Raw genomic sequence first — 57671 nt, 5'->3', positions numbered from 1 at the left:
TATGGTGAAAAGAAATCCTTCGTTCTCATTCATTATGAAAATGGTCAGTTATGGATCAAGAATAAAGGCGAAACGATACCAGAAAGTGAAATTAACCGTGTATTTGAATTGTTTTACACTGGAACAAAGGGACGCATTCAAGGTGAAGCAACTGGTATCGGACTATATTTAGTCAAGAAAATACTCTCTACACTGCATCATCCATATAAGTTATCCTCTGCTCATAATGAAACAATCTTTATGATTGATTTTACCGGAAGGTTGACGGCTGCCAAATAAGGCAGCCGTTTTTGAATATGACAATTCTGTCATATTGCTGTCATGTTGAAAGATTTTATGGGGAGAACGGTTTGTTTATACTAAACGTATCAAAGAGCACCAAGGAGTGAAACCGTAATGACAAATACCATTTTAAATGTAAAGCAACTGCAAAAAGAATATACGGGTGAAATCACATATAAAGCTTTAAAAGGCATCGATTTTCATTTAGGGGAGAAAGAATTTGTTGCGGTGATGGGCCCATCTGGCAGTGGAAAAACGACCTTCCTTAATTGCATTTCCACCATCGATCGCCCTTCTAATGGTTCAATCATAATCAATTCAAAAGATCCCTATAAATTAAATGATGATGAACTAGCAAGGTTTCGACGTACAGAATTAGGCTTTGTCTTTCAGGATTTTAATCTTGTCCACACATTAACAGTCGAGGAGAATATATTGCTTCCTTTAACACTTGATTCTGTAACAGAGAAAGATATGAAACAGAGTTTAGCGAAAGTCGTTGCCTTTTTAGGGATTGAGGAAATATTAAAAAAGCGAACGTTTGAAATTTCTGGTGGACAGAAGCAGCGTGTGGCGATTGCAAGAGCAGTTATTCATAATCCAAAATTATTATTAGCAGATGAACCGACTGGAAACTTGGATTCTAAATCTGTGAATAGTGTGATGACGTTATTTGAATCGATAAATAAAACCTTTAATACAGCCATTTTAATGGTGACACATGATGCCTACGTTGCTAGTTTTGCTGAGCGTGTCATTTTTATACAAGACGGTATTCTCTATAATGAGATCCATCGCGGCAAAAACAAACAGCAATTTTACCAAGAAATTATGGACACACTCACATTTTTAGGTGGTGGCCAGCATGAATTTTAACCATATTGTTGTTCAAAATATTCTACGCGATAAGTCGACATACATTTCTTACTTTATAAGCAGTGTATTTTCTATATTAGTTTTTTTCCTGTTCGCAACTACAGCTTTTCATCCAATGTTGGTGAAATTGGATACGACTAGTACATTAGGAATAACAATGCTGTTAGCCAGCTTCTTTATTTATGTTTTTTCTATTGTCTTTATTATCTATTCGTTGTTCGCTTTTTTGAAAAAGAAAACGAAAACGCTAGGTACCTTTATGATGATGGGTGCTTCCATGAGGCAAATCCGCAAAATGGTTTTTAGAGAAAATATGATCATTGCTGGTGCAGCCATTATTACAGCTATTGTGTCCGGGCTTGTTATTGCACCGTTATTTTTAATGGTTGCCAAAAAGATATTACGAGCGGAAACCTTTGGCATGTATGTCCCAATTAAAGCTATCCTATTAACGGTTGTTTTATTTTCTCTTCTTTTCTTAGTTGTTACCAAATTTATGACACGTATGATTAAAAAGGAAGAAATTGTTCAACTTTTAAAAGCAGATATTACACAGGAAAAGCTGATTAAACCTGCACCATTTAAACTAATAGGATCCATCATCGTGAGTGTGTTTATGCTCTTTTCTATGATAAAGGAAATGAATTGGGTGGCATCCTTTGGAATGATCTCTTACATTGTGTTGTTTATTAGTCTATTATTAGCTATCTACTTTACAATCACACAAGGAATGTTAGCAGCCATTCGTGTATGGCAAAAGCATCCGTCATATTTTAGAAAAACCAATATGCTATTTGTTTCAAACTTAAAGGCGAAAGGACGTTCACATGCCCATATCATCTATTTATTAACAATCTTACTATTGGGTGCCTTTGTTTGTACAAGCGTACTATATAGCTCTTACTACAATGTAAAGGAAAAAACAGAAATATTATATCCTTATAGCTTCCAATATACGTCACTCCCTGGTAACGAATTAGAAGCTAAGAAAGATAGCACATTTATTGAAGCGACCTTAGATGAAGCAGGTAATTATGAAGCATACTACTCTTCCTTTAAAACCGATGAAAAGCGCAGGATTGCTTTTATGTCTGTTACGAATTTCAATCAGCTTGGCCAGCATAAGCCTCTAACGTTAGACGACAAGGAGTATTTTGTTGCAGCTGGTCATGAAGGTGTTCATCCTAACAAAGACTCCATTCAGGATTACCCATTTGGAAACCTTGAATTTACGGGGTTAGAAAACAATAATATTTTATCAACCGGATTACAAAATGTATACTATATCGTTCCTGATAAAGTATATGAAACAATTAAGTATCCAGAGTATAAAATATTTGCTTATGAATTGGATGATTGGACAAACAAGGTCCATACAGCTAAAACGATTTTATCAAAAATTAATACAGAACCTGATGTACGCTTAATGGCTTCTAAAATTGAATTATATGATGTGGAAAAGTTTGTAAAAAGCATAATGTTCTTCATTGGTTTTATGCTAAGTCTGATTTTTATGAGCGCAGCAATGAGTATTCTTTATTTTTACCTCCAAACATCACTTGAACGAGAAAGAGAAAAATTTTCAGGCATTAGAAAAATTGGTTTCTCCATTAAAGAATTAGCATCTGTTGTGACAAAAGAGCTGGCAGCCTTAATTTTTATCCCTTTTACATTTGCGGCCTTTATTTTATTTGCAACTCTGTTCGGTATGCATAACCATATCTCACTGGCATTTTATCAACTAACAGCCATTGGCTTAGGTATATTTTTATTGCTGTTTATAATTAGCTTTTTCTTTATTCGGAAGGGTTATTTAAATAAACTTGTGAATTAACGATGTCTGAATTTAACCAGCAAGTAAGTATAAAACAGGTGTGGTTGATTGTCTGACAGGATTTATTTTAAATAGAATGATATTGTGTTAACCGTAAATTGTTCATCCCTAATTAAATTTAATACAGTAATTTAAGAGTGCGAAATTTTTAATCATCGCACTCTGTTTTTTCTACGTTATTAAACAGAAATAGGGATGCAACTCTTATCATTTCCTACACTAGAAATGCCCTATAATCTTCATACCGAAAAGGTTGGAATTATTTCCCGCACTTACGACACCTGTTACTTAAAAATAGGCATAGATCTGTAATTACCCTTACATTAAACGAACAAGTGCTGGTATTTCCAGCAGCAGAGTACGAATCCTGTTTAACTGCCTGTGACTTCATGTACAGATTCTCCCCAACTGAACGGAACTTTAGAACAAGAAAAAAGCGATTATCATAATTGAAATATTGCACCCATTTATACATAAAGAATGAGCGCTATGATTACTACTGAAAAGTGCACGATTGTTAAATAACATGAAAGTGTTATTTCGACAATCATTATAAAAATAATTAAAGCACGGAAAGTTTTTCCGTGCTTTCTCAAACATATATTTTAATTTGGAAGATTTAGTTGTCACGAAACACCGAACTGATGATGTACTTAACCTAATTGGCGTTTAAATACTTTACTGGCAAGGAAATAAGCAATGACCATGATGCCGACGCACCAGGCAAGCGCGATCCAGATATCGTTGCCAACAGCCCCATCATACAAGAGGGCACGAATCGAATTAACAATTGAAGTCACAGGCTGGTTCTCAGCGAACGCACGGACAACTTTAGGCATCGTTTCAGTAGGAACAAAAGCTGAACTGATAAACGGCAGGAAAATCAATGGGTACGAGTAGGCATACGACCCTTCCATAGACTTCGCTGTTAATCCAGGAATGATCGCCAGCCAGGTCAGCGCAAGCGTAAACAAACCGATTATTCCAGCTACAGCAAGCCACTCTAGGATATTAGCGCTAGAACGGAAGCCCATTAATAGCGCGACAAGGAAAACCACCACGACAGTTAGCGAATTGGAAACAAGGGAGGTCAACACGTGAGCCCACATGACCGACGAGCGCTTGATGGGCATGGTAATGAAACGGGCCATCAGCCCACTCTTTATATCCGTAAACAGCCGCAAAGAGGTGTAGGCAACGCCAGATGCGATGGCCATCAGCAATATTCCCGGCAATAAATAATTGACGTAGTTATCAGTGCCGGTCTCAATGGCACCGCCAAATACGTAGACAAACAGCAGCATCATCATAATCGGCGTAATCGCAACTGTGATAATCGTGTCTGGGCTGCGCATGATATTACGCATTAAACGCCCTAATAATACACCAGTTTTGCTTTTCATTTACATTACCTCCTTTTTGCCGATAATCGCGAGGAAAATTTCCTCCAATGTCGGCTGCTTCTCGATGTACTCTACTTTTGCTGGCGGGAACATCTCTTTAAGTTCAGTAAGGGTACCGGTCGTGATGATTTCTCCTCCATGCAGGATAGCAATACGGTCCGCCAGTTGTTCTGCTTCCTCCAGGTACTGCGTGGTCAGCAATATAGTCGTACCGGCTCCGGCGAGCTGCTTAACGGTATCCCAGACTTCAATCCGCGCTTCGGGATCAAGCCCTGTCGTCGGTTCGTCGAGAAAAATGACTGAAGGCTTCCCGATCAGGCTCATGGCTATGTCAAGCCGGCGTTTCATCCCGCCGGAATACTGGTCCGCCCGGCGGTTTGCTGCGTCATGCAGGCTGAATCTTGCAAGCAAATCATCAGCGACCCCGGCGGGATTGGATACGCCTCTCAACTTGGCGATCATTATCAGGTTTTCTCGCCCAGTGAGCATGCCGTCTAAAGCTGCGAACTGCCCTGTTAGGCTGATACACTGGCGAACATGATCCGGTTGACGCTGAACGTCAAATCCGCAAATATCTGCTTTGCCGTCATCAGGTTTCATCAGCGTCGAGAGAATGTTAACCGTCGTCGTCTTCCCCGCTCCATTTGAGCCCAGCAAGGCGAAAATTTCACCACGCCGTACCTCTAAATTCACTCCCTTTAAGACGTCCTTGTCTTTAAAGGATTTTTTTAGCCCTTTTACAGAAATCGCTATAGTCATACTTTTTTCCTCCTTATAAGATGCTCCTTGCAGAGTTAGTTTGTTATACCCCTCTATTTAGTCTCACTGATATTCTGTATTACTTACTACTTATCAAAAATATAACTGAATAGCGAAGGGAGCAATTCACATTTGTAACCATCTATTCAGTCGGCATAATCTATTGAATTTACTTTTTTCCTAATTGCTTCATAATACTTTGATTCAAGTCTTCACGATACTTGGCGACATAGGTTTTAGCATTTGCTACTAATTCGTCAGCAAAGGACGCCACATCATCCCCAGTGATATCCAGTACCTGTCTGCCATCCGCCGCACCGGCTTCGAACAACTCGATTAATTCATACTGGATGTGCAGCATATCCATCCCGTTGCCTGATGCGAAATTCCACATATAGTTTTGAATTTTCTTAAATACAAACTGGTAATCCTTTGGCAGGGCTTCAACCCGAGCCATCATCATTTTATACTCTTTTTTATCACCAATCATTTTTTTGAACATTTCCATCATGTTATTTTTCCTCCTTTTTTTTATAAAGCTGAACTAGATACTCTCAAACTATCGGATGGAGTATCTTATGCAGCTAGACAGACTTCAGAACGTTTATTTTTGATGATACATAATCCCATTTTTTCCAAAACAATTCAAGTTCTTTACGGCCTTCCTGATTAAGTGAGTAAAACTTGCGGGGCGGCCCCATATCTGAAGGTTTCTTTTCTACGTTCACCAGTTTTTTCCTCTCTAATCGCACGAGGATAGTATAGACCGTCCCTTCCACGACTTCGGTAAACCCAAGCTGGTTCAGGCGGCGGGTTATCTCGTAGCCATAGGTTTCATGGCGGCTGATGATTTCCAGTACACAGCCTTCAAGCGAACCCTTAAGCATTTCAGTTAAATTTTCCATGTTCAGAGCCTCCTCTATTCCGTCTGACTTATATTCAGTATTACTTATTACTAAGGAAAATTTTCACTTAATAGCTTTTAGAAAAACATGCTATTAAGTAATACTTATCTCATGTACATTGTCATACAGTTTAGTATAGCCCCAATTATTTTTCTTAGAGATTTTTCCACCTCACTATTAAGTGTCATTGGTATCCAGTATCACTGACTACAGGTATATCGTATCACGCAGTAGATTGACTGTCAACTGGATTTTCTAAATATTTTTTAAAACCTGCTATCCCTATTGGATACAAATTGCTACTTAATGGCACCCTATTATTAAATAAGAAAAATCCTGCATAAAACAGGATTTTCTTTCAAACTTTTTCAATTATCAATCTTTATTTTATATAATCGAGCTTTGTTTTTTAATGCAAACACATTCATCTGAGCCGGAAATTGACATCTATATTTTCCAGCTAGTTTAAAGGGTCACTTAGAACGCTTTTCGCTGGTAAATGACCGTGGTTACTCCCCAAGAGGCTGCATAAAGGATCACGATAATAACTGCCGCTCCCGTATATAAAGCTGGAATGGATAATCTAGCAATAAAGTCAGTAATTGTTGTCAAATGTTTCGCTAAAAATGACACAATATGCGGTCCTACAGCTGCTAAAATGAGAAAGCTAATCATAACAACCGATGAAATATGGCGTGATTTAAAGATATAAAATAATGGGAAGGTTACAGCAGCAAATAATAGGAATAAGCCACTGCCAATGGCAAGGTCAGTAACCGTAAAAGGTTTATTGAAAACAAATAAAGCGATGCTTGTTATCACAACGGATAATCCCATGTAAATAATAGCACCAAGATAGCGTGATGCAATAATTTCCTTACGTGTATAAGGTAAAGAATTTAACAAAATATTTGTCTCTGCTTTTTCATCGTAAAAATATGTGTTAAAAGGGATAAAAATACTGACAACCAGAAAAATTAAAGCTGGATGTTTATCCATGAAAATAAAGAATAGGATAAAAGGAATATAGGTTAATAGCATCCTTTTCTGGAGTATGACATCACGTCTGATTAAATTAAACATAGCTTTTTCTTCCTTTCATATAAAACATGATTTCTTCCAAAGATGCTCTTTCAATGACAACCGCATCCCCGAAGATATTTTTCACAGCTTTAATATTTTCCGTTAATGCCACAAAACCAGTTGGCGCAGGATGAATATGGATAAAAGCCTTTTCCGTGTCTCTATCCAGCAGTTCCATTCCTCCTTTCACGAGCGCATAATTTTCAGCTATATCATGAATGGACTGATTAAACACTAATTGTCCATTCTGTATAAAAGCAATATAATCGGCGATACGATCTAAATCTGTTGTAATATGCGTTGAGAAGAAAATGGTACGACTCCCATCAATCATTAATTCTTGTAAAAGATCCAGCAGCTCCCGTTTAAAAATAGGGTCTAAGCCTGCTGTTGGTTCGTCCATTATGATTAGCTCTGCATGATGGGACAGGGCGATCGCCAATGATGCCTTCATTTGCATCCCCTTTGAGAACGTTTTTATCGCTTTATTAAGGGGCAATTCGAATTTTTCCACATATTGATAAAACAAGGTATCATCCCATTGTTTGTAAGCTGGTCCAACGATGCGCTTTATATCTTTTAAGTTCAATCCTTCAAAAAACACATTGTCATCGTATACAAACCCAATGCGCTCCTTGATCTCTTTCTCATGTGTCGTGTAGTCCAACCCAAAAAGCTTAACCTCTCCAGCATCAGGTTTTAATAAATTCATGATCATTTTTATCGTTGTCGATTTACCAGCACCATTTTCTCCAATGAAGCCCGTAATAAAGCCTTGTTTCACTTGTAAATTCATATTATTAACAGAGAAACCTTTGAGGTTTTTCGTTACATCTTTTAAATCAACTACATTTTCCATTCATTTCACTCCTCAGATAAAATCTTCAATAATTGCTGCAGTTCGTCAATGGATAGACCAATTTCTCTGCTATTGATTATGACCGCACTCAACTGCTCCTCAATAGCCTTCAACTTCCTTTCTCTCATGACTTCTACATTCTGTTCTGCGACAAAAGAACCTTTTCCGACAATGGAATAAATAAGGCCTGCCTTTTCTAATTCCTCATATGCACGTTTCGTCGTTATCACACTAATCTGTAAATCCTTTGCGAGTTGACGCATGGAAGGCAGCGCTGCCCCATCTTGTAGATCACCTGATAAAATAGATGATTTAATTTGATTCGTAATTTGTTCATAAATCGGCTCCTTAGAACTATTAGAAAGAATTATTTGCATGTGAATCCCTCTTCTTTGCTTTTTCTCATCTTTTTTTACTAATTTTAGATAATCCAAATATAATGATAAAAATTATAAATACTACAAAAACTAGTATATTTGTTATTGGCTCGCTAATTCTTGGTATTGAGTCCTGATAAACCTTTAAAAGAACAAATATTACTACAATAAAAATAACTCCGATGATCGATACTTGTTTCATTATTTCTTTCTTCCCCCAATAAAGTTAAGTTTTACGACTATCCTAAAAATCACCCTCATATTTCACCAATTATGTGCACTGTACATGAAACCCTCACAAATCTCCATATTGTATATATACTATATTCACATTATATGCACTTATAAAACTTCATGCAACCCTTTTTATTCCAAACGAATGAATTTTACATATAGGATCCCTAAATAATTGGACAAAAAGTTGTCCCCTGAAAATTAGGAATAAGGGTTGATGAAAAGGAGTATGCTGCATTTATTCACCCTTGTCTCCTCTCTTTTCATCCTGAAACACTCATTTACCAGGCTATTTTATGTTTTTACTTTTACTATCTTATCCTCCGCTTTCGAAAACAAAAAAACGAGGAAAACTGGAGGAAGTGCTCCAATTTTCACTCGCTTCAAGTGACAATATATTTTCACCTACAGTACGGAGTGTTTTGCTTAAGAATGCAATTTTCTCCGTTAGTTTTTAATAAAAGCATCCTCCTAATTTAGGAACTAATTCTTTATATTTAATATAGAAATCTTTTGTAGGAAGAACAGCAAAATAAGATGAAACGTCAGGATTTACCAATAAACATTCATCGTAAATTAAACTAATTTTCAATGGCTTTTTAGGTTCTACTCCGCTTTCCTTTAGGAAATTAGCCAAATCTAAATATAAATTTTGTGTAGTTTCATCAATACTTCTTCCCACTGTAAATCGCCCTGCAAAGCTGTCCCACCACACTTGAAAGCTTTTATAGACCTCATTAAATTTAGTTTGGCTATCTCTATTATCCTCAAACAAATGTTGGTAAAACAACTCTTTTTCTTTATAAAATATTCTTAAATCCCTGCTGCCATTATCACCAGATATTTTTTGTGAAACGTCGTTCCAAAGTTCTATATACCTTAATTCAAAGTCTTCCTTAAACGGCATTCTTGTTGATAAATAAGGAAACTTTAAATCCTCTTCATCTCGATTTTGATTGAGGTAAATATTTTGTATGAAAATCAAAAAGTTCAAAGAAAATGATGCATCTATCGTCATTAATAATGTATTTTCCAAACTTTACACTCCCCTCGGTTAATGTCATTCCTCAAATCTTTCTTCTACTCTTTTGCACAAATCCCCTACTATCAATACCTTAAGGATTCCATTTATTATTGTATTATTCCTCCATAAAATAGCCCTAAAATGAAATAAGCGCTAATCCTTATTACAGGAAAGCGCACGATTGCTGTTAAAAATTCATTTAACATATTTTTAAAGACTTTACTCAGGTGTAGAAAACATTGGAGCGTAATCAACATTTTTAAGCCATACATGTTCTTGACCATTTAAAGCATTCTTTACCCACACGTCCCCTTTATTGTGCTCTGCCTTTCTTCGAAACCAAGTAAGGTAAGAATCGACAACTTGTGGATTCTCATCCAGTTCATTCTCCCTTGGAAACGAGATTTGTTTTTGCTCTCCTGTTTTTAAATTTATCGCGTAAAGTGATGTGAACATAGTTGGTACGGGTCCTTCTTTCCACTCCTTGTTCTCTTTCGCTCGAGCCACAATTACCAAATCTTTTGCGAGCCATTCCAGATTAAGGTCTACATAACCTTTAGGTGTATATTCCTTCTGCTGTTTAGATGTTGGCATTTCAGCAATCGTCATATTCTTATTTTCAACAAAGAATCTCCCTTCTCCTGAAATATAGGCCAATTGATTAGCTGAAGGTGCCCACTTAAACCAGTCATTAAAACCTAACATTTTTCCCACAGCTTGAAAGTGTTTCCCTTGTGATGAAAGAATACATAACGTATTGCTGTCCATGGACCAAGAAGCGGTAGGAACAACTAAAAAGCTAACCCACTTCCCATCAGAACTCCATTTAAAATAATTGGCATCAATCCCAAATAAATCAGGTTCTTTGGTCTGAATAGTAAAAAAATGCTTCATTTTATCTTTGGCGAGATTTGCATCAATAGGAATTTTGTAGAGTGGAATTGGACCCCACCCTGTAGGAAGTAAGTTGGATTGTGAGGAAACAATAAATTCTTTACCGTTTGGAAACCATTCAAAACCACTAACTCCTAATGAGACATTTTCAAATCCTTGTGGCCTGCCATTCTTTATTTTTGTCACATTTAATAATCCATGATCATTGTAAGCCAACTGATTTTTGTTCGGAGACCATTTAAAATCAGAAGTTTCGACCCTCACATAAGGCTGGTAGCTCTCTTTTTCCCTTGTATCATAAATGAATAGATCAGATTTCCCCCCCTTTTCATCCCCATCAATATATCCAATAAAACGACCGTCAAATGACCATTTCGGAGTATACACATATCTATCCTTTGTGAGTTGTATTTCTTGACCACCCTTTTTTATCCACAGCTGGTTATCACGGATAAATGCAGCTGTTAATAGGGCTTCTGCACTTGTACTCACAGAAAAGTGAAAACAGATGAGAGTTAGCAGTAATAAAATTCGAGTTCCCACATTCAATCCCTCCTATTAATAGATTTACCAAATCAGTAGGAGGAATTCATATGGATAGTAGGAAAGTTATATGGAGTATTTGATTTTTCAAGGGAATTTCTCAAAGAGGAAGATGAAAATGATCCTCTATTTTAGGGGATTATTTAAAAAAAAGGATTATAAAGGGTGTATCAAGAAGTATTCTTTAGCTATATTGCAGGGGGGAATTGATATTTGTTTATCACCAAAAATAATGGTTTTGAATTTCTTGATTTTATTAGCACAAAAGAAGAGGATATAGATAATTTCCAACCAGCAGCGGGTTCATTTGCGGTACTCAAATGTGAAGGTAAATACCTAATTTGTTATAACAGTCGGCGTAAACAATGGGAATTACCTGCTGGAAGTAAAGAGGGAAATGAAACTCCAAAGGAATGTGCAATAAGAGAACTTTATGAAGAAACTGGACAAATTGTAACAGATTTAGAATTCAAGGGTTTATTAAAGGTGAAAAATATAGTAAATGGAGCTGTTAAATTTAATCCAGTATACTTTACTACAACTGAAAAACTACAACCATTTAAAGAAAATGAGGAGACATTAAGTATAAAACTTTGGGATTTAATTGAAGATATAGGCTATTTTGATGCGGTAGATATTAAGATATTGGAATTTGTCTGAAAATGAAATCGACAAAAGTTTTCAAATGATTACCAGAGAGGTTTAAAAGGTGATTAGGAATGTACGGATGAATATCTAGTTTTACTTATAATTCTTATTTCAAAATTTGTCCCTAAACATAAAGAAAAAGCGTAATTCTTACTGCAGAATTACACCCGAGTGTATAGGATTAATCCTCCTTGAAACTGATTCGAACTTATTAATATTGCACCTATTAGTGAAACACAATGGCTGATATGTCGTAATAAATTTAAGTAAATGTAACAAAATCTGGATTTAATGCAACAAAATGTGGCATCCAGCAATCCGAATTTTCGGCGCCAATTTCATGATTATTTAAGCAAACGCGATTCATACCATCTAAACCATCATAACCACAACATCCATTTAATCTGCTTTCATTTGGATGTAAGTTTGAATTAATTAAATCCTTGATATTTATAATGATAGACCCTTTCAGTTCTATGCCTGCTTTTCCATCATTAACTATATAAAAACCTTGAGGAATATAATCTTGACCTTCATTTTCATTTAGAAAGATTAAATTTTCCAGTTTAGTTACTTCCTTAGAAATCTCTATTTTACAAATTTCGCAAATCAACTTCAAACTAATGTTCACTCCTTTAAACCAAGATCTATACCAACTATACTATAGATTCTATATTTCTTTCTTCAACCAAATCTTCCCTTAAATAAACAAGACTCATTACTTATTAAATGAGTCCGATCGCGAAAAATTCTTAGGCATCCATTAAAACCACCCTTAACATATAGAAAGAGCGTAATTAAATTACCTAGCCTTGACCTCATTCATCCTGACTTGGATAAACATCATTACAATAATCAAGTATGTATTTCATACATTGTAAAGTATCATTAATCCGTTGTTTCTTAGAATCCAAGTAACGAACATTTAAACCTTCTCGTATACTTATCGCTTCTTGAATGATACTATGCCATCTTTTTGGCATATAACTGATTGCAAATTTTCCCGCATCTACTTTTGAAATGACATCATGTTCTTTAAGTGTATAGAATTGACGCAGCATCCCAGTAATAGACCACTGTATTTCCCCATCCACAATTTTATTTGGCAATAGAAGTGCTATTCCTTTATATCTTTCAATTCTTTTTATTCGATTGGACCAATAGGTGTTCATATTGTTTATCACATAGCTTGCCAGATCACTTTCATCCACTTCAAAATGAAATGAAGTTATTTTTGGTCCAAGAATGTTGATTCCTTTGTCTTTCAAAATCCACCAAGTAACCGGATTTATAGCATGATTATCCCAACCAACCTTGCCTTCATTTACGTATAGACGTTTTTTTCTTTCCGCTTCCTTCTTGCCCATCTCTTCCCAAAGAAGATAGCATCCGTCCATTCCTGTCTGTTTATATTTATCTGCTAATTCTCTATGGGTATCAACTAATATTTTTAACTCTGCTTCAGTTAGGTGGCGCTTTATAATTCCAACAAAATCAATATCACTAGAGCCATCGATATAAGCGTTAAGGGCAATTGAACCATGTAAATATAATCCTTCAAGTGTATTAGGAATTCGCTCATGATATAAGGACAAATATTCACTCAGAATTTTTTGGACGGATAAAGGAACTCTTGAATCCATATTATTTCTCCTTTTTATATAGTTAGATAACCTTCCTTAATAGACAAATAAAAACCCTTTTCTTTTATTCAACAATCTAGCCTTTTACTTAAAGAAAGAGCACCATTCTTACTGCAGAATTGCACCCTTTTTCGAAAAATCGTTATTAGAAATTCAAAGGAAGACCTCGAACAGGATTTTTTAGTAGGGAGACTTTACTTACCACATCATCTCATTATAGAGATAAACACTATATAATGCCGGTAACACCAAACCAAGAGCAAGCCAAAAAACATCTGCTAATTTAGACTCTTTTAATACTCTTCCCCGATTTTAAGTTTTGGAAGAAAGTAAGACTAATATAAAAGCAAAGTACTATTAATATTGTAGAAACTATGCCTAACCAATTCCCTGTTCCCAATAAAGTAATATTATCCATTCAAACACGCCCCTAGAGTCAAATGACTATTTCACAATCCTGTATGATTGCTTAGATTCCGTTTATTGAAGTTCACTGCTCTTTATTAGTTAGGCTCTGTTATAACTAAATGTTGATTTTACTATGTTTGAAAAATAAACGGAAAAATTACGTTACGTTTATTTTGGGAAATACACATATTTCCTTAAAAATAAAGGAAGTTTTTCCGCTTATATTATCCAAACCTTGGAATTTTGTCTTTTATAGAGCAGTTAAGCGGAATATCTCCGCTTATATCTGCCTCTTAAGCTTCCACAGTATATATTAGACGGAAATTCTCCGCCTAATATATACGTGAAAATCAACAATGAATAATAACAAAGCCATTAGTTAAAATAATCACATTATGTACCCAAATAAGCTGTAACAGCAATTCCCCATACAATTAATACAAAAGATGTTGTTAACCAGAATGTGTTTGTAGTGGTAGATTGGTCTTTCTTTACTTTCTTTATTATTTCTACCAGATTAAGACAAAATATGATTGCAAAAATCGGTATTAAATATACACTAAAGAACAAAAAAGAATCCATAAATAAACTTCCCCCCCCTTCAAATAATACCAAATTTTAACAAGCACTCCCATCCTTTATTCCAAAAACGGCCCTTTACATAAAGAAAGAGCGCATTTCTTTTTGCAGAAATTGCGCCCAATTGTTAATTTCCTTGCCAACTTCTTAAGGTATCTTCCCATTAGCTAGAGACAGAGGGATGTTTTACTTTATCTATAAAATCAATCCTTTTTAATAGCAACTATAATGAGCATGATGCTTGGCTGACCAATGATACTAACTGCTCGGAATCAAATGTATCTCCCTCATGCAGTTTCAGTGTTTTTCTTTCTGGTGGACCATCAAACTTGCCTTCAGGAAGCTCCAGCTCAGCAGCATTAAAGATCGTAAAGCTTACCGCATTTTTCGAGGTTGATATGACAGCAGCGTATTTTCCATTTTTTAAAAAATGTGGTTTCTTATACTGCATACGTTCATGGACATTCGGTATAGCCTGGTGGATGACCTCACGTAAATTTGTAGATAGTTCTCCTTGCCATGGTTCTTTTAACGCTTCAATAAAATCAGTTACTTCCGGATTCATTTTGCATACTCTCCTTTTATATTTTTAAATTTGGGCGCGTTGTATGTTTTACGGTTTGGTTATCATCCAAGTAACACCGAATTTATCTATAACTTCCCCATAGTACGCACCCCATGGCTGCAATGCAAAAGGATACTTGTTCTCTCCACCCTCACCAAGCTTTGTATGTGCTTCTCTTGCCTCAGACTCATTGTCATAGGTCAATGCTAGACTGATGCTGCGGCTGCTCGATATCGGTTCAAAGGAATCGGAGATCATTAACATATTCCTTCCAGCTACCATCAAAGACAGATGCATGACTTTATCCTTCATTGCTTCAGGAGATCCGGGTGCCTCTCCGAATGTTCTAACTGATAGAACTTCCCCACCGAGTGACTCTACGTAAAAGTCTGCCTGACTTCTTGCATCCTCCGACATTAGATAAGCATTTAATTGTGCTCCCATTTTTTCAACAACCTTTCCAGTTTAATTTGTTCTTCTAAAAATACGACGAATATATATTGGTGAAATCGACAAAGAAAAAAACTTTTTTAAAAATTTTTTAACATGCTGAGTTGATCCTTTAAATCGGCTTCCAAGGCACAGGTTCCTGAATATCGTAAGAATCCCAGATTCTTTTTAAGCTTCCGAACTTCGATTTTAAATTCCCCGCAGCCAGTCGGAACAGGCATCCGCAGAGCCCAATTGAGTGCATCGGCTTCTGAATCGACATCGATCAGGGTATATTCCGCAATAAGCTCTTGATCTGCCAGAAACGGACCAACTAGTATTTCTGGCTTTTCACTATCCGATGGATACATGATCCTAATCCCAGTTGAGCTTGGATGGAGTGCCTCTGCGGAAACAAGCACACCAGCGCCGGCCAAAGACTTCTTGTATGCAATCATTGCATCAGTGTATTTCTGGTTGTAATTTCCCCCTGCTTCCGAGTACCCGGTTGCCTTGACAATGAACATAAATCGCATGATTATTTCCTCCTTATAGGAAGATCACTTGTATGCACTACTCGCTGCCATAACTCTTCCCTTACTAAAACGACGATTGTGAAACACTGTAATCGACAGTTCGGGAAAATTTTTTTCAATGTGCTGAATTACATTCAGCTGCTCTTTTTAGTAAAAGTTCCCGTTCACGCTCATTCCGGGTCATAGATGCAGCGTGTTCAAATTCTTTACGTGCTTCATCGAATCGCCCGAGCTTCACTAGGAGATCTCCACGAACGCTCGGCAGAAGATGGTATCCCTTTAAGGAAGATTCGTTACCTAGCATATCGACAATCTGAAGTCCAAAATCTGGCCCAAAAGCCATAGATACGGCGACTGCCCGGTTTAAATCGACGATTGGTGATGGCAGAACTCTCGACAGCGCTTCATATAGAGCCGCAATACGAATCCAATCGGTCTCAGGTGCAGTAGGTGCCTTCGCATGACAAGCAGAAATCGCAGCTTGAAGAGAGTAAGGTCCGAACGGTCGTCCAAGCTTTTGGCTGCGATCGAGTGCCTTTAATCCGCGGCGAATTAGCAATTGATCCCACTCTGCTCTGTTCTGATCCATAAGAAGAACAGGTTCCCCTCTAGAATTAACCCGTGTTCTAAAGCGAGAAGATTGGATCTCCATTAGGGCGACTAGTCCATGAACCTCTGGTTCATAAGGTACAATCTCAGCTAGTACACGTCCGAGTCTTAGCGCTTCTTGACAAATGAGAGGGCGGATCCATTGATTCCCAGAGGTTGCCGAATATCCTTCATTGAACATAAGGTAAATCACCTCAAGTACTGCGGAAAGACGATCTGATAGTTCTTCTCCAGCAGGCACCTCAAAAGGAATATCTCTGTCTCTTAGTGTTCTCTTGGCTCGAACAATTCGCTGGGCTATCGTTGCTTCAGCAGCTAGAAAGGAACGTGCAATTTCATCCGTTGTAAGCCCACATAACAAACGAAGCGTAAGAGCCACTCTGCCCTCCTGAGGTAACACTGGATGGCAGGTCATAAAGATCAAACGAAGGAGATCGTCACCAATCTCCCCGTCTAAGTTATGATCCATGTCATCCTCTGTATATAAATCCGTATTGCGGGCCACCTCTGAATACTTCTGATCACGCAGCTTATTTCTGCGAATAAGATCAATAGCGCGTCGCTTCGCCGTAGTCATAAGCCAAGCACCAGGATTGTTCGGAATCCCGTTCTGTGACCATTGTTCAAGTGCAATCACTAATGCATCATGGGCAAGATCCTCTGCGAGACCGATATCCCGTACTATTCGAGTTAACACCGCAATAAGCTTTGCGGACTCTATTCGCCATATTGCATCAATGGTTCGATGTGTATCTGACACACTCACGCTTGTCTCTGCTCCTTGACTTGTTTACGAAGGGCTGTTTCTTTTGCCAGCAAATCGTCATTATTTGTTAATTCTTCAATCTCAAATACCTGTCTCAGCTCAATCTCTCCCTGGCCAAACCCATGGGGGTCAGGCATACGAAGCGCCCATTCAATTGCTTCCTCTCTTGATTTAACTTCGATCAAGGTATATCCTGCGATCAATTCTTTTGCTTCCGTAAATGGACCGTCCATAATCTTGGGTTTTCCGCCAGGTTCTGGGTAAGAAATCCTGATACCATTTGAGCTTGACATCAGGCCATCAGCTGCAAGCAATACCCCTGCTCTAACCAGTTCTTCATTATACTTTTGCATGGCATCAAATTGTTCCTGACTAGGCAATACCCCTGCCTCTGAATCTGATGTAGCTTTAACAATCATCATAAATCTCATATTGTCTGCCTCCTATTTTTTCGTAAAGTTAGTTACTTAACTGATGTAAAACTGGATGGAAGGTCCGTTTCTTTATATACAACGAATGAAACTTTACCAGATCGACATCAATATAAATTTTTTAATATAAATTTCTACGGCAAGTAGAAAAGTTCCTGTCAATCATTAAAAAATGACCACTTGAACAAGAATTTGGGCGATATCGATGAGTCTTTCCTATGAAGATTCACCCTATTATTAACATTAAGAGATGTTGATCCATAATTTTACCTTAGACATGAAAAAGCACAATTCTTGCTACAGAATTGTGCCCAATTGTAAAATAAGCCTCTACTGCTTATTTTATTTGTATTAAAAAACTTTAAGAATGTTTATTTACATAACATTTGTCAATTTCATTAGGAAAGCCGTTTTACGGCAATCAAGGATATGTTAAGACTTTAATAACCATCATTTATTTAATGACATATTTACCGCTTCACGGGCATGTATATAAGTTGTGTCAAATATAGGGAAATTGGAATCCTCAGGTTTGATTAATAGACCAATTTCAGTACATCCTAAAATAATTCCTTCAGCCCCAGATTCGATTAAACCTTGAATAACCTTTTTATAATAATCTCTTGATGCCTGTTGAACCACACCCAAACACAACTCATCATAAATAATTTTGTTTACAATTTCTCTTTCCTCGTCATTGGGCACAATCACGTTTATTCCACTGGACTCTAAACGTGATTTGTAGAAGTCTTGTTCCATCGTGTACTTTGTTCCAAGTAACCCTACTGAACGAATGCCCTGTTCTTTAATTTTGGCTGCTGTTGTATCAGCTATATGTAAAAGAGGTATTTTAATTTTTGATTGTATATCATCTACAACCTTGTGCATCGTATTGGTGCAGATGACAACGAAGTCAGCACCCCCTTTTTCCAATGAAAGGGCAACATCACCCAAAACTTCGCCGGCTTTTTTCCAGTCGCCTTTTGATTGATAACGTTCAATTTCTTCAAAATCAACGCTGTATAACAGACATTTTGCTGAGTGCAGACCTCCTAGTTCTCTTTTCACCTCTTCATTAATAAACCGATAATATTCAACAGAGGATTCCCAGCTCATCCCGCCAATAAGACCAATAACCTTCATGTTTACTCCCCCATCACTACTTAAAGTTATTTCTCCTATATTACCTTCGAGCTCTCTCTTATTTTTTCCTCTTTTATTCATCATAATGACCCGATTGTTTAAGTTCAGGATCGTGCGCAATTGATGAATAATTAACTTGTGATACGGTTCACCGAGACGCATCTAAATGAAGTTTTTATTCTACTAAAATTCCCCATTCAGGCTTAATATCTATGGAGCCTCCTTTGGATTACATCTAAACAGGAAAATACCGTTAAACTAGTCTGCACTTTTATTTTTTTCCATCACCCAACAATTTTTCTATATGTAATTTCATCACAGATGATAAACAGGTTGGCATCTTCAGGGATTTTTTCATTATGGCGGCGGGCAATGTCTAGCGCACTGCCATCTGAAATGAGTGTTGCACCCATATTGAATAGTTCCATCGCTGCATCTCTGTATGTATTCCAATGTGGCTTCGTCTTAATTTCATATAAATTTTCACCGTCAGCGCTACTTAACATCTGATTGAATAATTTACTTGAACCATGATGAATGGCTGCCTGCGCCATAAGCCGGGAAACAGAATCATTTGAAAGGATGACTTCATCGACATTTGCATGCTCAAACAACGCGATATGCTTGTCCTTTTTTATTTCTACAATGGTATAGATATTTTTATCATATTTCTTTGAGATATGTTCAACCCTGGAAGCAGTAAGCAATGTTTTTCCATCAGCGTATTCAGCAAAGTCATTTCGATCATCCGAAAAGATTGCCACCGATTTTGCCTCAAGGATATTCGCCTTCAACAGCACCTCTTCCTCAGCAGGGTTACCACTAACAAAATGCACTCGATTTTGTTCTATTGGTGTCCGTTCAGCATGATCCACAATGACAACATCACATTTATCCCTGCCATTTAAAATTTCTTCCACGACATTTTCTAATTTCTCCTTTGATGCACCAATTAGGATGTAATGACCCTTTCCTGAATAAGTCAATTGCCCTTCCTCCTTCAACTTTCGATACATGCTGAAGCTTTCAAATACCTTCCCGATAATAACACCCATTGCACCAATCCCTACAGTATAGATGAGAATCATTGTGAAAATTCTTCCAATATCACTTTTAGGATAATAATCCCCATATCCGACCGTAACAAGCGTGGTCATGGTCCACCACACAGCATCAATAAACCGGGGAAATGTCTCCGGCTCTGCCAGTCTCATTGTTATACTACTTATAATAATCATCAGTAGCGCAAGAGCAGCTGCGTGCAGGAGACTAATCTTCGTTAATTTTGAAAAGATTTTATGCAAAATCCACATACTCTATTCCTCTCCTTTAAAGAGCCCCACAAGGTAAGTAATAAGAAAGGTTATTGGTAATAGTACCTCCTACCCTGTATCCAAACGCTGCCGGATTTCCGTTCAGCAGAAAGCTTCCAAGCAAAAGCTGGCCATCCTGTTTTCCCTTTTCACAATTAAAAGTTATGGTTGGATGCTCGACATATTTCTGATAAACAGGGACGTATTCTGAATACGTACTCTGACCATCCTTGTATATTAGTTGGCCATCCTTATTAAATATTTTTACCGTGTCCCCTTCTCTCCCAAAAGCAGGCTTTTTCACATAAGAAAGGCCATTTTGCAAAAAATATTCAGATTCAAAATAGGTCGGAAGAAAGTATTCATCTATCCACATATGCTCTTCTTCTGTAAAGAAAGGATGATGCTCTTCATGCAGCCCCCAAATGACAGCCTGAACCGCTTTATTTTGTAATAAAAAGGCTGAAGGGGGATTAATGACAGAAAGCTTCCCCTCTTCAACAAGTTCTAATAACCATAGTCCGATTGGATTTCCATCCTCATCTTCATCTGCTATCAAACTTTCTATCGGGAAGGTTTGCCGATAGAGGATATCTATTTTTATTCCATCCTCATCAAAAAGACCCACACCTTTATGGATTTGCAGCTTATGGAGCGGGGTAAATTTAGATGGTACAAAATTTTGAAGATAGAGCACGGTTTCGCGATCCTCGATGTTATCCTCGTGAGCAGTAAAAACAATATGAGGGGATTCCTTATCTGTGCTTTGGAAGATGATTTCACGAACTGCTTTTTGTAAAATTCGATCCATTCCCTCATTCGGATTCTCCACTCCGAATTCTCTGCATACCAAACCATTTATGTGAAAAAGCTCTTTAATAAATGTAGGAGTATCAGCATTGATTTCAATGCATTTAAAACTATCTCCATACGGAATAAGGTCAAGCCGGGATATAACACTTTCGGAAGGAAGTGTTTTAAGCCTAATAAATGAAAGTATTTCCTTTGGGTAACCCATTTCCAAAAGAGTTTCATCAGGGACCCTTCGAAGCAGAGAGGCGGTTTTTATAAAAATGAATCCAATACGCTGACTTATAAGCCGAATTTGAGAAACATCTTCTTGGTGCAAAAGTTTTATATCATAAAGTGCATATTCCTCTCCATAAAGATCGGCCCAAAAGCCTTCTATTTTCCCATAAAACTGCTGCCGTTTTGCATGATACGCTTGCCCGCTCAATCCTCTTTCTCTCCTAAATTCTTGACATATAGCACATACACTCCCCGATCTTCATCAATCTCCGAAGAGGTTACGCACCTTTGTCCAATACCTGGAACATCCACAACATCCTTTAAGAGAAAGCGAAGGACATCAAAATGAGTATTACAGGAAATTCTGGCGAACAGCTTAAAATTTTCTCTTTCTTCTGGGCTGCGAAACTCGATATGCAGTCCTTTGCCGCGAAAACTTATTTCCTTTTCTCCCAGCAGATTCCTTCCTATTTCTTTAAGTACCAAAATGTCCTCTTCTCCATTCATCTCATTAGAAGTAAGCTCGTATTGGGTACCTCTCATAATAAAATACGTACATAGCTGTCTGGCATAAAATTCGTCCTTGCCAACATTCGGAATCGTATATTCATAGAACGGCTCATAATGGCCATTTCCTTTATCTATATAATAGGTTAATTTCTCCAATGTACTTCCCCGCCTCAAGTTAGTAAGATAGGCATTTTGCTACAATCCAGCCGATTGCTAACGATAAGGATAATAGCAAGGTACCCACTGCTCGGTTATCCTCGATGATTGCTTTTTGAATACTGAAACGTACAGTAATGACTTCTGCAAGAATAAAGACAATAATTTGGGACAATATCCCGATGCACCCCCAAATTAACATATCAATTAGTGACACTGAGTACTCAGCAGCTGCCCCTAAAACAATGGCAAGACCAAGGATTTTACCTCCGAGGGACAATGCGGCCGTTATATTTTTTTCAGCAATCAAACGAAATTCTTTTATCTTTGGTGTGCTGATAGTAAACAAAATCACTCCCACGATAAGGAGAAGCAGGGCAACCCCTAAATAAGATGCAAAATTAATATATAAATTCACTTGTGATCCATCCTTTCGGCTTTAACTTTCATCATGTATGGACGTTTATCCCCCAATGCTTTTTGACCCGCTGCCAAATCCAGAGCTAGTCTTGCCCCCTCCTTTAAAAGAAGTGCTATTTTTATAGCTTTTGTAAGAATCACTCTTTAACAGTGCGCTTTTGCTTCCATAATAATAGCCGCCATAATAATAATGACCATAGTGACGTGAACTGCTGTCTTCACATGCCCAGATGCCATCATCGGAGTCCCATTCCCAATCATCACAATTTGGATCATTTGGGGGAGAAGGGACATCATCATTTTGCGAACTGCATCCAACCAGACCAAGAGTTAGTACTGTTGTTATGCCTGCCATTACTTTTCTCGTTTTTCCCAATGTATTCACCCCTTTTCCTTTATAAACTATACTTACGAACAGATTTTATTTAGGATTCATCTAATCAAGCAATCTTATAAATTGCAAACAAGAGAAACTAATCCAGTTAATGGAACTCCGATGCGCATTGTATTGGAAAAATATAAGTTAGGTTCTGATGTTCCTTTCACCAATCTCTATTAGCTATCAATAATATCTGCCTCTTCTATTGTGTCGCACTTTGTTATGAATTCAAAGATCAATTTGAAGAAAGTGTAAGTTTACCTTTTGATTACAGTTCTTTTTATGCTAAAAATCCAAAATATAGACAAGACATATTCTCAAGTTTTGCCAATCTATTTTCAACAAAAACTATTAAATTAATCAAAAACGAGATCAATGGAATGTAAATTTTAGTAATTGGGTAAGAAGTAAAAAGAGTGAGGGATTTTTTATACGAAAAATAAGAAATGAAGTTTTGTAAATTTATTATACGCGGATGGATTTTAAAAAATGTAAAAAAGGCAAAGCAGAATGTACTGCACCCCAAAAGTTAGAGTGAAATCTAATTGTTGGGGTGTTTTCCCTATGGCTAAGTATAGTGAAGGATTTAAACAAGCGGAAAGTGCAAAAATTGGCAGGTAGGAGTCCGTACTATCCCGTATCCGTACTAGTCAATTAGCTGCATAATATAAAACTCTAACTTTCGGTGGTCACATCAGAAGGGATTGTTGGCTTTCTTTAATACGAGTCCTCAAATAAACTCCAAACGTTTAAAGTTTAGAAACAGTCTATTTAACATCCCGCAAATAGTTACAACAAAAAAACTAATTTTCTTATATCGATACCTGCTATAAAACAATTGGGTCCTATAAATTAAGAAAGAACGTAATTCTACCTGCAGAATTGCTCCCTTTACAGGAATAACTAAGCAGCTTAATTACTCGTTTAATTGAAGTATGATGACTGATCTGCCTTTCTGAATTTAACAAGGTATGGTGTAAAAAGAGATCCGATTATTAAAATAGCAGTTCCTACACAAATTGTTGCAAAAGCACTATCAAAGGGTGAAAGGAAAAATCCAAATACCAGCATCGGCAATATAGTCAAAGATACAAATATTATTCTTCCACGAACGATTATTCTATGTTCAGCATTACAGTTTTCACATTTAATTGGTTTATACCCCCACCAAAAAGATTTATATATAGTACTCCAACGAAATTGCGTGTTACAGTTCTTACATTTTTGCATTGATTACACCACCAGACTTTCTTTTTGATTAGCTAACTGGCCCATACATGCAAAAAGGCACCTATCCTTTCCGGAATGCGCACTTTTCTGGAAGATAGCTATTATGAATAACTTTCCCCTTCCCTGCTATAAATTTCATAAGCAAAATATCCAAATAATAAACCTATTCCAGCTCCTATACTAACTGCAGGCAGCAGAGAGATTGGGAGAAACATATTAACTATTACACCAATAGTACAGCCAATAAGCATTCCCAATGGTATTAAACTATTTAATAAATTTTGAGCAGATTTTGATTTTTTCTTACCTAGATTGCCTTGTTTATATTGATGTTCAAGCCTTTTAATGACAAAAACTGCAATTCCACCGTTAATTACTACAGGTAGTACAATACGCACAACCTCCAGAACTACCCCCATGTTAGAACCCCCTTTCACCTTTCATAAAGAATGAATTACCCAGATTACGGAATCTTAAAAAATGCAATACAACTGTACATATAGTTCCTCAGGTATTTTACTAAAACTCTCAATAGCACAATATGATTTAATCTTTGAACATCTTATCAATATGATTAAGTTCTATCTTATCTTCTTCTTTTCGATTATCTTTATATTCATTTTCAGCAATTATCTTTAACAGTCCCTTTTGAAAGAAAGATAATAATCGCCTTGCTTCATTTATAATCTTAGGATTCATACTATTTAATATTTCTCTTTTCCTATCAAATTCATTTTTATCCCATTTATCTCTTTGCTGTATTTTAGGTATTGCATCTATTCCAGTAATATAAGTGAGCCCCAAAAATCGAAGAAATGAATATCCACTGCAATAGTCATCGTATAATTGCTCTAATATTTCTACTTCATCATCTTGCTGATAACGTATGTTTTCCAAAAGGGATATTATCCGTGCCTGTTCGAATTCACCAAATGGAATTTCCCTCTCTATGAGTTTCTCTAATTCATTTTTTATATACTTATTTCTATAATCCAAATCAAGTAAGCTGAAGTAGAAATCGTTGCCATAAATACTTTCAATTTCTTGTGTTTTATAAAGCCATTCTTCAAATTCTGAGATGCTAATATGCCCTTTATAAATATTATAAAACTGTTTTTGAATGTCCTCTTTCCCATTCAATTTCTTACTTCACCCCCTTAGCAAGTACCTGATCTACAACTTTAGCATTTTAACCATTAGTTCAAACACCAGTTATCTTCCCAATAAGAAATTGGCCTTAAAAAAATAATGGGTGCTTTTCTAGTTAAAGGATAGTGCCTGATTATTTAATAGTAAACAACACATTTATTGTCCTAAAGGTCTCTTTGAAGAAAAAGTGTACAAAAGTAATTACATCCACTATCTTATTTTCCTGCAAATATATATCATTTCATAACTATCATTAGTTACTGGCGTTTCATTCCAATCTTGATAAACGTTAACTATTTCAAATCCATTTACATTCAATGTTCTTTCCATTTCTTTCGGAAATACGTATCTTAAACTTATATTTGTTCTCTTCTCGCTGACCTTTTCCCCTTCCGTGTTTTTATACTTTCTAATCGTAGTATAGTGCTGAATCTGATTTAGAGAGTCATAGCTGCTAATCGTATAAACATCGACTATATTTTGAGTTTCATGGTCCGTATATGTTCTCCAATATTCTTCTGTACTTGGCTGTAATAATTCCTCCACGCTCGGAAATCGTGTCCCAAAAATAAAAATCCCATTTATGTCTAAATGTTTATTCACAGATGAGAGCAGCTCGTCTTGAGCTTCGTTAGTGAGAAAATGCTGAAATGAGTTACCAACAGTATATATTAAATTACTTTTTGTATTTAAATTCAGCTTCGTGCAATCCTGCTCTACCCAATCTACATGTAAATTAAGGTTAGATGCTTTTTTTATAGCCTCATTTAACATTCCCTTATGTATATCTACTCCAATAATTTTATATCCATTTTTCGCTAAAGGAATTGTCAGTCTACCAGTACCACAAGCTAAATCAATAATACTGCCTTTCTGATTTGAAGCCCATTTTAATAACAATGGCAGTTCTGGTATGTATTGTTCATTTTCTTTATCATATAAAACAGGATCATCATATTCATCAAAATTATATATTGTCATTTACTGTCTCCTTATAAATTATAAAAAGCTTGGAAAATTCCCTGTCACATAATGAAGTATCTTTGCTGCGTCCTTCTTCTATTAACCTGCCAGTAAATCATCCTGCTCCTCTACCCCATTCATGGAATAACGATATGGTTTTACGGACTCTTCAAAGTCATTTCTGTATATTCGTTTGCTCCTAAAACTCTATTACTTGCCTCAGCTCAATTTGACCTTCCCCATGTCCTTGCGGATCCGGCATCCGCATGGCCCAATCGATGGCTTCTTCCCTTGATTTCACATCAATTAAGATGAACCCAGCAATCGTTTCCGTAAATGGACCATCCGTGACCACCGGCTTTTCTCCTTGTTTTGGATATAATAGCCGAATTCCATTTGAACTGGGATGAAGTCCTTTAGCCATAACTCTCACGCCTGCCTTCACTAATTCCTCATTGTACTTCGTCATGGCTTCTCTAAGCTCTAGGCTCGGAAGTTTTCCAGCTTCCGAATTCTTCGAAGCTTTTACAATTATCATAAACAGCATAAAAATTTCCTCCTTCTTTTCAGAGGCAAATCCTCTAATTGACATCTATTTACTTACAACGAACCTGGTATCATCAAAATCCACCATTCTAAATATTCTCTAAAATCAAAGGATATTCCTTCCTATCCCCTTCTTCCACTAACCTGCCCGTCAACTATATACTTTCCTTTAAGGAGTTGTTCTTAAAGGAATATAGGCGCTAATCCTTGTTTCAGGATAGCGCCCGATTATTGAATAATGACATACGAGTAAAAGCCTTGATAAATATCGGTTAGAATAAGTTTGACTTAGAACGGTATAAACACACATAAAATACGATTACTTTTTCGAATAAAGATTGATCAAAATGGATTCCGCTCTAGATTATAAGTCAATTCCAAACTCAATAATAATAAATAACATTCTGTAACCTAATGACTCATATAAGGATATAGCTCTTTCATTATCACCAAATACACCTAAAGTGGCTTCACTCTTTCCCTTTTCCTTCAGGAATTTTAAAGCCTCAGTTATTACAGCTTTAGCAATTCCTTTTCTTCTCCATTCTGGTAAAACAAAGATATTTTCGGTAGCACTTCTTTCCTTACCCAATCCCCAAGTCATTACACTGCCAGCTACTTCATTCCCATCAAAAACAGTAAACGTATCCCATTCTTGGCCTTTTTTGGTCCATCTTAAATGATTTAGACTCCAAGATACTCCATACAAATCGCCTGCAGCTTCGGCTTTAAGATATTTTTCTTCTTCGTCTTGAGTAGTCATTTCCCACTTTTTTATTTTTAAATTCCCAGGAAGCGGATAATCCTGAATATCCTCGTTTAAATCCCGTTTCATCACTAAGTGAGTTCTATCAGTATCAAACCCTTTTGAAATATAGAAATCTATTTCTCTTATTTCTTCAGATGGAATGTTATGACTAACTCTGACTTTTTTTTCAGGATACTTTTCTCTTAATTCCTTCGCTCTTTTTAATAGACAGATCAATAAATCAGCTTGTATATTTTCTGAAGAAGTAAGTTCCTCATTTAAAGAAATGTCTAAATTTAATTTGTGCACGTAGTCTGCAGGCATGTTATTATTTTCTATCACTGACCAAGTTGGATCTGGCACTATGTGACCGACGCCATATATATGATCTTCAGAGTCAACAGCACAAAAAATATTTTCAGGTTCGTAATCACCTTTGAAACGATAGAACAAGCATGGACATAAAATCAATTTCAGCGATTTTATCTGCATCTTTATCTATATAATTTCTTATCGTGATATGGTGTGGCGATTTTAGCATAAGACTGATAATCCTCTCTAACTAAGATTTTTCACCCTTGAACTGTGTACTGCAATATAATTAAGAAATTTAATCATTTTTCATTAGCTCCTTATTATTTGTATTTACTATTCTGTAAGTTTTGGATGTATCCTGTATTAATTTTTAGACGACTAGATTCAAGAGTTTAATAAGACCTGCCTGATTTCTTCGGAACAAAGTCGAATGGAAGGGTTTAAATAACTCTTGCAGCATTTCGAACTGCTAGCCTGTTGCACGTAACCTTGAAAAAAAATAAGAAAAAACCGAACCTTTTTCTAATAGAGAGACAATATAGTGTGTAAGCTGCTTACTCAGGAGGGCCCTCTGAATGCAAAGTGAATATATGTACCAATTACTTACAAAGATGAAAGATGGTGATCAACAAGCGTTTCATAAGATATATGATGCCACTTATCAGGATGTCTACCGGACAGTCTGCTTTATGGTAGATCATCAGCAGGATCGAGAAGATGTCATGAATGAGATCTATATGCAAATGTGGACCTCACTTGCTACCTATGATACGAACCGTCCTTTCCACTTTTGGCTACACGGATTGGTAATCCGGCAAGTACAGAGATTTCGAGTCAAGAGCTGGCGGAGATTCCGAATTTTTGAACGCATCCGTGGCTTCTCACAGGAAGAGTCTCATTGGGATCAGCCTGCTGTGTTGACGGATGGGACAAACCAACTGATATCGCAAGCAATCCAAAAACTGACCGACAAACAGCGAGCGGTAATTATCCTCCGCTTTTATCACGACTATACCCTTGAGGAAATTGCAACATTGCTCGATATTCCGCTGGGTACGGTCAAGTCCAGATATCATGCGGCACTCCAGTCACTTCGAAAAAATAAAGGGATTCTCCCCTCGGAAAGGATGGAAAAAATCAATGACTATTGAACGCAAAATCCGTGAACATCTGCACAAACAGGCAGAAACAATAGAGTGTCCTACGGCCATTTCCAAACGAATAGAACAATCCTATTCTCAATATTTAAAACGAAAAAGGAGCGAAGTAACTATGAAAAAACGATTAATAGGCGGAATAGCTGCCGCTGCAATTTTGATTCCAACCGCTGCATTTGCTGCCCCTCCTCTGATTGAAATGCTTACTAGAACACCAATGACTGCTGAACAAGTCAAGGTGGATGAGGTTGGCGAAGCAACACTTGAAAAGCTGTATAGCGCATTTCCCGAAACAAAATCGTTTGAGATTATCGATGCAAGCTATGTACAAGGTGTCCAAACAAGCATCATCCTGCAAGAAAAGGGAGGAACTGGCAAAAAGGTTACCCTTCACACAAATGGGATTACCGGTGAGATTGAACACGTGAATCAAGAGAATTGGGAGCCTAAGGAGAAGCCACTCATTACTTTAACTGATCAGGAAATCAAGACGAAGGCAGATAGTCTCATTGAAAAAATGTATGGAAACGTCGAAGAGTACGAGTTTACTATGGAACAAATGGAGAACCCGGATCAAAAAACATTAATGTTGAATTACGTCAAAAAGGGATCAGAAACACCGTTCTACCAGGTATTTGTTCAGGGCAATACAATCAGTGCTTCTCTTATCGGTGGTGAGACAGCACATGCAAATATTCAAGTAGAAGGTTTCTTCTCATTAAATGGCAAGCCTGATTATACTGCTGATGCCTTTATAAACGATGAAAAACTCTTTTCTTTACTAAAAATGAACCCGACAGAATTAAAACAAGAATTAGCCAAAGGGAAATCTGTTGTGGAGATTGCAGCATCTAAAAATGTCTCTAAACAACAAGTGATTGATGTAATTGCAAAAACACAGGTTGAAAGCCAAATTCAGGCTGAACAAAATGGAGAGATTCCTAAAAATAATCAATCAACGGAACAATTAATAAAAGCAATAGAACCAAAAGTATTACAAGTTATTGAACACAAAACTGAAACACCATGGTAGAAAAAACAAGTCCATGTGAATGAGGTAGGCAAAACGTCACTTAAAAAGCTGTATAGTGCAATACCCATATCCTTCGATGTCCTTTTTCCTTCTTTGGTTAGCATCAGGGAATAAGGATTTACAATGATAAGAAAAATACAATAAAACAAAGCCCAATTTCTCAGTGTGAAAATTGAGAAATTGGGCTTTGTTCTTTCTCCAAAAAAGGCGCCTGATGGCTTGAGTTTACTTAAATTCATATTCCCCTTTTATACCTGCTGAAATTTAGTTTTTTTATTACTGTTAATGACCAAGTTAACAATTAGCCATACTACTTGAATGATTACTGGGAATATAAATGCGATTAATAAAACGATAAATGCTGCTAATTTTGCCTCAAGTGTTTGAATAGCTCCTGTGCCATCAACCTCCCTTAGCCAAACGAAAGCTGTTCCTGCAGCAAAAATGACAGCCCAAAAAATGTTAGCCATCCACCAAAAAATCCATAGCTTCTTCATCTTCTCACTCCGTATCTTTCTTCATTATTACTGAAAATAATCCATATCTAAATTTAATTTATGTACATTCGTTCCACTGCTTCCTTCTTTATATTTCTATCTTACAGTGCGAATGGAGTCCTGTTAAAGGACCTGAGATATATTTTAAGGTAGGGCTTGAGACGTATAGAACTCAGCTGCTTCCTTCACAGTCACAATACTCTGCTGCTAGTTCCAGTCCTTTCTTGCACCCTAGAATGAAATGGTGACCCTAAATCCTCTTCCCAGGAATGCGCACTGTAATGAGATAACTAATTTGAAAAATAAATTAATTCTTATATTATTAAAGCACTCCGATAATTGAAGATAAGACTAGCAGGGTCCCCTTGTGAAGGGCCTACTAGTCTTTTATTAAATCGAATTTTTACCAATTAAAATATCTAAATCAACTGTTATTTGAGCCGAATTCTTATTTAAAAAAGAGTTTATTCGTTCCTCTGTTGTTGACCAAGTTAATGGAGTCATTTGAACCAGCCATTCAATTGAAGATTTATTAAGGTTCATAGTATAGCTTAACCTTGAACTTTCAACAAATTGGAAACTCTCCTTAAATCTTTCCACAGTCTCTGAATTAGAGTAATTTTGTTTTTCAGGTTCCAGAAAAAGATGTTCCCTTAACTCTTTTAAGTAACCACTTTGAGGCACAATCTTGATTACGATCCCGTCCGATTTCAACAATCTATCAAATTCGGTATAATTTGAAGGAGATAAGATATTAAGAATAACATCAAACTGTTTATTCTTAAATGGTGTGTTAGCAAGGTCAGCCACAGCCCAAATCTTATTAGAGTAGTACTTAGAAGCTGCCATGATCCCTTCTTTAGAAATATCTACTCCTACCCCTACTACACTTTTGAAAAAGGTAGACCTAACAATATCGCAAATATTAGAAAGATGTGAACCCTCGCCACACCCCATATCAAGTATAGAAATTATTTCTTTTGTCTTAACAAGATGTTCATTTATAAGTTTTCCAATTGCATAGCTTAATGGTTTATAAAATGCACCTTCAGTAATAAGTTTTCTTCTTGCTTCAAAAAGGCCTTTGCTGTACTTGGTGTTTACTGAGTGAGTCGTAAAGTTCATATATCCATGCTTGGCAAAATCAAACGTATGGTGATTTGAGCAAATTATACTTTTAAAATCTATAACCTTCATAGATGATTTACATATTGGACATGCAAAGACGGTTTCAAAATTGCTCACATATTTTGCACTCTTTATTCTTTTATTTTCTTGTAACAAAGAAGTCACCTCATTCATTCGTTTTTAGATAAATGAAAAAGGCATAGACAAATAAACCCTCATCATATTTTTTTAAAAAATATGAGTTGGATTTGATCGTAGTCTATACCTATTCCTATCTATAACGAATGAATTGAATAATCATGAAACTAACTCCTTTTTTCCATAGATAGGGGTAAACCCCACAGATAAATAATAACGAGTCTTTATTAGATTAGCAAAACCTTTTTATCCCACTAACCTGCCATAATCGTTCAATAAGAAAAAGCTGCATATATTGACAGCAAGTTCTTAAGGAAAAATTATATATCAATATGTTTTATGACTTTTGCCGGATTCCCGCCAACTACTACGTTGTCTGGTACATCCTTAGTAACTACTGCGCCGGAAGCGACAACGACATTGTTTCCAACCGTTACTCCTGGATTGATTACTGCACTGCCACCAATCCACACATTGTTTCCAAAAGTAATCGGCTTTGCGTATTCTTTACCTGAATTACGTTCAGTTGGATGAAGTGGATGCGCTGCAGTATATATATGTACCCCTGGCCCAAGCATACAATTATCCCCAAAACGGACTTCACATACATCTAAGATTGTACAATCAAAGTTTGCAAAAAAATTTTCACCTACGTGTGTGTTATAGCCGTAATCAAAGCGTATATTGGGCTCCATATATACGTTTTCTCCAGTTGACCCAAGTAATTCCTTTAATAATTTTGTGCGCTTTTCTCCTTCAGTTTCTAAGGTTTGATTATAAATCCTAACCTTGCTTCTTACTTTCTCACGTTCCTTCAATAATACTGGGTCAGCAGGATTATACATTTCTCCATCCAGCATTTTTTCTTTTTCAGTTTTCATTTTATAACCTGCTTTCAATAATATTGTACTTTCAAATATTCTAGCTCAATACTTCTCCTTTTCACCGCTTACCCCGTTAGTCATATAAAAGGGAGCTGCAAATCCACAGAATCTTTAACTCTTGCCCCCTTTAATTTAATAAGAAACCTTTCATTGAAACGTAAAAGACAAATAAAGAAACAATAATAAGAAGAAAGCCTATCCGCTTTCGTTCCATTTTAATTTCGGATATCCCCATAACCATAAGCATTGCTCCCATGAAAAACATCATATATGCTGATACCGTGGAACTTCCAGTTCTCAAACCATAGCCCGCTAAAATAAAAACAATGATAGCTAAGATGATTCTAAGAGTTATTAACAATATACCTTCCCCCTAATCCTTAAAACACATAGTCGTCTCTCCCCTTTTTTTCAAGAAAGGCGCACCCTCTATCGAAAATATTTATATTCTTCTTTCACTCAACTTTTTATGATTCCTTTTACTTCTAGGAATATAAATCGCTCCCGCTGCAGGAAAAAACACTAACAAGCTATCCATTCAAAACATTCACAATCCATTTCTACTTTAACATAAATATCCAGTCCATATTAGACGGATTAGTTAGCTAAATGGCTATTTACATAAAGAAAGAGCGTAATTCATGCTGCAGAATTGCGCCCGATGAAAAACAAAAGTAATGTTGAGGCTTTCATAAATGCATTGGTTCCTATATGACTAATCAGAATGTCTTGCTCATATGCATAAGATATGAGTAATTTTGATTAGGAGGAATTTATGGACCATTTAAACCGCCATAAAGTGAGCCCATATTTATTGACTCGCAGTTTGTTACCGGAAAATCAGGAGACACCCATTCAATTTATTAATAATGACATGATGGTTAATAAATTATTTTATAGGCGGAACCACTTTTCTTATCCAACCCTTTCCTTACGCAACTATTGGCTCCCGATTAATGGGATCGTTTCAACACCAATAATACTGTCCATGCAGGACATTCTTCAATTACCTTCAAAAACAATACAAGCTGTCCTTGAATGTTCGGGAAATAAACGTAGCCTTTTCGAACCAAAAGTATTTGGAGAACAATGGGAAAAGGGTGCTATTAGTCAAGGATTTTGGAGGGGTGTACCCTTACGAACCCTTCTTGAACTTGCTGGAGTAAGAGAAGGAGCAAAGGAAATTGTCGTAGAGGGATATGACTTTGGAGAAAGAACGGATCAAAATAAGGAGGTTTTCACCTACACAAGAAGTTTACCTATTACGAAGGCGTTCCACCCTGAAACCATTATTGCATATGAGTATAATAATCAGCCAATTCCTTTTAAGCACGGGTATCCACTGAGATTAATTGTTCCACAGTGGTATGCAATGGCATCCGTAAAATGGATCAAGCAAATTAGTGTTATCAATTCAACATTTTCTGGCCCCTTTCAGACAATCGATTATGTGTATTACCCAAATAAAGAAAGTAATAAGGATTCCTTCCCTGTGACTACAATAAATGTAAACTCGACTATCCAGAAGCCTTTAGATATGGAAATTTTAAATACTGGCAAGCATTTTATTAAAGGGGTTGCTTGGACAGGCAATGGCATTATTACAAAGGTAGATATTAGTGTAGACGGTGGAAGTAATTGGCTCAATGCAAAAATAGACCTTCCCAAAAATTCTAGTTACGGCTGGCGATCTTGGTCTTATGAATGGAATATATTGAGGAAAGGTGAATATCTGATCATGTCAAAAGCAACAGATTCATATGGTCGCAGGCAGCCAGCTGTACCTTTATGGAATAAAAAGGGGTATGGGTATAATGCTATAGATAAAATCAAGGTTAAGGTAGAATAGCAGCAATTATCTCCTTCTTTTTCAATAACAAATAGAGCAGGATTTTTTATTTCCTGCTCTAATCTATTTATGGATACATATCAAGTTTGTAAGTTGTAACAATTTGGGTGGTACTGTTCTCTATCTTGATACTCATTATGCTTCTCTACAATCTACGCATTTTCATGTTCAAAAGGTGCTTTCTTTAATTTAGAAAAATTCCCTTTAGTGGAATAACAAAGGTAGTTTGTAACAAACACATTCTTGTAAATTGGAATCACTGATTAATAAGCTTATCTTGATTTCCCTTTATACGGTACACCATTTAAGTTTTTAAACAGCCTTATCTCTAATCTCTATTTCTTGTTATATGCTATTCTTCTGCCATACGTCATATATCGCCAAACTTTTTCTAATGGCCCCATCTTAAAGAACTTAAACCAAATGACACTATAAATAATTTGAATCGCAAATATAATAATCGAAATAAAGACTTTGTTTATCGGCGACACAAATTCAAGTCCCATTAACGAGATTATCGCCAGTCCAATGAAGCTTTGCGCCCAATAATTAGTAAACGCCATTTGACCAACACAAGCAATCGGCTGCAGCAATTTTACAATACGCTTGTTTTCTAAGATTAGAAATAATGTTGATAAGTACAAATAGGTTGTCGGTATTTGACCTAAACCGATAATAGTTTGCAAATGTTGATAATCTCTATCTGGTGTGAACCAGATCCAAAGTGAGAAGCCAATAACGATTGGCAGGGTGATGATTTGGATCCATTTTATGCGAGTAGACAATTCTCTTATTCTTCTCATCCAATTTGCCTTTGCTGCCAAAAAACCTGTTAGAAACATGATGAAGATAGCAACGGCATCATTCCCCAGAAAGGAGCTCACTTTTGAGAATATTCCTAAATCTAGAGAAAATAGCCCCATTAAAAGCATGATAATATAAACAATTATGATTCCGCCAAGCCACTTACTAATCGTTGATACCTTTGCCCGGTAAAAAGGTATCATTAAGAAGCCAATAATGGCATATGTCGCTAAAATGGAACCCCAAAAAAAGATTAAATGGATTATCCCAATTAAAAAGAGGGCTAATAAACGCCTTGCAAAACGCCAACGTGGCTTATCACCGCGGCTTTCAGCACGTGATGAGAAAATAAAAAAACCGGCCCCAAATAGAAAAGAAAAAATGGAAAAGAACTTTTTCTCGACAAAAATTTCAATTAACTTAGCAATTACTTCGTTCATGCCGGTATAATCTGGTATCTGCATACCCTCAGTCAGGATTTTAAAGGCCCCGACATTAATTAACAAAATCCCAAACAAAGCAAAACCACGGATAATATCTAAGGAAATGATTCTTTCCTTTTGTGTAATGGATGGATTCATACTCTACTACTCCCTTTTGATAGTAATCTTTATAAATTAGTATAACGGCCCAACCTTACACGATTTTAATGTAAACCTTACATTAACCTTAAATCAGTATTCATTTACTGGTATGAAAAAGACAAAAAGGACCTTTAGTGGAAGATCCTTTTCCTGCTTAAAATGTAATATTACGCACTTTAAAAGAATACTCTAATAATAGTTTGTGATATATAGGTTTGGAGAAATAAGCTATTCATCAATTTAACACCATAAAGTATCCTATCGATCCATTCTTATTATTCACTCTTTAGATATGTGAAAAGGGGACAACTCCCTATTAGCAAATTAGAAGTAACCAAGGAGAATCTCCGCATCCATTGGGTTTGCAAGCTAGTGAAAGCTATTTTTTACTTAGAGAGAAAATAGCTTTCACTAATTTCAATGATGAAAAAGGATAACCTAGTACATAAAATTCTAGACTCTTCCACTTGGTCTTTTGCCTAATTTAATATTCTCTTTTAATCACAAAAAACGAACCTCGAATTGTTCCAGCTAGTTTAGACTTCTGCCTAGCAAACTTAAACTTCTCTTCTAACTCCTTCGGTACCTCCATCCCCTCAGAAAGCTTAAAACCAACGGCCCTCTTCTTAGGATCATCAACCGTATACATGACATTGACCACAAGACCGTCCTCATAAATGACGTAGGCAAATTGGATATTTTCCACTTGAAAGCGTGACGTTTCTAAAGGTTTGGCCGAAAACTCAATATCACGTTCTTTTTTCAAAATTTGGTTCACATAACCAAGTGTCTCCTGGCTTTCACTAGCTGGTATAACCGTAAATTCATGCTTGTATTTATTCATAAAGTAACGGGCTTCATTAGCACGTAAACCAGCAAGCGCTTCTACTGCAGGTGAAGACTCTAAACCAATCGCAGACACATTTTTAAAATCAACATTATAGGACAATGCCATCGCTCCTTTTATTTCCTAACAACCGGAATCCACATTTCACCAAATACTAAGCCGTTTCGCTGCCCCATAATAACAGATGTATTTGGACCGCCAACATAGGCAAAATCCTTTGCTTCTGGTAATACTTGACCAAAGGCAATACCCGTAACCATATTACTCAACGCTTCATCCGTTTCCGCTTCCCCTTTTACAACCAGGTATTCTCCTTTTGGAAATTGAATCACTCTGGATGCTTCTGGTAAAGATGCCTCTGTCATAACGCCAGCATAATGCATCATCTTGTTATTCACTGCTTCATTCACGACAAAAATGTAATCATTCGTGGCAACGGCTTTTAACTTGTCAAGCCCACCATCTTGTGTGACCTCCGTCCAAAAGTCTGCCTTTTCCTTAGCTATGCCAGCATAATCTGTGTAGCTGCTTTTTAGCTCAGTTCCAATACCTAAAACGGTGAAGCTTTCTTTTTCTTCTAAAGTATAATTTGTCATATTAAACCATCCTTTTTTAAAAATTTACCAAATGATTTGTGTTTTCACTTGATGAGTTTATAATAATCCTTAATCATGTCAAAAAATGATACTGTTTAGGGGGCCCCGATGAAAAAAGTTGAATGGAATAATGTCATCATGCGCTATAGAATAATCTAAGTCTTTTTAAGTATTGCCATTTTTCTAAGCGTTCAGAACCTGCTTCCAGGGTAGTTGAAGAGCATTTTTAAATTAAAATTCCTCACCCTTATTACAAAAAGTGAGGATAGATTTTTTGAATTTTTTCATTTTAGGATATAGGTTGAACCATCTAAAGTCATTTTTATTCTAAAATACGTTCTTCAACTTACACAACCATCACTTTACAAGCCTTTGTTCTAACTCATCTTTTTGCCGCAAGTGATGACGAAAATGCATACCAACTAAATCATACCATTCCCTTGCATTCAGCCAGCCGAACCCTCCATGCTCCACTTTATAATTTGGGTCAATATTATCCACTTTCGATACCCATTGACTTAGCCTAATAATTAATTGATCCATTCTCTTGATAAGATCGTTCTTGCTATCTGAATTATTAGGTGGAGAATTTAGTTCATCCGGTAATTTAATTTTAATCGGCGGAAACCCTCCGATCTTAAATAAATGCTCACCAAACTCCGTTTTTCCAAAGGGTTGTTCATCATTTAAGGTAGAGCATGTTTCCATATTATCTAGATACTCATGGGCCACAAGGATTAAATGGTCATACATTTGCCCAATAGACCACACTGCTTCTTCAGATTTATATCTTAGCTGTTCCAAAGAGTAATTTTGAAGCTCGTTTTTGTAAATATTAATCAGTTTGAGTTCGTTCAATGTAATTCCTCCTTTGTATTAATTAACTCAAATCTAAAACTTTTGCATTATATATATGTAACTAATTATTCAATTTTAGATTACAAATACCTTCTTCAACAAACCTGACCCTTAAGTGAAAAAGATCCAGCTGCCTAATTGGCAGCTGGATCTTTAACATAACACCCGTTACTTTAAGTATTTTACTTCACAATTACTCTTTATAAGTGACAAAAAAAGGTGCCAACAAAGAGCCAATTATAAGAATAATAAGAGGAATGCCAAGTGCCACAAAAATGTTTCTATAAGGGGACGACAGCAAAAAACCGATAATAAGCATTGGAAGAATGGTAAAAGAAACAAAAATAAGCCCTCCTGGCATTGTTATCTTATGTGTCGTGCTGCATCCCATTACATTCAATAGGTTTATAATTCCATCAGAGCGATTTATAGATTTTATTCCAGTTAAATTTTATATTACATCTCTCGCATTTTTGCAAAGCATAATCACATCCATTATAATTTCTAGGTTTTCAAAGATATTGTATTTTTAAATTAACTAATAGTTAGTTGAGTAAATAATATTTAAAACCAGACATTCCAAACATAGCCCACAAGAAGCTAGTGCTGAAGCCAAATATCCAATGACGATTATCAAGACCCACAAATGTTCAATTTGTTTTCCAACGTGAATCGTAAATTTAATAAGTGGTAATGAGGATTAAGATGGATACTACCACTGGTGAACTAACCTGCACCTTTACTTCAATAAGATAAAGCTATTCTCCTTCTTGAAGAATAGCCTCCGTTAGTTGAACAAACATTAAAACAAAAATTGAAGCCACTTATGTTCTGGTTCGTGTAATTCTAAGGCATATCGAAGCCATTTTTTCTTCTCATTATCGAGATAATCCTTTATGGTCATAAAGTCTTGATGGTCTTTTTCTCTTGTATTTTTCGCCTTATATAAAAGTACAATTTCTGGATTTAGATACGGAATACCTTTTTTAGTAAAACTCCAAACGGAATTAAGTGGATAGGAAATCCTTAAATCTCTCCTGAATATCCAATCATTTGCTTTTGTTTCATTAAGAAGAATTTCAATTTTGTCCCCGTTTAACAAATTCGAAGCGTGTATTTCATGAACTGGTAACTCTAAAAACTCACTACCCCAAGTATGAAAGTGACCTTTAATAACCTTTTTGAACTTCCATTCTCTAAGATAATCTTTCAAATATAAATGGTCTTTTCGGAATACAGCAATCTCTATATCTTTATGTTCTCTAGTCTCTTTACCAATATAAAGGTCAATTGCCCATCCACCAGCAATAAACCACGCTTTATCAAAGCTTGACATTAATGAATTAATTCTCTGGCATTGTTCAAATGACATATAAATCATCCCCCACAATCAATCAAAGTCCTCATATTTCACCCAGTCCTTTTTAATGAGAGTAATGTTTCTATATCTTCTAATAGTGTTTTTCTAATACTAACGACATAGTACATCCCTCTAATTCTCCCGCTATTTCTATCATTATCCTAAGTAATCCATTTAACTTTTCAAAAACAACGAGCTTTTTCGAATACATATGTCCAAATTAACTTCTAAGTCTACTTAATATAAAGAAAAGAGAGTCATTCTTGTTTGCGTATTACGCATAATTACAAAATAAATACATTTCCTAAATTCCCCTCTAATTACCAACAACTGAATAAAAAATACGATGGGACAGATAATAAAAATAATTCAGCAACAAAAAAAGGAGGGGACCACATGGTAAATATATGGGAAACTGTAATGGATGCAATGAAATCAATGACGAATCAAGACAAAGGCCAGCCTCTTCATGTCGGAGAAGTGATGGCATGCTGGATGTACTTGGCTGGTCTTGAATTGGCTAAGGTTACAGTTCAAGCAGGCATAAATACAACGGATGATGATGAGCTAAGATCTATTCTTGATGAAGATATGAAACTCGGGACCAGTCAAAGGGAAAGACTCCACGATTTCATGATTAAGGAAGGAATTACATTACCTCCTGCTCCGGCAGATATGCCAATATCAAATCCAAACAGTATTCCACTTGGTGTAAAATTAACGGATGATGTGCTTGCAAATGAATTATCTTTAAAAATCATTAGTCTGATTATGAATGCTGCTTCGGCATCCTCTCAGTCAATTCGTACAGATGTTGGTTTATTATTTGTTCAGTTTCTGGCGGAAAAATTAGCTTTTGCTACCAGATTAAAACACTTAATGCGTAAACGCGGATGGATTCAGGTACCGCCTTTTTACGTCCCACCTGGTTCCCAACAGCCATAAAGAAAAAACTATATTAGATAAATAACGCCAAATCCATATATTTCAAGGGATTGGCGTTATTTAATTGATGAATTTTCATATATAAAATGTAGAATCCAATCACACTCCCACTGAATTGCCTTTTACATAAAGTAAAAGTGTGTTCCTCAAAAACTTTTCCATTACTAAAGGCTATGTCCGAACTAAGAGATAGCAGCCAACAAAAGTGCGGTTATCAGAACTGAACAAATCGTTCTACGATCATCCAATGAACGCTTCAATCCTATTGCAATCGGTAATAGCCTTTGCAAAATAAGGAGTTCTTCGGTTTAATAGCAATTAAAAACGAATTAATAATATCCGAGGCAGAAATCACTGCGTTTATCCAACTCACAAATAATAAGATTGACTTGATGTCTTCAGATAAAAAAAGCGATACAATGAAAGGCACTACTGATAATGCCATGAAGGGCAGGCTCATAAAGGTCCAAAATCTCAGTTTAGAGAGAATTGCATTTGTATGCAGCCAGAAAAATATACCGCTAAACGTTAAACTAATGTCACCTTTTTTGTTTATTACAATGATGTGAAGGATTTCATGTAGGATGAAGACAAAAATACCTATTAAGAAAAGAACGATTGCAGTGATAGGAGGGAACCATCCTTTAAATAAAAATGGCAGCAGAAATAGAATGACCTGTAGCAGATAAACAAACTTCATATAGTGCGTTCGTAACCAATGATTCCGAATAAAAGGGGTCCATTTAGACAAATCCATACTTACTTGCGGTAAGTGTCTAAACCACAAAATCATAATTTTTCACTCCTTTAAACAATCGATCCTCTCCATATATTCCAGAATCCATTAATGTTATCTGATAACTGCTCGTTATCATAGTTGTAGATTGGGCGTAATTTCCTTCCCCAAAAAATCAGTGAACATTTAACCCATTCTTATTTAAAACTCCTATTGTAAAGATAGCGATTGAGTTCATTCCTCGGAAAGTATCAGCTCTCTTAATTTTTTCGTCATTTGCGTAGAAGTAAGATAAACATAGTCATCAGTAATATACATAAACGTACTCTTCTCATTTTCTTTCCCTAGCCATAAATGAATGCCATGTGTTGGCAGTTCCCCTTTGTCTGATTCGTATTCCACCATTACATCGTACTCAGGTTCAGATATATCTACCTTTCCTGGCTGCTTAACAGCTGTTGTTATTGCCTTTTCAAAAACATCTATGGATTTCTTATCTTGGAAGGACAAAATAATATCTTCATTCATCCCTCCGAACCCCTCTGATTCTGAAATTTTAATCTCTGAAATTTTTTCATCTAAAAGAACCATTTTTTCCGCCTGCTGTGTTTGACAAGCTGCCATGATAATTGCAGCATATATAATTGATAGTATTGAAAATATAGCTTTCAAGGTGCACCTCCTTCTACAATCATGTTCATATGCTGGATGCGAATCAGCGCTAGTGATACAAATTTCTTCTACTTAGATTTGTTATTGCGATAGGTCTTTTGAATGTAGACCATCATAAAGCTAAGTATGACCGCACATATTCCATTAAACCACACTAGTCTTGTATTTGTTTCCCAATGGATAACAATTTGGCCGATTATCATGATTAATAAAAGGAATAATACTACGAACATCCAATTAGATTGAATTGGTTTCATAGATGCTTCACCACTTTCTTTGATTCAATCTTTAATTAATAAAAACAAACTAACTAGATCTTTTGCTGCCACCCTTTACCAAACAGATAATTTTATTCTTGTGTCATTTTCATCCGTGATGTATTGAATATTCTTAAACCCCAAAGACTTTGCATTTTGATATAACCATTCAATATGTTCTTTTTCTTTACAATAAATTGTGGCATAGGCACTATCGGCAATTAAAAGCACCAATTGACATGTACTGTTTGCGAACTCCTCATATGTCTCAACATCTTTTAAAATTTCTCCAATTGGAAATGCCTTTAAATCAGCAAAAATTAGATAATACCTATTCTTCTCCAAATATTCTTTAAGGCCCATTCCGGTGATTATGTTTAAATGTTTTGGAAAAAGTTCGTCTGCTAATTGGTCCTTCACAACTAAATAAGACTCTGCATCCTCAACACGCCAATGCAAATCAGTCATATCAATAGGTTTTACTATCTCCCCAAGGAAACTGCCATATTTATTTGGTATCTCAAAACTGATGCCTCTCTTCATTTTGAACACTTCTTTCATCAACCTTAACTAGAATCATTCAATCAAGATTTCCAAAGAAAACTGCTATATAATAAAAGAAAACTGCTTATTGGAGGTGCTGATTATAGACCATCTTCATTCGTTTCTTGTCATCAGGCTTTGCCTGTAATTGTCTAATTTATTCTTGGGGAACTTTTATGGGCTAAGCATTCCCAAGGAGTGTGATGGCAAGTGAAACCGCATAAAAAAAATCGAAATCGTGCTTATTATCGACACCACCGAAACAGAGTCATTCAACGAAAAACAAAGATTGCCAAACAATTCGGATGGCACTCTCGCTTCACAGGATATTTTGCAAAAGGAAAGGTCCATTGTTCATGCTGGATATGTTCTCAGAAAACAAATAGAAATGGATTTCCTCATTCGCAAATCATGCAATTGGAAAGCTTAGAAAGTCAGCTATCTGATTTTTTGTATGAAGGAGAGTTTTAATCTTTTAACAGTGCATGGGGGAAATTTCTCCCTCCTGCTCTTTCATTCTTTATCTGGCCTGGTCCCTCATTCATGCCCCGAAAAAATGTAACCATTAAAGTTAGACAATTGTATTTTGAGATACAAATCGTTGATACATTAAGCATTCTTCATCAATAGATTTTGCAATTTCATACGCATCCTGCTGATTTTTTTTGTTATTTATCATCTCGTACATAAATCGAATCACAAACATTAACGATGAATTCCCATCAATATAATCGTCTGGAGCTATGTAAGAATGACAGCCACATTCAAGGAATGCATTTGCTAATTTTTCTTCTCCTAACGTACATCCACTTGCAATGACTTTAATATTTTGTAAATTTGCATATCGCTTTACATCATGAAAGTCAAAAAACTCTCCTCTTGGTTCATCAGGCTCATAGACTTCTTCTCCCAATTCCGGCATACACAATCTCCCCTCATCTCCATGAAATGCCAGAATTAAATAATCACACCTCTTATCCAGCTCTTCTCCAGATAGGACATCGATTAAATCATTAGGTCTCCCAATCCAATGCACTGTAACCCTTGCGCCAAAATATTCAAGTGTAGAACGCATAGCAAATGCCTCCATATCACAATTAGGCCCAACAACTAATGTAATATATAACTCTGGTCTGCTCATTTTATCTCACTTCCTGCTTCTCAAATATTTTTCACCTATATCACCGAATCAGTCTTTATATCCTTTTCAACAGTAAATGGGTCAAGGGATTATCTAATGGTGTTACGATTAAATGCTAATCAATCTATTTAGCTTTCTTTTCTGCAGAAATATGGACCACACCAGCCTGTTTCATGGGTTCTGACATAAGTCCAATTAAACTCTTTATCTACAACATACACATCTTTTTCATTTGCAAAATCATCTGTATTTATAAACGAGGCATTTTCAAGAATCAATGCATCATCTGAATGTTGATAAAAGACATAACAATATTTCTTTAACTCTTTGTTAAATGCTTTATCGGCTTGCTCTTCCTTGAAACAATTCTTTTTTTCAAAACTAAATAGATGCCATAGATAGCCACAGCAGCCGTCTTCATCAAAAAGATATATAGACTTCTTATCCTTTTCACTAAGATGATTGGCAAAATTCCCTTCCCATTGTTCCGCAAATACGTTCCCCATTTAGGTATTTCTGTTATCTTTACTTTTTTCTTTTCAATCAAGGATATTAAATCCATCATACGGCCAAACCGACCCCCACTTTATATGTTAATCCGTTCTATCAGATAAATTATTATTATATATTTTGCAAATATCACACACTCTGCTTTGTGAAATATTTAATTATAATGCCGCTTTATTATTAAAGTATTTTGGGCTCTATTCCATTAGCAATAAAGTTATTATTCACCTAATCTAATTCCCCCACAAACCAAATTTCATTTTCAAACAGTTCCGCATCTTCATCCTTTATTTCTTCTCTTATGCCTAGACAGCCCATACCATCAGGAATTGATAGATCCCATTCACTTGCCATATTCCTTTCAACTGATAAAGGGATCCACTTTTGATAATCATCATTTCTATCAAAAAAACCTTTAAAATGGCTATCTCCAGAAAAAATGATTATCTGGCTATTCCATAAATCAGGTAGATCAATCGCCACAACAATCCTAAATTTCTGGTTAGATGGAGGCTTTATTCTCTTTAAATGCTCTGCTCTATCTAGCAAGGTCTGTATACATAGGCGTTTGATCGCTTTAGGGGTTTTTATTGAAGCAATAAAATCTTGTGCTACTGGTAAATGAAGATGCCAGTAACCATTATAAAAATCAGAAGGGAACTTCATCGTTTCCTGTTCCAATCTGTTGACCATACTTCTCGATTTACGTTTCAGTCCTCGGACTTTTTTATCTGACATATTCCGTTCTCCCTATGCTTCTACTAAATCTCAATAGTAGATATAACTTTCTTTTACTATCAATATGGGAAGGTTCGTTCTCCTTCCAGTAAACAGAACTGCTATCCCGTTGAGAAGCGTGAACCCCACCTCTCCTTACTCATTCAGTCCTCCATAAGATCTCCTTTGCTGTTTCATCCAGTTCCTCTAATTTTTCCCCTGCCGTAGGTCTTTCAGCCATTCTTATTAATTCACTCTCAAAAGACATCCTGAACTCTTCGGGTAACCTTCTAACCAAAATTTTCAAACACCAATACTTCCACACATCATCATCTGCAGCTAAAACATCCTTAATAAGCGGAACCATTTCATTCGGGAATGTTACTAGCAGCTCCGCGACCTCATGGGCAATCGGCCAATTCATGTCCTGAACCCATTCCATTAGACTGGGAAGCAAAGGCAAGAGCTCTGTTCGCTCCATTTTCTTTAATTTATACACTCTTTCAAAGTCATGCTTATTCCTAGGTAAATATTTTGCATACTCATTCACTTGGCGGCTACACCTGCTTCAACTTTTTTAGACGCAGCATTCTCATTCTTGGTTTAAAAATAATGGCCATGCAGGAGCTTCCTCTTCTTGATATAACGTGATTGAATCATGCCATCAGCCTTTCAATCTCACACTGTAATATCTCATAGCCTTTAAATTCCCTTCCATCTCAAAAACGCCTTTTTCTATTAGCTTTCTTAGCCGATACTCGAAAAATGTATCCCCCATATATTGGTCTAAATGCCCGATCACTTCTCCTATTAATCTTGCAGATTTCATATATGCTTCAGGTTCTTCTGCACGTTCTCGCTCAATCTGAAGGTTTTTTGCCGTATTTATCATATACTGATCATAATAGTCTTCTCTGACACTCTTTATCTTTTCATTTTGCCAAATTCGCAAGGTTTCGTCGGTGTCTGCGAGCGCTGCCCATTCTTCTTCAAGTCCCTTTCTTTCATGCTGTGACAAAGAGGCTTCCGCTTTACTTTCTTCGTAAATTACTTGTAATTTTTCTGGAATGATTTCTCCAGTCTTTATCGCAAAGTATTCGATATCAGGCCGATTAAATTTTTCCGTAAACATTTTTGTTGAATTAATCACTTTGATGTCATTCGTTTTATTCTTTAATAAGTGCAGAACATATCGCAGTCCCGTTTGTTCATGGGCATTTTCAGCCACCCATATGGTTATCGGCACATCCTCTGGAATAGAAACGATCTGATCCATCGTTTCATAAAATTTCTTTTGATAATCTCGAAAATCATCATGTTCGTCATTCATGACCTTTTGCATAAAATCAAATCTAGCTTGCTGCCCAGCCTTTTCATGCAGTTTCCAGACTGGACCAACCGAGAACATGTCCCAAAATGAAATGACCTTTTCTTTTTTAGATGCGCCCATTTTCTTTAAAGCATATTTTAAAGACCCCGCTGGGGAATCACCGAAAAGAATATGAGTCATATGAAATTCCCTATGTTGGCTGCTTTCCGACCGCTCTCTTGATATTTTGAAAACCGTTTCGTATACATTTTTAATATCACTAATAAACTCTGTCTCCGAATACGCTGTTTCTCTCAAAAGATTCATTCTTAGAAGGACATGAAAGAGCAGTGATTTCGCTTCCTCTTCCGGCAGCTCCCTGATCGCTAGCTTCAATTTATCTATTTCCATGCACTATTCCCCCTGAATATACTCTATTACCTTAAAGCTATCGGTAAAGTCATCTATTAATCATTATTCTATGTTATTATTTGGTATTAAGGAAGTCATTTGTAAAATACTTCAAAATATAAAGAGGTGTTGTTTTGTGGAGGAAAATCAATATTTAAGAGGCATAAAACTGAAACGTGACAGCATTGCTTCTTTTAATAAGTATCCCTTTCATTTACCAAGCATTAAGACTTTAGATGAACTATCCTTTCATCCAAATGTCACCTATTTCGTTGGCGAAAATGGAATGGGCAAATCAACGTTATTAGAAGCGATTGCGATTGCTGCTGGATTCAATCCAGAAGGAGGTTCATTAAATTTTAATTTTACTACCTTTAATTCTCACTCTCCGCTGGACAAGTATATTAAGCTGATTAAGGGGGTTGAAAGGCCCCAGGATGGATTTTTCCTTCGTGCAGAGACCTTTTATAATGTAGCAACAAACATAGAGGAATTAGACAGGGAACCAGCACCTGGACCAAGAATTATTGATTCATTCGGAGGCGTATCACTTCATGAACAATCACATGGAGAGTCCTTTTGGGCAACATTTGTAAATCGTTTTCGCGGAAATGGCATTTATCTATTAGATGAACCAGAGGCTGCCTTATCCCCTTTAAGACAGCTATCCATGTTAGCCCACATTCATGAATTAGTCCATCAAAATTCGCAATTTATCATTGCTACCCATTCACCAATTATTATGTCCTATCCAAATGCCAAAATTATCGAACTGACAGAAGAAGGGGCACAAGAAACATCGCTTGAAGAAACAAATCATTTTAGTATTATGAAACAATTTTTTGATAACAGAGACAGATTGCTGCATCATTTATTCGATCAATAGCCTACAGTTACCCTATTCAGCCTGTTGATTTCTACATTTGCTTTTCTACAGGCTGATTTTTTCCCCTATCACTGTTTTTACTTTGCCTAGCTAAGTAAATTATTCCAGCTGCCACACAAAGGATCATTGCTATTTGGAGTCCCCCAAGATGTAAAAAACTCTTCATTATAGCCAATAAAAAATTCAATCCCATCTCCTCCACTCTTCAAAAAATACATAGGCAGGTTACCCACTGAATAAGAAATCTTTTAAAAATTGAGCAAGCATATTGCCTGCAAAAAACTTTCCAGCGATAATAGCTGCTGCGAGAACAAAACCGATTACGATTCCAAGCTTTCTTTTTTTGGAATTTTGCATAGCATTCTTCCTTTCGCAAGGTTAAACTAAAATCATTCTTCAAAGGTTAAATTGACAGGCTCATCTAATAGATCAGAAGAAAAGTCAATATTCGTAGTCGGCGTTTGTTGATCCACTTCTTCAAATTTCAATTCATCTATCCACACATGCCCATTTCCTGAAAGTATGACACCAAATGCGATGACTGCACTATTTTCTGGCACATCTAAAACAATGTGATAATGATTCCACTCATGATTCCCTACAATTGGGCGGTCACTCATATTATCAAATTGCAGCACATCCCCAAGGGAATCATCGACACGCATCCAAAATCCACAGAATCCATCAACATCTTGAGATTTTATAAACCCTGAGAGCTTTAATCTTTTGCCAAGATACTTCTCAGCTTTAAATTCCTGCATCATTGTTGCAAATTCACCTTGGCCATGAACGGTAACAGATTTTAGGAAGCCAGATGCCTTCCCTTTATGAAAGGTTTCTCGATCAATTCCCATCTGATAGTTAAATGGGTGACTTCCGCTTAATTTCCATCCTTTTAATAGCTGTTCATTTTTCAATTGCATTTCCTCCTTTTGTATCGTCAATTTACTCATCATTTTACGATAGTGTCCTGGCGGCAAATGATAAAACTTCTTAAACGAACGAGTAAATGATTCTTGTGTTTCAAAGCGATAATAGAGCGCAATATCGATGATCTTTTCATCCGTATAAAGCAGCATGTTCGCTGAATTTGCAATTCTTCGATATCGAATATATTCTGATGCTGTGACGCCAACCTCTTTTTGAAAAATACGATGATAGTGATACTTTGAGAATCCTGCAAACTGAGCAACACGTTCTAAAGAAAGCTCTTCATGTAAATTCATCTCTATATACTCAATCGTTTTTTGTATGATAGGACTGTAGCTCATTCCTTGAACCTCCTTACTAATAAGATAACAAAAGAAAGCAGGTATTTTTTGACTTATATTGCTTTGTTTAAAAGAAATCTTCAGTATTTTTCATAGAAAAAAGAGAATACTCTCCCTCTATTAGTCCAGGCATTCGTTCTTCTTGTCTCCTACAAAGTCAGTTTTGTGAAAATAAAAAAGGGCTCTCATTTTGAATGAGAACTCTCAATCGCTTTTTTATGATACCGGCGGAACAAACTCCACTTTATACACACTTTAGACAAAATGATTAACAATTAAGCTCAATAAAAAATCTATTTTCCTCATCCGTTACTTCAAATCCGACTGATTTGTATAAATTTAACGCCTTTTCATTCTCTGTATCTACCATTAATTTAGCTTCTTTCAGCCCTTTTTCTTTTAAATAAGTTAGAGCCGTAGTTAGGAGGAACTTAGCAATACCTTGTTTGCGCCAATGTTTTCTGACAAACACTTCTTCGATAACTCCCATTTCATCTTCTTGCCAGGCCATTGCACTAGCAATGATAGCCCCTTTATCCCTAATTGTAATGGAGGTCCAGAATTTGTTGTTTTTGTAATCACGTAATCTATTTATGCCTAATGCAGCATCCGGCCAAATTTCTGCCTCAACCTCTAAATATTCTTTTTCCTCTTCAATACTGCTCATCTTCCAATATTCCCAATGTAATTCGGGTTGCAGCAAGTTAACAGATTCAATCCGTTTTTTTAGATCCCTTTTCATCGTGTATAAAGTGTTTAAATGCTTAAAACCTTTTTCCTCTACAAAAAACTGATTATTTCTAACCTCTGTTCTAAAATTCCCGACACATAAAATAGTTTGATAGTTTGCAGAAAGCAGTTGCTTTAATTCTAATGCACGGTTGTATAGTTTTTCATATAGCTCTTTATATAATTCATAATCAGATTCTCTTTTAGGCAATACTTTTAAGTTCAAGTAGATAGTATGTTTACTCTCTTGTGGAAAGCCATCCCGAACCACATGAATCACTTCAACTTGACCTTTTCCAACCATCTGTTCATTTTCAAATGCACAGTATACATTCTGCCAATTTTCTTCTGGACCAATCCACCAAAAAACTACCTTCTTGCCCTTTGTAACAGCTTGATAAAAATCACCTAATAGTGGCATATCCGCTTGTTGAAAATTTCTAATTACAGTTGAACGCATCATCCTATTTACTCCTTTTAATAGAATTTCAGACATTTTTAGTTAGTAATCATAGAGCTGCAATCACAGGCTAAATAAGAAAAAAAGATTCTTCATGTAGGCTATTTCATTCTTATGTATCTTTAAAGGATAACCATTTAGTCATCATAAAACCCTAGTATCTTTCATACTTTCTCCAAGAATATAGTGTGAAAACCACGTCAAATTCTGCTTCATAATAGCTACATTCATTCCTGGCTGGTCCGGACTATATGCCATTCCTTTGAAAATAATTAATTCTGTATCCACTTCCATATCCTTTAATCCTTGATATAGCTCATATGCATTGGGAGTTGGGACTCTTGCATCCTTTTCGCCATGTTGGATTAGAGTAGGAGTACAGGCTGATTTAATATATGTCATTGGTGATGTTTTAGCATAGATCTCTGGATCATTCCATGGATTATTTCCTAAATACATCCTGATATAGTAAGGGATATCTGTATTTACATAATGGGTAATCCAATTAGTAATTCCACCTCCAACTGAAATAGCTTTAAATCTACTACTATACGTAGAACAGAAAGCTGATATATATCCCCCGTTGCTCCATCCCATAACCCCTACTCGATCTTTATCCGCAATCCCTCTATCAACTAGTTTATCCACTCCAGATATAACATCATCGTAGTTAGCAATTCCCAGTTTTCTATAGTTTGATTTTAAGAATTCATTCCCATAACCCGAACTTCCCCTATAGTTTGGTTCTAATACGATAAAGCCTTTTTCGATAAACTGTTCAATAGGATATTTCTCATTAAAACAGTCTGAAAATATCGGAAAGGATGCCCAAGCCGGACCACCATGGATTACTACTAATAAGGGATATTTTTTATTTTCATCAAACTCTGCTGGGGTTGATAAAACTCCCTCTATTTCATGACCATCACTGCTTTGCCATGAGATGATTTCCCTGTTACTTTTAAGCTTTCCTTTGAAAAATCTATTTTCATTCGTTATTTTTTTATCGTCTAAATAGATTTCAAAGGTTTCATTTGTTATAGCCTTATTATAGGATATATGATTTCCATCCATTGTTATCGAAGCATCCATTATAAAGCTATCTGCTTCTTCGCTTAACATTTCCACAGTACCATTCTCAGCTAACATCCCAATAAGATAATTAGTTTTATTCTGCCATCTAATTAAAATTCCTTTAACTGTCCACCGTAATGGTATAACCGTACTATCAAAATCTGTTAAAGGCAGAGTTAGCCCTCCACTATTAATATCATAGATCACCAATGTACTGTCTTGTATATGAGTCTTATAGTAATCCTTCTCCCTTATGCTTGCTGAATAGCATATTTTGCTGCCGTCTGGAGAAAAGCAAACGCTCCCTCCCAACAACTTATCTATATTTAGCTTTTGTAGCTCTCCAGCTTTAATATCTAGTATGTATAGATCTCCATTCATATAATCTCCCATATTTGGGCTCGGCGTAGCCATAAATACAGCCTTTTTCCCATCATTTGAAATATCAAATACATGGATATGGAAATCCTTACCATCAGTTAGTTGATAAACAACGCTATTTTCGTGTTCATCTTTATCATCTTGTATCACTTTTTCTATTTCAATGTAATATAAACAATTATTCTGGTATTCCTTACCGATACGATGGAATTCTCCATATCGTTCTTTACGTATCTTTATTGCCTCGGCTTCTTTTGACTGTGCAACATAATAAAAACCCTTGCCAGCAGGCTCCCATTTAAAATTACTGACCCCTTCCTTCTCATCAGTAATTTGAACCCCACTATAACCATCTATTGACTTAACAAAGATTTGATTTTTCTTATTATCCCTGTCACCAACTGGGCTAAGGTATGCGATAACGCTAGAATCTGGAGACCATATTGGGGATGTACTATCTATATCCTCAGGTGGTAATGGGTAACACTGCCCCTTATCTTTTTCATTTATCCAAACATGATTCCTATATTTATTGTCTTTCCAGCTAGCTGTCTTCTTGACAAATGCTACGTTTTTTCCATTATCACTTATGTTTGTATCTGATAAGGTTGGTAATGAAATAATCTCTTCTATACTTAGATATGTTCTTTCATTCATTCTCATTAATACCTCCCCTCGTAACTATAAACAAATAGGCATTTCTTGATATTGAGTATTTCTGCATAATCTTGCAGCTTAACATACAATTTAACCTTTCTTCTCTCTTCTTCAATTTCGGCATTTAATTGTGCATCAATCTCGTGATAATGAAACTTTGTAAGGATTCTGCTTTACTTTCACATCCTTACTCATTTTCTTTCTCCTTCATCCATTTTATTACTCTAGAATATTATTTGACCTTATACTATAAAACTCCTTTATTTTCTTTAGTCCGTCTCATGTACGAGTGTTTATGACACACTTTCATAGAGTTATTAAGAGACTGCCTTTCACTTATTGCTCTAGTTTCAAAAGTCGTATCAAAACCTACGTTTCAATTTATACTTGTTGATGGATTGATCCATGCTGCTACACAAAAACCTATTAAAAAATGCCAATCTCAATTGACTGGCATTAAAGCTTTATTATTTTTGAGGTTTGAAAATCCGATAATATTATAAATCTGATTAGGTTAGTAAATGAACAAGCATTTGTTTTTTCATTCTACTTTTTTGGATTTATCACAATTTCTACACGACGGTTTTTTGCTTTCCCTTCCTCAGAATCATTTGAAGCAATCGGCATGGATTCACCATATCCTGATGTACTGATCTTTATAGAGTCAATTTTTCCACTTTGCCGTAAATAGGTTTCTACCGACTTTGCCCGTTTTTCTGATAGCATCATATTATACTGGTCATCACCAGTATTATCGGTATGTCCATTAATTTGAATAACAGTATCTGCTTTCAATTTTTCTAAAGCTTGAATTAATTCATTCAATGTTTTCTGTGAATCAGGTTTCAAATCACTTTGATCATGATTAAATAAAATATCATCAGGCAATTGAATTTTTGTTTCTTCCCCATCTGTAGTCACACTTGTTTTTTCCGGAGCTTTAACGATTGGCGGCTTCGGGTATAGGACGACTTGAATCATCTTCCCGCTTTCCTTATTTGGAATAACCAGCTCACCCGTCATTTTTTCGAAGTGCTCCCCGTAAAGTTGCTTCATTTTTGTTTTTAAGATATGCCCACTACTCGGTTCTGAAGTAATAGTAATATAGCCATTTTCTGTGATGGTATCATATGGAATCTGAATTAAAAAAGTACCATCACTAACGATATTTGTACTTGAATTCACCCAATTTTGTGCAAGACTTGCATCTTCAGATGAATAATAGGAAGCAGACAATGCTGTTCCCTCTAATAAGTTCGATTTCCCTTTAATATAGAAATAATAATGGTCATTGGTTAATTCCGTTTCAACCCATACATTCGCGCTTCCATAATCATTTGGAACCGTCTCCCTTTTAGGTGTTTCTATCGGATACACGGTTTCTTCTCCGCTAGGCAATACAAGGATGGGCGCATATATTTTTTGATATTCTACATCAGTGATTTCATCTTTGTAGACAAAAGGTCCTTTTAAGTTCTCTCCATGCTCACCATATATTGCTTCAATCTCATCTGTCTGCCCTGATCCAACAAAAGCCACTTTTATCGTGACTAAAATATTTCCATAGCCTTTTAAATCGGTAGGTATTTCATATGTAAAATTCCCATTCTTATCAACAACGGCAAACTTATCACAAATTAGACAGATTGGATTCCGAATTGAAAATGGCCGATCCAGCCAATCAATTTCCACTTTAGTACCTTCTATTAAATTACTTTCTCCATTTACCACAATCTTCCCATTTTTATTTTCTACATTTCCGCTTAATTTGATGGTAGTCGGATTAGTATCATCCTCTTTATTCTCTGCTACAATCTCTTTTTCTGAAGCTTGGCTTGTATTCTCTAAAGCAGGATTACTCCTTTTTTCCTGATTTGCCTGTTCTTCCTTATTATTCTCACATCCAACTAAGAAAAGGAATGTCAATAAAATAAGCATTAACCAGCACGTTTTTCTCCCCATGTTCTCCTCCTAAATTACCAATTCTTTCTATAATTTAAATGATTTTTAACTAACAGGGAATAAGCGTTTAGTTCTAGGATAAATGTCACGCAAGTAGAATATAGCGTGCGGAAACTCTGGTGTAAAAAATAGAAAAAGAAAAAGGACTCTACCATTTCCAATGATATTCTAGAAAAAAAGAATCCCAAAAAATATTGATAGATCAATATTTTTGGGATTTCTGCTTAGTTTAAATTAACGTTAAACTTTTATGATGCCATGGACCGTTCTCTACATCAAACACACAAATTTTATTATTTCGCCCTTATTTTCTGTTATTAGGTAACTCTTCCTACCTGTTAGACTAAATTGTTATAATAACTTTCCCCTGTGAATGTCCATTTTCAAAATATTGAAATGCTTTTGGAACCCCACTCAAGGAATAGCTTCTGTCTATAACTGGCTTTACTTTTCCTTCTTCAATAAGCTTTTTCATCAAAACTAAATCATTTTGATTTGTCCTCTGCATAAAGGGGATGAATTTCTTTTTTCCAATCATGGATAACAAAGTTCCTACCGTTATTGTCTGATACATTTGACTACTTGTGCCACCAACATGAATGAATACCCCATTCTCTTTCAGCTTTCTTTTATAAGTAGATATAGATTGCGAACCATTCACTCCGAAAATTAAATCAAAGGTCTGATTATGATTGAAAAAGTCTTCATTTTTATAATCAATCACATGGTCTGCCCCAAGGGACCTAACGATGTCTATGTTTCTAGTACTCACCACAGCCGTCACTTCAGCACCAAACGCTTTTGCAATTTGAACGGCAAAGGTTCCTACACCGCCTGAAGCTCCATGAATGAGTACTTCCTGCCCAGCACTTACCATTCCTTTATCCCTTATAGCTTGTAAAGCAGTGGTAGCTGCCATGGGAACAGCTGCGGCTTCCGTAAAGGATAGATTACTAGGTTTTAATGCCAATCCCTTTTCATCTACAACTACATACTCTGCAAAAGCTCCCCAGCCACTTCTAGATAAGTCTCCGTAAACCTTATCTCCTACCTGAAATTGGGTAACTTTTTCACCTATAGCCTCCACTATTCCTGCAATGTCCCCACCAGGAATAGGGTATTTCGGTTTCATAAGACCAAATGCTAATCGGGCTGGCAGTGGTTTTCCTGTTAATAAAACAAGATTACCAAAATTTATTGATGATGCATGAACTCTTACTAATACTTGATTTTGTTTAGGTGTGGGTGTAGCTACCTCGCTTAGTTTAAGTGTATCTGGGGATCCATATCTTTCAGAGATAATTGCTTTCACCTTCATCCTCCTTTTAATCCTTTTTCAATTATTGTAGACGGAAAATGCAGATGGAGCATTGACTTAAGTTAAGAAGGATAAATAAGTGAAGATGCTATTGAATACGTTTTTTAATTCTGCTTAAAGACTCTGGTGTCATGCCAAGATAACTTGCCAATTGATGTTGGGGCACACGTTTGAGGAGATCTGGACGATTTTGAACGATCATTTTATAGCGTGCTTCTGGTGAAGAACGAATAAATTTTGCGTATTCATTTTGTGCTTGGGCAAGGTAGTTTTCCATCATGCTTCGTGTCATGGATTCAAGCTCTGTGTATTGCTTATACATTTTTAGTTCGGACTCTACGTCAGCAACAACTAATGCACAGTCTTCTTGACAGGTTAATGAGTAGTTGGATGATTGATCAGGTTCTTCATAATTAAACAACAAAATGGCTTGTTCTTCAGTATAGAAATTTGAAGTAACCTCTTTTCCATCATCATCTAAATAATACTGTCTGACACACCCTTTCAGTACAAAAAAACATTTCTTTGTTGGAGAATCGCCCTGTTTGATTAGATAGGTGCCCTTTTTAAACCCCTCTATTATTAAATCATTAATAATTGCCTGTTGCTCGGCTTCAGTTAGCGTAGTATATTTAGCCAAATACTTCATGAGGATTTCTTTCATAACAAGTCTCCTTTTTATGGGATGGGCTCTTCAAGACAATAGTACCATTTCTATCCATGCCAGAATATAAAATTTGTTGGCTAATATTGAGTTAAATAGGCTGCCACAAGGTCTAATATGACACAAGAGACAGCCTATCTTCTGTTTTTCTATTCAATTGTTCAAATTGTATTGTTTGATAGATCTGACTTAATGGATGCAATTGTTCCTGCCCCGTTTGTTCAAAAACAACAACCATTCTTACTATGGATGCCCGTTAATATTTAATATCAGAAATGACAGTTTTTAATCCTTCAATAGATTTAATATTTCGTTAAGCTGCCAACAACTACTTTTAATATAAGATTATGATGGTTCTTCAATCTTTCAAAAGGCTTCTCAATAAAACCAACTATCTTTTTTTCAATAATTCAAAATCCCTAAGCGAACACAAAAAAAGACAGGCAATAACCTGTCTTTTTTGTGGATAATACTGATACCGGTGGTCGGGGTCGAACCGACACTCCAGAAGGAACACGATTTTGAGTCGTGCGCGTCTGCCAATTCCGCCACACCGGCATATTAAATTATTTCTCGAAAAAGTGCCGAGGACCGGAATCGAACCGGTACGGTAGTCACCTACCGCAGGATTTTAAGTCCTGTGCGTCTGCCAGTTCCGCCACCCCGGCGTATCTATTTCATATGTTAATGATTAGTAAATTATGGAGGCGGCAACCGGATTTGAACCGGTGATCAGGGTTTTGCAGACCCATGCCTTACCACTTGGCTATGCCGCCATAAAATANTTGGAGCGGAAGACGGGATTCGAACCCGCGACCCCCACCTTGGCAAGGTGGTGTTCTACCACTGAACTACTTCCGCNTGGCTGGGCTAGCTGGATTCGAACCAACGCATGTCGCAGTCAAAGTGCGATGCCTTACCGCTTGGCTATAGCCCAATAGTTATTTATATTATATGTAACAAATGTAGATTATGTGAATCGTAATATGGGGCGACTGATGGGAATCGAACCCACGAGTGTCGGAACCACAATCCGATGCGTTAACCACTTCGCCACAATCGCCATAATCAAATTTATTCATTCATAAAATNGCGGCTGATGGGAATCGAACCCACGAATGTCGGAACCACAATCCGATGCGTTAACCACTTCGCCACAACCGCCATAAATAATGGCAGGGGTAGTAGGAATCGAACCCACACTGAAGGTTTTGGAGACCTTAGTTCTACCTTTAAACTATACCCCTATAAATAAATGGTGGAGGGGGACGGATTCGAACCGCCGAACCCTAAGGAGCGGATTTACAGTCCGCCGCGTTTAGCCACTTCGCTACCCCTCCGGAAAAGTGTGAGACATGCCGGCCAGAGGACTTGAACCCCCAACCTACTGATTACAAGTCAGTTGCTCTACCAATTGAGCTAGGCCGGCATCGTATTNGGTGGCTCAGGACGGAATCGAACCGCCGACACAAGGATTTTCAGTCCTTTGCTCTACCGACTGAGCTACTGAGCCACTATGTATNNNGTCCGGACGGGACTCGAACCCGCGACCTCCTGCGTGACAGGCAGGCATTCTAACCAACTGAACTACCGGACCAAATTGCGGGGACAGGATTTGAACCTGCGACCTTCGGGTTATGAGCCCGACGAGCTACCGGACTGCTCCACCCCGCGATAATCATATTTCCATATATACCTATCAAGTAAA

At 36.4% G+C, this 57671-nt stretch carries 63 protein-coding genes, 13 tRNA genes and 1 pseudogene (1 of these 77 cut by a window edge); 10 read left to right on the top strand and 67 right to left on the bottom strand.

What is annotated here, in order from left to right; genetic code table 11:
* The 3 genes from ASU02_RS05720 to ASU02_RS05710 form a co-directional block, all read left to right on the top strand.
* Window positions 1-279: the end of a sensor histidine kinase gene (locus ASU02_RS05720; protein WP_057761877.1), read on the top strand. Its footprint begins 714 nt before the window's first position; 279 of the gene's 993 nt are visible here — the last part of the coding sequence; its start codon lies off the left edge, out of view; its stop codon occupies window positions 277-279.
* Between the two features lie 117 nt (window positions 280-396).
* Window positions 397-1158, top strand: a complete 762-nt coding sequence (locus ASU02_RS05715) for an ABC transporter ATP-binding protein (RefSeq protein ID WP_057761875.1) — start codon at window positions 397-399, stop codon at window positions 1156-1158.
* Window positions 1148-2992, top strand: a complete 1845-nt coding sequence (locus ASU02_RS05710; protein WP_057761873.1) for an FtsX-like permease family protein — start codon at window positions 1148-1150, stop codon at window positions 2990-2992. The genes ASU02_RS05715 and ASU02_RS05710 overlap by 11 nt, the downstream gene beginning before the upstream one ends.
* Window positions 2993-3645: 653 nt before the next feature.
* Here the strand turns inward: ASU02_RS05710 and ASU02_RS05705 are convergent.
* From ASU02_RS05705 to ASU02_RS05665, 9 genes are all read right to left on the bottom strand, one after another.
* Window positions 3646-4395 carry an ABC transporter permease gene (locus tag ASU02_RS05705; RefSeq protein ID WP_057761871.1) on the bottom strand — a complete coding sequence of 250 codons (750 nt, stop codon included), beginning with the start codon at window positions 4393-4395 and terminating at the stop codon, window positions 3646-3648.
* Window positions 4396-5154, bottom strand: a complete 759-nt coding sequence (locus ASU02_RS05700) for an ABC transporter ATP-binding protein (RefSeq protein WP_057761869.1) — start codon at window positions 5152-5154, stop codon at window positions 4396-4398.
* A 169-nt stretch (window positions 5155-5323) separates the two neighbouring features.
* Window positions 5324-5665 (bottom strand): DUF1048 domain-containing protein, encoded by a 342-nt coding sequence (locus ASU02_RS05695; RefSeq protein ID WP_057761867.1) that lies wholly within the window; start codon window positions 5663-5665, stop codon window positions 5324-5326.
* A gap of 73 nt (window positions 5666-5738) precedes the next feature.
* On the bottom strand, window positions 5739-6059 hold the full coding sequence (locus tag ASU02_RS05690) for a PadR family transcriptional regulator (RefSeq protein WP_057761865.1): 321 nt from the start codon (window positions 6057-6059) through the stop codon (window positions 5739-5741).
* Window positions 6060-6536: 477 nt separating this feature from the next.
* Window positions 6537-7142 carry an ABC-2 transporter permease gene (locus tag ASU02_RS05685; RefSeq protein ID WP_057761863.1) on the bottom strand — a complete coding sequence of 202 codons (606 nt, stop codon included), beginning with the start codon at window positions 7140-7142 and terminating at the stop codon, window positions 6537-6539.
* Window positions 7135-8001: an ABC transporter ATP-binding protein gene (locus ASU02_RS05680; protein ID WP_057761861.1), complete on the bottom strand. Its 867-nt coding sequence runs from the start codon at window positions 7999-8001 to the stop codon at window positions 7135-7137. The genes ASU02_RS05685 and ASU02_RS05680 overlap by 8 nt, the downstream gene beginning before the upstream one ends.
* Before the next feature lie 5 nt (window positions 8002-8006).
* On the bottom strand, window positions 8007-8378 hold the full coding sequence (locus ASU02_RS05675) for a GntR family transcriptional regulator (RefSeq protein WP_057761859.1): 372 nt from the start codon (window positions 8376-8378) through the stop codon (window positions 8007-8009).
* A gap of 688 nt (window positions 8379-9066) precedes the next feature.
* Window positions 9067-9648, bottom strand: a complete 582-nt coding sequence (locus tag ASU02_RS05670) for a hypothetical protein (protein WP_057761857.1) — start codon at window positions 9646-9648, stop codon at window positions 9067-9069.
* A 207-nt stretch (window positions 9649-9855) separates the two neighbouring features.
* Complete coding sequence (locus tag ASU02_RS05665) at window positions 9856-11073, bottom strand: TolB-like translocation protein (RefSeq protein ID WP_057761856.1); 1218 nt, start codon at window positions 11071-11073, stop codon at window positions 9856-9858.
* A 213-nt stretch (window positions 11074-11286) separates the two neighbouring features.
* Here ASU02_RS05665 and ASU02_RS05660 point away from each other — a divergent pair, with 213 nt between their 5' ends.
* Window positions 11287-11733 carry an NUDIX hydrolase gene (locus tag ASU02_RS05660; RefSeq protein WP_057761854.1) on the top strand — a complete coding sequence of 149 codons (447 nt, stop codon included), beginning with the start codon at window positions 11287-11289 and terminating at the stop codon, window positions 11731-11733.
* A gap of 250 nt (window positions 11734-11983) precedes the next feature.
* Here the strand turns inward: ASU02_RS05660 and ASU02_RS05655 are convergent, their stop codons facing one another.
* From ASU02_RS05655 to ASU02_RS05560, 19 genes are all read right to left on the bottom strand, one after another.
* Complete coding sequence (locus ASU02_RS05655; RefSeq protein WP_057761851.1) at window positions 11984-12340, bottom strand: hypothetical protein; 357 nt, start codon at window positions 12338-12340, stop codon at window positions 11984-11986.
* A gap of 199 nt (window positions 12341-12539) precedes the next feature.
* Window positions 12540-13364 carry an aminoglycoside adenylyltransferase domain-containing protein gene (locus tag ASU02_RS05650; RefSeq protein ID WP_057761849.1) on the bottom strand — a complete coding sequence of 275 codons (825 nt, stop codon included), beginning with the start codon at window positions 13362-13364 and terminating at the stop codon, window positions 12540-12542.
* Window positions 13365-14574: 1210 nt separating this feature from the next.
* Window positions 14575-14916 carry a DUF1801 domain-containing protein gene (locus ASU02_RS05640; RefSeq protein ID WP_057761846.1) on the bottom strand — a complete coding sequence of 114 codons (342 nt, stop codon included), beginning with the start codon at window positions 14914-14916 and terminating at the stop codon, window positions 14575-14577.
* A 48-nt stretch (window positions 14917-14964) separates the two neighbouring features.
* Entirely contained in the window at window positions 14965-15360 is a 396-nt protein-coding gene (locus ASU02_RS05635) for a VOC family protein (protein ID WP_057761844.1), read from the bottom strand.
* An 86-nt stretch (window positions 15361-15446) separates the two neighbouring features.
* On the bottom strand, window positions 15447-15881 hold the full coding sequence (locus ASU02_RS05630; RefSeq protein WP_057761842.1) for a YciI family protein: 435 nt from the start codon (window positions 15879-15881) through the stop codon (window positions 15447-15449).
* Between the two features lie 115 nt (window positions 15882-15996).
* Window positions 15997-17256 carry an RNA polymerase sigma factor gene (locus ASU02_RS05625; RefSeq protein ID WP_057761840.1) on the bottom strand — a complete coding sequence of 420 codons (1260 nt, stop codon included), beginning with the start codon at window positions 17254-17256 and terminating at the stop codon, window positions 15997-15999.
* Complete coding sequence (locus ASU02_RS05620) at window positions 17253-17687, bottom strand: YciI family protein (protein ID WP_057761838.1); 435 nt, start codon at window positions 17685-17687, stop codon at window positions 17253-17255. Before ASU02_RS05620 ends, ASU02_RS05625 begins: the two co-directional genes overlap by 4 nt.
* A 450-nt stretch (window positions 17688-18137) precedes the next feature.
* A complete protein-coding gene (locus ASU02_RS05615) occupies window positions 18138-18830 on the bottom strand; it encodes an aspartate/glutamate racemase family protein (protein WP_057761836.1) in 693 nt (230 codons plus the stop codon).
* A 284-nt stretch (window positions 18831-19114) separates the two neighbouring features.
* Entirely contained in the window at window positions 19115-20143 is a 1029-nt protein-coding gene (locus ASU02_RS05610; RefSeq protein WP_057761834.1) for a potassium channel family protein, read from the bottom strand.
* Between the two features lie 16 nt (window positions 20144-20159).
* Window positions 20160-21380, bottom strand: a complete 1221-nt coding sequence (locus tag ASU02_RS05605; protein WP_057761832.1) for a glutathionylspermidine synthase family protein — start codon at window positions 21378-21380, stop codon at window positions 20160-20162.
* A complete protein-coding gene (locus ASU02_RS05600) occupies window positions 21377-21838 on the bottom strand; it encodes a hypothetical protein (RefSeq protein WP_057761829.1) in 462 nt (153 codons plus the stop codon). Before ASU02_RS05600 ends, ASU02_RS05605 begins: the two co-directional genes overlap by 4 nt.
* Before the next feature lie 19 nt (window positions 21839-21857).
* Window positions 21858-22256, bottom strand: a complete 399-nt coding sequence (locus tag ASU02_RS05595) for a DUF350 domain-containing protein (protein WP_057761827.1) — start codon at window positions 22254-22256, stop codon at window positions 21858-21860.
* A gap of 45 nt (window positions 22257-22301) precedes the next feature.
* Complete coding sequence (locus ASU02_RS05590) at window positions 22302-22643, bottom strand: aminotransferase yhxA (protein ID WP_232426169.1); 342 nt, start codon at window positions 22641-22643, stop codon at window positions 22302-22304.
* Window positions 22644-23561: 918 nt separating this feature from the next.
* The gene (locus ASU02_RS27330; protein ID WP_057761825.1) at window positions 23562-23867 is read right to left on the bottom strand and encodes a TIGR04104 family putative zinc finger protein; all 306 of its coding nucleotides are present in this window, start codon (window positions 23865-23867) and stop codon (window positions 23562-23564) included.
* Between the two features lie 101 nt (window positions 23868-23968).
* Window positions 23969-24286, bottom strand: coding sequence for a hypothetical protein (locus ASU02_RS05580; RefSeq protein WP_057761823.1), 318 nt, complete (start codon window positions 24284-24286; stop codon window positions 23969-23971).
* Between the two features lie 127 nt (window positions 24287-24413).
* Complete coding sequence (locus tag ASU02_RS05575; RefSeq protein ID WP_057761821.1) at window positions 24414-25007, bottom strand: hypothetical protein; 594 nt, start codon at window positions 25005-25007, stop codon at window positions 24414-24416.
* 219 nt (window positions 25008-25226) lie between these two features.
* Window positions 25227-25997, bottom strand: coding sequence for a class I SAM-dependent methyltransferase (locus tag ASU02_RS05570; protein ID WP_057761819.1), 771 nt, complete (start codon window positions 25995-25997; stop codon window positions 25227-25229).
* A 181-nt stretch (window positions 25998-26178) separates the two neighbouring features.
* Complete coding sequence (locus tag ASU02_RS05565; RefSeq protein ID WP_057761818.1) at window positions 26179-26526, bottom strand: YciI family protein; 348 nt, start codon at window positions 26524-26526, stop codon at window positions 26179-26181.
* A gap of 363 nt (window positions 26527-26889) precedes the next feature.
* Window positions 26890-27615, bottom strand: a complete 726-nt coding sequence (locus ASU02_RS05560) for a GNAT family N-acetyltransferase (protein WP_232426167.1) — start codon at window positions 27613-27615, stop codon at window positions 26890-26892.
* Window positions 27616-28163: 548 nt separating this feature from the next.
* On the opposite strand from ASU02_RS05560, the gene ASU02_RS05555 reads away from it, so the two are divergent.
* Both ASU02_RS05555 and ASU02_RS05550 read left to right on the top strand, forming a co-directional pair.
* Window positions 28164-28739, top strand: a complete 576-nt coding sequence (locus tag ASU02_RS05555; protein WP_057761814.1) for a sigma-70 family RNA polymerase sigma factor — start codon at window positions 28164-28166, stop codon at window positions 28737-28739.
* Window positions 28729-29778, top strand: coding sequence for a hypothetical protein (locus ASU02_RS05550; RefSeq protein WP_198317408.1), 1050 nt, complete (start codon window positions 28729-28731; stop codon window positions 29776-29778). Before ASU02_RS05555 ends, ASU02_RS05550 begins: the two co-directional genes overlap by 11 nt.
* 248 nt (window positions 29779-30026) lie before the next feature.
* Here ASU02_RS05550 and ASU02_RS05545 read toward each other — a convergent pair whose 3' ends face one another.
* The 4 genes from ASU02_RS05545 to ASU02_RS05530 all read right to left on the bottom strand — a co-directional run bounded on the left by ASU02_RS05545 (window position 30027) and on the right by ASU02_RS05530 (window position 32786).
* A complete protein-coding gene (locus ASU02_RS05545; protein ID WP_057761812.1) occupies window positions 30027-30275 on the bottom strand; it encodes a DUF3923 family protein in 249 nt (82 codons plus the stop codon).
* Window positions 30276-30665: 390 nt separating this feature from the next.
* Window positions 30666-31559, bottom strand: coding sequence for a putative RNA methyltransferase (locus ASU02_RS05540; RefSeq protein ID WP_232426165.1), 894 nt, complete (start codon window positions 31557-31559; stop codon window positions 30666-30668).
* 302 nt (window positions 31560-31861) lie between these two features.
* Window positions 31862-32422 (bottom strand): sugar O-acetyltransferase, encoded by a 561-nt coding sequence (locus tag ASU02_RS05535; protein ID WP_057761808.1) that lies wholly within the window; start codon window positions 32420-32422, stop codon window positions 31862-31864.
* A 130-nt stretch (window positions 32423-32552) separates the two neighbouring features.
* Window positions 32553-32786 carry a DUF3953 domain-containing protein gene (locus tag ASU02_RS05530; protein ID WP_057761806.1) on the bottom strand — a complete coding sequence of 78 codons (234 nt, stop codon included), beginning with the start codon at window positions 32784-32786 and terminating at the stop codon, window positions 32553-32555.
* A gap of 414 nt (window positions 32787-33200) precedes the next feature.
* Between ASU02_RS05530 and ASU02_RS05525 the strand changes: the two genes are divergently transcribed.
* Window positions 33201-34274 (top strand): sulfite oxidase, encoded by a 1074-nt coding sequence (locus tag ASU02_RS05525; protein ID WP_057761804.1) that lies wholly within the window; start codon window positions 33201-33203, stop codon window positions 34272-34274.
* A gap of 335 nt (window positions 34275-34609) precedes the next feature.
* On the opposite strand, the gene ASU02_RS05520 is transcribed toward ASU02_RS05525, so the two are convergent.
* The 5 genes from ASU02_RS05520 to ASU02_RS05500 form a co-directional block, all read right to left on the bottom strand.
* Window positions 34610-35659 (bottom strand): DUF418 domain-containing protein, encoded by a 1050-nt coding sequence (locus ASU02_RS05520; protein ID WP_057761802.1) that lies wholly within the window; start codon window positions 35657-35659, stop codon window positions 34610-34612.
* A 487-nt stretch (window positions 35660-36146) separates the two neighbouring features.
* Entirely contained in the window at window positions 36147-36611 is a 465-nt protein-coding gene (locus tag ASU02_RS05515) for a hypothetical protein (protein WP_057761800.1), read from the bottom strand.
* Window positions 36612-36625: 14 nt separating this feature from the next.
* A complete protein-coding gene (locus ASU02_RS05510) occupies window positions 36626-37105 on the bottom strand; it encodes a GyrI-like domain-containing protein (protein ID WP_057761798.1) in 480 nt (159 codons plus the stop codon).
* A gap of 357 nt (window positions 37106-37462) precedes the next feature.
* A complete protein-coding gene (locus ASU02_RS05505) occupies window positions 37463-37963 on the bottom strand; it encodes a DinB family protein (RefSeq protein WP_057761796.1) in 501 nt (166 codons plus the stop codon).
* 802 nt (window positions 37964-38765) lie between these two features.
* Window positions 38766-39335 carry a nucleotidyltransferase domain-containing protein gene (locus ASU02_RS05500; RefSeq protein ID WP_057761794.1) on the bottom strand — a complete coding sequence of 190 codons (570 nt, stop codon included), beginning with the start codon at window positions 39333-39335 and terminating at the stop codon, window positions 38766-38768.
* 384 nt (window positions 39336-39719) lie between these two features.
* Between ASU02_RS05500 and ASU02_RS05495 the strand changes: the two genes are divergently transcribed.
* Window positions 39720-40268, top strand: coding sequence for a DUF3231 family protein (locus tag ASU02_RS05495; protein WP_057761792.1), 549 nt, complete (start codon window positions 39720-39722; stop codon window positions 40266-40268).
* A 262-nt stretch (window positions 40269-40530) separates the two neighbouring features.
* On the opposite strand, the gene ASU02_RS05490 is transcribed toward ASU02_RS05495, so the two are convergent.
* The 9 genes and pseudogenes from ASU02_RS05490 to ASU02_RS05445 all read right to left on the bottom strand — a co-directional run bounded on the left by ASU02_RS05490 (window position 40531) and on the right by ASU02_RS05445 (window position 46561).
* Window positions 40531-41061 carry a DUF3267 domain-containing protein gene (locus tag ASU02_RS05490; protein WP_232426164.1) on the bottom strand — a complete coding sequence of 177 codons (531 nt, stop codon included), beginning with the start codon at window positions 41059-41061 and terminating at the stop codon, window positions 40531-40533.
* A gap of 177 nt (window positions 41062-41238) precedes the next feature.
* Window positions 41239-41676, bottom strand: coding sequence for a hypothetical protein (locus ASU02_RS05485; RefSeq protein WP_082631705.1), 438 nt, complete (start codon window positions 41674-41676; stop codon window positions 41239-41241).
* A gap of 68 nt (window positions 41677-41744) precedes the next feature.
* Complete coding sequence (locus ASU02_RS05480; protein ID WP_057761790.1) at window positions 41745-41933, bottom strand: hypothetical protein; 189 nt, start codon at window positions 41931-41933, stop codon at window positions 41745-41747.
* Between the two features lie 75 nt (window positions 41934-42008).
* Window positions 42009-42476: a DUF2691 family protein gene (locus tag ASU02_RS05475; RefSeq protein WP_057761787.1), complete on the bottom strand. Its 468-nt coding sequence runs from the start codon at window positions 42474-42476 to the stop codon at window positions 42009-42011.
* A gap of 571 nt (window positions 42477-43047) precedes the next feature.
* Complete coding sequence (locus ASU02_RS05465) at window positions 43048-43617, bottom strand: hypothetical protein (protein ID WP_057761784.1); 570 nt, start codon at window positions 43615-43617, stop codon at window positions 43048-43050.
* 128 nt (window positions 43618-43745) lie between these two features.
* Window positions 43746-44179: pseudogene (locus ASU02_RS05460) on the bottom strand (DUF4275 family protein).
* A gap of 173 nt (window positions 44180-44352) precedes the next feature.
* The gene (locus ASU02_RS05455; protein WP_057761781.1) at window positions 44353-44862 is read right to left on the bottom strand and encodes a DUF3916 domain-containing protein; all 510 of its coding nucleotides are present in this window, start codon (window positions 44860-44862) and stop codon (window positions 44353-44355) included.
* 139 nt (window positions 44863-45001) lie between these two features.
* A complete protein-coding gene (locus ASU02_RS05450; protein ID WP_057761779.1) occupies window positions 45002-45391 on the bottom strand; it encodes a DUF5071 domain-containing protein in 390 nt (129 codons plus the stop codon).
* Window positions 45392-45505: 114 nt separating this feature from the next.
* Window positions 45506-46561, bottom strand: a complete 1056-nt coding sequence (locus tag ASU02_RS05445; protein WP_082631704.1) for a DUF1835 domain-containing protein — start codon at window positions 46559-46561, stop codon at window positions 45506-45508.
* A 136-nt stretch (window positions 46562-46697) separates the two neighbouring features.
* Here ASU02_RS05445 and ASU02_RS05440 point away from each other — a divergent pair, with 136 nt between their 5' ends.
* Window positions 46698-47447, top strand: a complete 750-nt coding sequence (locus ASU02_RS05440) for an AAA family ATPase (protein ID WP_057761776.1) — start codon at window positions 46698-46700, stop codon at window positions 47445-47447.
* A gap of 31 nt (window positions 47448-47478) precedes the next feature.
* Here the strand turns inward: ASU02_RS05440 and ASU02_RS26320 are convergent, their stop codons facing one another.
* From ASU02_RS26320 to ASU02_RS05410, 8 genes are all read right to left on the bottom strand, one after another.
* Entirely contained in the window at window positions 47479-47634 is a 156-nt protein-coding gene (locus tag ASU02_RS26320; protein WP_157684483.1) for a hypothetical protein, read from the bottom strand.
* Window positions 47635-47672: 38 nt separating this feature from the next.
* On the bottom strand, window positions 47673-47804 hold the full coding sequence (locus ASU02_RS27180; RefSeq protein ID WP_269745964.1) for a hypothetical protein: 132 nt from the start codon (window positions 47802-47804) through the stop codon (window positions 47673-47675).
* Window positions 47805-47836: 32 nt separating this feature from the next.
* On the bottom strand, window positions 47837-48718 hold the full coding sequence (locus ASU02_RS05435; RefSeq protein WP_057761774.1) for a helix-turn-helix transcriptional regulator: 882 nt from the start codon (window positions 48716-48718) through the stop codon (window positions 47837-47839).
* A gap of 268 nt (window positions 48719-48986) precedes the next feature.
* The gene (locus tag ASU02_RS05430) at window positions 48987-49910 is read right to left on the bottom strand and encodes a GNAT family N-acetyltransferase (protein WP_332307625.1); all 924 of its coding nucleotides are present in this window, start codon (window positions 49908-49910) and stop codon (window positions 48987-48989) included.
* A 141-nt stretch (window positions 49911-50051) separates the two neighbouring features.
* Window positions 50052-52025 (bottom strand): S9 family peptidase, encoded by a 1974-nt coding sequence (locus ASU02_RS05425; protein ID WP_057761771.1) that lies wholly within the window; start codon window positions 52023-52025, stop codon window positions 50052-50054.
* A gap of 540 nt (window positions 52026-52565) precedes the next feature.
* Entirely contained in the window at window positions 52566-53981 is a 1416-nt protein-coding gene (locus tag ASU02_RS05420) for an OmpA family protein (protein WP_057761769.1), read from the bottom strand.
* A gap of 343 nt (window positions 53982-54324) precedes the next feature.
* Window positions 54325-55293: an NAD(P)-dependent alcohol dehydrogenase gene (locus ASU02_RS05415; protein WP_057761767.1), complete on the bottom strand. Its 969-nt coding sequence runs from the start codon at window positions 55291-55293 to the stop codon at window positions 54325-54327.
* Between the two features lie 94 nt (window positions 55294-55387).
* Entirely contained in the window at window positions 55388-55963 is a 576-nt protein-coding gene (locus ASU02_RS05410) for a Crp/Fnr family transcriptional regulator (RefSeq protein ID WP_057761765.1), read from the bottom strand.
* A 117-nt stretch (window positions 55964-56080) separates the two neighbouring features.
* Between ASU02_RS05410 and ASU02_RS26315 the strand changes: the two genes are divergently transcribed.
* Entirely contained in the window at window positions 56081-56230 is a 150-nt protein-coding gene (locus ASU02_RS26315) for a hypothetical protein (protein ID WP_157684482.1), read from the top strand.
* Between the two features lie 209 nt (window positions 56231-56439).
* On the opposite strand, the gene ASU02_RS05405 is transcribed toward ASU02_RS26315, so the two are convergent.
* The 13 genes from ASU02_RS05405 to ASU02_RS05345 form a co-directional block, all read right to left on the bottom strand.
* Window positions 56440-56521: transfer RNA gene (locus ASU02_RS05405), tRNA-Leu, on the bottom strand.
* A 24-nt stretch (window positions 56522-56545) separates the two neighbouring features.
* Window positions 56546-56631 (bottom strand) — tRNA-Leu (locus ASU02_RS05400).
* Window positions 56632-56665: 34 nt separating this feature from the next.
* A tRNA-Cys gene (locus tag ASU02_RS05395) sits at window positions 56666-56739 on the bottom strand.
* Between the two features lie 10 nt (window positions 56740-56749).
* A tRNA-Gly gene (locus ASU02_RS05390) sits at window positions 56750-56824 on the bottom strand.
* Window position 56825: 1 nt separating this feature from the next.
* A tRNA-Gln gene (locus ASU02_RS05385) sits at window positions 56826-56900 on the bottom strand.
* Between the two features lie 50 nt (window positions 56901-56950).
* Window positions 56951-57026 (bottom strand) — tRNA-His (locus tag ASU02_RS05380).
* 29 nt (window positions 57027-57055) lie between these two features.
* A tRNA-His gene (locus ASU02_RS05375) sits at window positions 57056-57127 on the bottom strand.
* Window positions 57128-57136: 9 nt separating this feature from the next.
* A tRNA-Trp gene (locus ASU02_RS05370) sits at window positions 57137-57210 on the bottom strand.
* A gap of 9 nt (window positions 57211-57219) precedes the next feature.
* Window positions 57220-57303 (bottom strand) — tRNA-Tyr (locus ASU02_RS05365).
* A 16-nt stretch (window positions 57304-57319) separates the two neighbouring features.
* Window positions 57320-57392, bottom strand: a tRNA-Thr gene (locus tag ASU02_RS05360).
* A gap of 11 nt (window positions 57393-57403) precedes the next feature.
* Window positions 57404-57476: transfer RNA gene (locus tag ASU02_RS05355), tRNA-Phe, on the bottom strand.
* A 12-nt stretch (window positions 57477-57488) separates the two neighbouring features.
* Window positions 57489-57560, bottom strand: a tRNA-Asp gene (locus tag ASU02_RS05350).
* 3 nt (window positions 57561-57563) lie between these two features.
* Window positions 57564-57637: transfer RNA gene (locus ASU02_RS05345), tRNA-Met, on the bottom strand.
* Window positions 57638-57671 lie beyond the last annotated feature (34 nt).

Source organism: Cytobacillus praedii (genome assembly GCF_001439605.1).
Taxonomy (GTDB): Bacteria; Bacillota; Bacilli; order Bacillales; family Cytobacillaceae; genus Cytobacillus; species Cytobacillus praedii.
The sequence above is the reverse complement of the archived record's forward strand: the minus strand, read 5'-3'. Positions and strand labels throughout refer to the sequence as shown.

Excerpts from the sequence above, each read along its gene's own strand:
- ASU02_RS05495 (WP_057761792.1), top strand. The coding sequence starts at position 39,720 with ATGGTAAATATATGGGAAACTGTAATGGATGCAATGAAATCAATGACG.
- ASU02_RS05640 (WP_057761846.1), bottom strand. The coding sequence starts at position 14,916 with ATGAATCCGGAAGTAACTGATTTTATTGAAGCGTTAAAAGAACCATGG.
- ASU02_RS05535 (WP_057761808.1), bottom strand. The coding sequence starts at position 32,422 with ATGAAAACTGAAAAAGAAAAAATGCTGGATGGAGAAATGTATAATCCT.
- ASU02_RS05580 (WP_057761823.1), bottom strand. The coding sequence starts at position 24,286 with ATGGGGGTAGTTCTGGAGGTTGTGCGTATTGTACTACCTGTAGTAATT.
- ASU02_RS05690 (WP_057761865.1), bottom strand. The coding sequence starts at position 6,059 with ATGGAAAATTTAACTGAAATGCTTAAGGGTTCGCTTGAAGGCTGTGTA.
- ASU02_RS05465 (WP_057761784.1), bottom strand. The coding sequence starts at position 43,617 with ATGAGCAGACCAGAGTTATATATTACATTAGTTGTTGGGCCTAATTGT.
- ASU02_RS05430 (WP_332307625.1), bottom strand. The coding sequence starts at position 49,910 with ATGATGCGTTCAACTGTAATTAGAAATTTTCAACAAGCGGATATGCCA.
- ASU02_RS05420 (WP_057761769.1), bottom strand. The coding sequence starts at position 53,981 with ATGGGGAGAAAAACGTGCTGGTTAATGCTTATTTTATTGACATTCCTT.
- ASU02_RS05545 (WP_057761812.1), bottom strand. The coding sequence starts at position 30,275 with ATGAAGAAGCTATGGATTTTTTGGTGGATGGCTAACATTTTTTGGGCT.
- ASU02_RS05710 (WP_057761873.1), top strand. The coding sequence starts at position 1,148 with ATGAATTTTAACCATATTGTTGTTCAAAATATTCTACGCGATAAGTCG.
- ASU02_RS05455 (WP_057761781.1), bottom strand. The coding sequence starts at position 44,862 with ATGTCAGATAAAAAAGTCCGAGGACTGAAACGTAAATCGAGAAGTATG.
- ASU02_RS05715 (WP_057761875.1), top strand. The coding sequence starts at position 397 with ATGACAAATACCATTTTAAATGTAAAGCAACTGCAAAAAGAATATACG.
- ASU02_RS05445 (WP_082631704.1), bottom strand. The coding sequence starts at position 46,561 with ATGGAAATAGATAAATTGAAGCTAGCGATCAGGGAGCTGCCGGAAGAG.
- ASU02_RS05685 (WP_057761863.1), bottom strand. The coding sequence starts at position 7,142 with ATGTTTAATTTAATCAGACGTGATGTCATACTCCAGAAAAGGATGCTA.
- ASU02_RS05510 (WP_057761798.1), bottom strand. The coding sequence starts at position 37,105 with ATGACAAATTATACTTTAGAAGAAAAAGAAAGCTTCACCGTTTTAGGT.
- ASU02_RS05675 (WP_057761859.1), bottom strand. The coding sequence starts at position 8,378 with ATGCAAATAATTCTTTCTAATAGTTCTAAGGAGCCGATTTATGAACAA.
- ASU02_RS05695 (WP_057761867.1), bottom strand. The coding sequence starts at position 5,665 with ATGATGGAAATGTTCAAAAAAATGATTGGTGATAAAAAAGAGTATAAA.
- ASU02_RS05705 (WP_057761871.1), bottom strand. The coding sequence starts at position 4,395 with ATGAAAAGCAAAACTGGTGTATTATTAGGGCGTTTAATGCGTAATATC.
- ASU02_RS05425 (WP_057761771.1), bottom strand. The coding sequence starts at position 52,025 with ATGAGAATGAATGAAAGAACATATCTAAGTATAGAAGAGATTATTTCA.
- ASU02_RS05500 (WP_057761794.1), bottom strand. The coding sequence starts at position 39,335 with ATGTCATTTGAACAATGCCAGAGAATTAATTCATTAATGTCAAGCTTT.
- ASU02_RS05570 (WP_057761819.1), bottom strand. The coding sequence starts at position 25,997 with ATGACAATATATAATTTTGATGAATATGATGATCCTGTTTTATATGAT.
- ASU02_RS26315 (WP_157684482.1), top strand. The coding sequence starts at position 56,081 with ATGACACAAGAGACAGCCTATCTTCTGTTTTTCTATTCAATTGTTCAA.
- ASU02_RS05630 (WP_057761842.1), bottom strand. The coding sequence starts at position 15,881 with ATGCGATTTATGTTCATTGTCAAGGCAACCGGGTACTCGGAAGCAGGG.
- ASU02_RS05525 (WP_057761804.1), top strand. The coding sequence starts at position 33,201 with ATGGACCATTTAAACCGCCATAAAGTGAGCCCATATTTATTGACTCGC.
- ASU02_RS05565 (WP_057761818.1), bottom strand. The coding sequence starts at position 26,526 with ATGCTGTTTATGATAATTGTAAAAGCTTCGAAGAATTCGGAAGCTGGA.
- ASU02_RS27180 (WP_269745964.1), bottom strand. The coding sequence starts at position 47,804 with ATGCAAAATTCCAAAAAAAGAAAGCTTGGAATCGTAATCGGTTTTGTT.
- ASU02_RS05410 (WP_057761765.1), bottom strand. The coding sequence starts at position 55,963 with ATGAAAGAAATCCTCATGAAGTATTTGGCTAAATATACTACGCTAACT.
- ASU02_RS05520 (WP_057761802.1), bottom strand. The coding sequence starts at position 35,659 with ATGAATCCATCCATTACACAAAAGGAAAGAATCATTTCCTTAGATATT.
- ASU02_RS05610 (WP_057761834.1), bottom strand. The coding sequence starts at position 20,143 with ATGTGGATTTTGCATAAAATCTTTTCAAAATTAACGAAGATTAGTCTC.
- ASU02_RS05620 (WP_057761838.1), bottom strand. The coding sequence starts at position 17,687 with ATGAGATTTATGATGATTGTTAAAGCTACATCAGATTCAGAGGCAGGG.
- ASU02_RS05475 (WP_057761787.1), bottom strand. The coding sequence starts at position 42,476 with ATGAAGAGAGGCATCAGTTTTGAGATACCAAATAAATATGGCAGTTTC.
- ASU02_RS27330 (WP_057761825.1), bottom strand. The coding sequence starts at position 23,867 with ATGCAAAAATGTAAGAACTGTAACACGCAATTTCGTTGGAGTACTATA.
- ASU02_RS05700 (WP_057761869.1), bottom strand. The coding sequence starts at position 5,154 with ATGACTATAGCGATTTCTGTAAAAGGGCTAAAAAAATCCTTTAAAGAC.
- ASU02_RS05680 (WP_057761861.1), bottom strand. The coding sequence starts at position 8,001 with ATGGAAAATGTAGTTGATTTAAAAGATGTAACGAAAAACCTCAAAGGT.
- ASU02_RS05555 (WP_057761814.1), top strand. The coding sequence starts at position 28,164 with ATGCAAAGTGAATATATGTACCAATTACTTACAAAGATGAAAGATGGT.
- ASU02_RS05490 (WP_232426164.1), bottom strand. The coding sequence starts at position 41,061 with ATGATTTTGTGGTTTAGACACTTACCGCAAGTAAGTATGGATTTGTCT.
- ASU02_RS05635 (WP_057761844.1), bottom strand. The coding sequence starts at position 15,360 with ATGGGAGCACAATTAAATGCTTATCTAATGTCGGAGGATGCAAGAAGT.
- ASU02_RS05615 (WP_057761836.1), bottom strand. The coding sequence starts at position 18,830 with ATGAAGGTTATTGGTCTTATTGGCGGGATGAGCTGGGAATCCTCTGTT.
- ASU02_RS05480 (WP_057761790.1), bottom strand. The coding sequence starts at position 41,933 with ATGAAACCAATTCAATCTAATTGGATGTTCGTAGTATTATTCCTTTTA.
- ASU02_RS05435 (WP_057761774.1), bottom strand. The coding sequence starts at position 48,718 with ATGAGCTACAGTCCTATCATACAAAAAACGATTGAGTATATAGAGATG.
- ASU02_RS05650 (WP_057761849.1), bottom strand. The coding sequence starts at position 13,364 with ATGGATTCAAGAGTTCCTTTATCCGTCCAAAAAATTCTGAGTGAATAT.
- ASU02_RS05550 (WP_198317408.1), top strand. The coding sequence starts at position 28,729 with ATGACTATTGAACGCAAAATCCGTGAACATCTGCACAAACAGGCAGAA.